At 71.8% G+C, this 56,451-nt stretch carries 52 protein-coding genes and 1 pseudogene (2 of these 53 running past the window's edge); 28 read left to right on the forward strand and 25 right to left on the reverse strand.

The window, feature by feature from the left end; genetic code table 11:
• On the forward strand, positions 1-941 hold the 3' portion of the coding sequence (locus ACQPZ4_RS31575) for an Lrp/AsnC family transcriptional regulator (protein ID WP_433043486.1). The gene continues 4 nt to the left of window position 1, outside the view; only the last 941 of its 945 coding nucleotides appear in the window; the start codon falls outside the window, past its left edge; the stop codon is at positions 939-941.
• A 48-nt stretch (positions 942-989) separates the two neighbouring features.
• Positions 990-1,643, forward strand: coding sequence for a DUF6518 family protein (locus ACQPZ4_RS31580; RefSeq protein WP_433043489.1), 654 nt, complete (start codon positions 990-992; stop codon positions 1,641-1,643).
• Here ACQPZ4_RS31580 and ACQPZ4_RS31585 read toward each other — a convergent pair.
• From ACQPZ4_RS31585 to ACQPZ4_RS31625, 9 genes are all read right to left on the reverse strand, one after another.
• Complete coding sequence (locus ACQPZ4_RS31585; RefSeq protein ID WP_433043492.1) at positions 1,630-4,485, reverse strand: ATP-binding protein; 2,856 nt, start codon at positions 4,483-4,485, stop codon at positions 1,630-1,632. The genes ACQPZ4_RS31580 and ACQPZ4_RS31585 overlap by 14 nt on opposite strands.
• Positions 4,486-4,549: 64 nt before the next feature.
• Positions 4,550-5,899: a sensor histidine kinase gene (locus ACQPZ4_RS31590; RefSeq protein WP_433043495.1), complete on the reverse strand. Its 1,350-nt coding sequence runs from the start codon at positions 5,897-5,899 to the stop codon at positions 4,550-4,552.
• Positions 5,900-5,909: 10 nt separating this feature from the next.
• Positions 5,910-7,061, reverse strand: a complete 1,152-nt coding sequence (locus tag ACQPZ4_RS31595; RefSeq protein ID WP_433043498.1) for a hypothetical protein — start codon at positions 7,059-7,061, stop codon at positions 5,910-5,912.
• Between the two features lie 140 nt (positions 7,062-7,201).
• The gene (locus ACQPZ4_RS31600; protein WP_433043501.1) at positions 7,202-7,621 is read right to left on the reverse strand and encodes a pyridoxamine 5'-phosphate oxidase family protein; all 420 of its coding nucleotides are present in this window, start codon (positions 7,619-7,621) and stop codon (positions 7,202-7,204) included.
• Positions 7,581-9,539, reverse strand: coding sequence for a thiol reductant ABC exporter subunit CydC (gene cydC, locus ACQPZ4_RS31605; protein ID WP_433043504.1), 1,959 nt, complete (start codon positions 9,537-9,539; stop codon positions 7,581-7,583). The genes ACQPZ4_RS31600 and cydC overlap by 41 nt, the downstream gene beginning before the upstream one ends.
• The gene (cydD, locus tag ACQPZ4_RS31610) at positions 9,536-11,152 is read right to left on the reverse strand and encodes a thiol reductant ABC exporter subunit CydD (protein ID WP_433043507.1); all 1,617 of its coding nucleotides are present in this window, start codon (positions 11,150-11,152) and stop codon (positions 9,536-9,538) included. The genes cydC and cydD overlap by 4 nt, the downstream gene beginning before the upstream one ends.
• Entirely contained in the window at positions 11,152-12,156 is a 1,005-nt protein-coding gene (cydB, locus tag ACQPZ4_RS31615; protein ID WP_433043510.1) for a cytochrome d ubiquinol oxidase subunit II, read from the reverse strand. Before cydB ends, cydD begins: the two co-directional genes overlap by 1 nt.
• Before the next feature lie 21 nt (positions 12,157-12,177).
• The gene (locus ACQPZ4_RS31620) at positions 12,178-13,572 is read right to left on the reverse strand and encodes a cytochrome ubiquinol oxidase subunit I (protein ID WP_433043513.1); all 1,395 of its coding nucleotides are present in this window, start codon (positions 13,570-13,572) and stop codon (positions 12,178-12,180) included.
• Between the two features lie 46 nt (positions 13,573-13,618).
• Positions 13,619-14,341 (reverse strand): hypothetical protein, encoded by a 723-nt coding sequence (locus tag ACQPZ4_RS31625; protein WP_433043516.1) that lies wholly within the window; start codon positions 14,339-14,341, stop codon positions 13,619-13,621.
• Between the two features lie 108 nt (positions 14,342-14,449).
• Between ACQPZ4_RS31625 and ACQPZ4_RS31630 the strand changes: the two genes are divergently transcribed.
• The 4 genes from ACQPZ4_RS31630 to ACQPZ4_RS31645 are packed head-to-tail and all read left to right on the forward strand — an operon-like array spanning position 14,450 to position 19,368.
• Entirely contained in the window at positions 14,450-15,088 is a 639-nt protein-coding gene (locus ACQPZ4_RS31630; protein WP_433043519.1) for a response regulator, read from the forward strand.
• Between the two features lie 14 nt (positions 15,089-15,102).
• Positions 15,103-16,761 carry a GAF domain-containing protein gene (locus tag ACQPZ4_RS31635; RefSeq protein ID WP_433066731.1) on the forward strand — a complete coding sequence of 553 codons (1,659 nt, stop codon included), beginning with the start codon at positions 15,103-15,105 and terminating at the stop codon, positions 16,759-16,761.
• 49 nt (positions 16,762-16,810) lie between these two features.
• Positions 16,811-17,257, forward strand: a complete 447-nt coding sequence (locus tag ACQPZ4_RS31640) for a hypothetical protein (protein WP_433043522.1) — start codon at positions 16,811-16,813, stop codon at positions 17,255-17,257.
• Positions 17,258-17,271: 14 nt separating this feature from the next.
• Positions 17,272-19,368 carry a fibronectin type III domain-containing protein gene (locus ACQPZ4_RS31645; protein WP_433043525.1) on the forward strand — a complete coding sequence of 699 codons (2,097 nt, stop codon included), beginning with the start codon at positions 17,272-17,274 and terminating at the stop codon, positions 19,366-19,368.
• A 6-nt stretch (positions 19,369-19,374) separates the two neighbouring features.
• On the opposite strand, the gene ACQPZ4_RS31650 is transcribed toward ACQPZ4_RS31645, so the two are convergent.
• A complete protein-coding gene (locus ACQPZ4_RS31650) occupies positions 19,375-19,845 on the reverse strand; it encodes a hypothetical protein (RefSeq protein ID WP_433043528.1) in 471 nt (156 codons plus the stop codon).
• A 134-nt stretch (positions 19,846-19,979) separates the two neighbouring features.
• On the opposite strand from ACQPZ4_RS31650, the gene ACQPZ4_RS31655 reads away from it, so the two are divergent.
• Genes ACQPZ4_RS31655 through ACQPZ4_RS31665 form a run of 3 tightly spaced genes read left to right on the forward strand, consistent with a single transcriptional unit; the run spans position 19,980 to position 23,250 of the window.
• On the forward strand, positions 19,980-20,696 hold the full coding sequence (locus tag ACQPZ4_RS31655) for a response regulator transcription factor (RefSeq protein ID WP_433043530.1): 717 nt from the start codon (positions 19,980-19,982) through the stop codon (positions 20,694-20,696).
• Positions 20,693-22,144, forward strand: coding sequence for a HAMP domain-containing sensor histidine kinase (locus ACQPZ4_RS31660; RefSeq protein WP_433043533.1), 1,452 nt, complete (start codon positions 20,693-20,695; stop codon positions 22,142-22,144). The genes ACQPZ4_RS31655 and ACQPZ4_RS31660 overlap by 4 nt, the downstream gene beginning before the upstream one ends.
• Positions 22,145-22,149: 5 nt before the next feature.
• The gene (locus ACQPZ4_RS31665) at positions 22,150-23,250 is read left to right on the forward strand and encodes a CapA family protein (RefSeq protein WP_433043536.1); all 1,101 of its coding nucleotides are present in this window, start codon (positions 22,150-22,152) and stop codon (positions 23,248-23,250) included.
• Here the strand turns inward: ACQPZ4_RS31665 and ACQPZ4_RS31670 are convergent.
• Positions 23,231-23,854: a hypothetical protein gene (locus tag ACQPZ4_RS31670; RefSeq protein WP_433043539.1), complete on the reverse strand. Its 624-nt coding sequence runs from the start codon at positions 23,852-23,854 to the stop codon at positions 23,231-23,233. The genes ACQPZ4_RS31665 and ACQPZ4_RS31670 overlap by 20 nt on opposite strands.
• Positions 23,855-24,297: 443 nt before the next feature.
• Between ACQPZ4_RS31670 and ACQPZ4_RS31675 the strand changes: the two genes are divergently transcribed.
• The 4 genes from ACQPZ4_RS31675 to ACQPZ4_RS31690 are packed head-to-tail and all read left to right on the forward strand — an operon-like array spanning position 24,298 to position 31,462.
• Complete coding sequence (locus ACQPZ4_RS31675) at positions 24,298-25,461, forward strand: hypothetical protein (protein WP_433043542.1); 1,164 nt, start codon at positions 24,298-24,300, stop codon at positions 25,459-25,461.
• Positions 25,449-27,674 (forward strand): caspase family protein, encoded by a 2,226-nt coding sequence (locus tag ACQPZ4_RS31680; RefSeq protein ID WP_433043545.1) that lies wholly within the window; start codon positions 25,449-25,451, stop codon positions 27,672-27,674. Before ACQPZ4_RS31675 ends, ACQPZ4_RS31680 begins: the two co-directional genes overlap by 13 nt.
• Positions 27,671-28,606 (forward strand): AAA family ATPase, encoded by a 936-nt coding sequence (locus tag ACQPZ4_RS31685; protein WP_433043547.1) that lies wholly within the window; start codon positions 27,671-27,673, stop codon positions 28,604-28,606. Before ACQPZ4_RS31680 ends, ACQPZ4_RS31685 begins: the two co-directional genes overlap by 4 nt.
• Positions 28,607-28,609: 3 nt before the next feature.
• Complete coding sequence (locus ACQPZ4_RS31690; protein ID WP_433043550.1) at positions 28,610-31,462, forward strand: TIR-like protein FxsC; 2,853 nt, start codon at positions 28,610-28,612, stop codon at positions 31,460-31,462.
• Between the two features lie 40 nt (positions 31,463-31,502).
• Here the strand turns inward: ACQPZ4_RS31690 and ACQPZ4_RS31695 are convergent, their stop codons facing one another.
• Positions 31,503-32,672 (reverse strand): 4-hydroxybenzoate 3-monooxygenase, encoded by a 1,170-nt coding sequence (locus ACQPZ4_RS31695; protein ID WP_433043553.1) that lies wholly within the window; start codon positions 32,670-32,672, stop codon positions 31,503-31,505.
• A 103-nt stretch (positions 32,673-32,775) separates the two neighbouring features.
• On the opposite strand from ACQPZ4_RS31695, the gene pcaH reads away from it, so the two are divergent.
• The 4 genes from pcaH to ACQPZ4_RS31715 are packed head-to-tail and all read left to right on the forward strand — an operon-like array spanning position 32,776 to position 35,322.
• The gene (gene pcaH / locus ACQPZ4_RS31700) at positions 32,776-33,522 is read left to right on the forward strand and encodes a protocatechuate 3,4-dioxygenase subunit beta (RefSeq protein ID WP_433043556.1); all 747 of its coding nucleotides are present in this window, start codon (positions 32,776-32,778) and stop codon (positions 33,520-33,522) included.
• Positions 33,519-34,028, forward strand: a complete 510-nt coding sequence (gene pcaG, locus ACQPZ4_RS31705) for a protocatechuate 3,4-dioxygenase subunit alpha (RefSeq protein WP_433043559.1) — start codon at positions 33,519-33,521, stop codon at positions 34,026-34,028. The genes pcaH and pcaG overlap by 4 nt, the downstream gene beginning before the upstream one ends.
• On the forward strand, positions 34,025-34,687 hold the full coding sequence (locus tag ACQPZ4_RS31710; protein ID WP_433043561.1) for a 3-oxoacid CoA-transferase subunit A: 663 nt from the start codon (positions 34,025-34,027) through the stop codon (positions 34,685-34,687). Before pcaG ends, ACQPZ4_RS31710 begins: the two co-directional genes overlap by 4 nt.
• Positions 34,684-35,322 carry a 3-oxoacid CoA-transferase subunit B gene (locus tag ACQPZ4_RS31715; protein WP_433043564.1) on the forward strand — a complete coding sequence of 213 codons (639 nt, stop codon included), beginning with the start codon at positions 34,684-34,686 and terminating at the stop codon, positions 35,320-35,322. The genes ACQPZ4_RS31710 and ACQPZ4_RS31715 overlap by 4 nt, the downstream gene beginning before the upstream one ends.
• Here the strand turns inward: ACQPZ4_RS31715 and ACQPZ4_RS31720 are convergent.
• Positions 35,296-36,117 carry an alpha/beta hydrolase family protein gene (locus ACQPZ4_RS31720; protein ID WP_433043566.1) on the reverse strand — a complete coding sequence of 274 codons (822 nt, stop codon included), beginning with the start codon at positions 36,115-36,117 and terminating at the stop codon, positions 35,296-35,298. The two genes, ACQPZ4_RS31715 and ACQPZ4_RS31720, sit on opposite strands and share 27 nt — an antisense overlap.
• Positions 36,118-36,210: 93 nt before the next feature.
• Between ACQPZ4_RS31720 and ACQPZ4_RS31725 the strand changes: the two genes are divergently transcribed.
• Positions 36,211-36,792 (forward strand): TetR/AcrR family transcriptional regulator, encoded by a 582-nt coding sequence (locus ACQPZ4_RS31725; RefSeq protein WP_433043569.1) that lies wholly within the window; start codon positions 36,211-36,213, stop codon positions 36,790-36,792.
• A 130-nt stretch (positions 36,793-36,922) separates the two neighbouring features.
• Here the strand turns inward: ACQPZ4_RS31725 and ACQPZ4_RS31730 are convergent, their stop codons facing one another.
• Positions 36,923-37,111 (reverse strand): hypothetical protein, encoded by a 189-nt coding sequence (locus tag ACQPZ4_RS31730; protein WP_433043572.1) that lies wholly within the window; start codon positions 37,109-37,111, stop codon positions 36,923-36,925.
• Positions 37,112-37,126: 15 nt separating this feature from the next.
• A complete protein-coding gene (locus tag ACQPZ4_RS31735; RefSeq protein ID WP_433043575.1) occupies positions 37,127-38,104 on the reverse strand; it encodes a hypothetical protein in 978 nt (325 codons plus the stop codon).
• A gap of 679 nt (positions 38,105-38,783) precedes the next feature.
• On the opposite strand from ACQPZ4_RS31735, the gene ACQPZ4_RS31740 reads away from it, so the two are divergent.
• Entirely contained in the window at positions 38,784-39,272 is a 489-nt protein-coding gene (locus ACQPZ4_RS31740; protein WP_433043578.1) for a hypothetical protein, read from the forward strand.
• Between the two features lie 125 nt (positions 39,273-39,397).
• Here the strand turns inward: ACQPZ4_RS31740 and ACQPZ4_RS31745 are convergent, their stop codons facing one another.
• Together ACQPZ4_RS31745 and ACQPZ4_RS31750 are read right to left on the reverse strand one after the other, a co-directional pair.
• Positions 39,398-41,443, reverse strand: a complete 2,046-nt coding sequence (locus ACQPZ4_RS31745) for a hypothetical protein (protein WP_433043581.1) — start codon at positions 41,441-41,443, stop codon at positions 39,398-39,400.
• Between the two features lie 7 nt (positions 41,444-41,450).
• Positions 41,451-42,332, reverse strand: a complete 882-nt coding sequence (locus ACQPZ4_RS31750) for a dienelactone hydrolase family protein (RefSeq protein WP_433043584.1) — start codon at positions 42,330-42,332, stop codon at positions 41,451-41,453.
• 124 nt (positions 42,333-42,456) lie between these two features.
• On the opposite strand from ACQPZ4_RS31750, the gene ACQPZ4_RS31755 reads away from it, so the two are divergent.
• Entirely contained in the window at positions 42,457-43,335 is an 879-nt protein-coding gene (locus ACQPZ4_RS31755; RefSeq protein WP_433043587.1) for a dioxygenase, read from the forward strand.
• Between the two features lie 6 nt (positions 43,336-43,341).
• On the opposite strand, the pseudogene ACQPZ4_RS31760 reads toward ACQPZ4_RS31755, so the two are convergent.
• A pseudogene (locus ACQPZ4_RS31760) lies at positions 43,342-44,256 on the reverse strand (EamA family transporter); the annotation flags it as partial.
• A gap of 138 nt (positions 44,257-44,394) precedes the next feature.
• On the opposite strand from ACQPZ4_RS31760, the gene ACQPZ4_RS31765 reads away from it, so the two are divergent.
• The gene (locus ACQPZ4_RS31765; RefSeq protein ID WP_433066734.1) at positions 44,395-44,841 is read left to right on the forward strand and encodes a CGNR zinc finger domain-containing protein; all 447 of its coding nucleotides are present in this window, start codon (positions 44,395-44,397) and stop codon (positions 44,839-44,841) included.
• Here ACQPZ4_RS31765 and ACQPZ4_RS31770 read toward each other — a convergent pair.
• Positions 44,825-46,021, reverse strand: a complete 1,197-nt coding sequence (locus ACQPZ4_RS31770) for a lipase (protein WP_433043590.1) — start codon at positions 46,019-46,021, stop codon at positions 44,825-44,827. The two genes, ACQPZ4_RS31765 and ACQPZ4_RS31770, sit on opposite strands and share 17 nt — an antisense overlap.
• Positions 46,022-46,159: 138 nt before the next feature.
• Here ACQPZ4_RS31770 and ACQPZ4_RS31775 point away from each other — a divergent pair, with 138 nt between their 5' ends.
• On the forward strand, positions 46,160-47,323 hold the full coding sequence (locus ACQPZ4_RS31775; protein ID WP_433043593.1) for an iron-containing alcohol dehydrogenase: 1,164 nt from the start codon (positions 46,160-46,162) through the stop codon (positions 47,321-47,323).
• Positions 47,324-47,406: 83 nt separating this feature from the next.
• Here ACQPZ4_RS31775 and ACQPZ4_RS31780 read toward each other — a convergent pair whose 3' ends face one another.
• Positions 47,407-48,402 (reverse strand): helix-turn-helix transcriptional regulator, encoded by a 996-nt coding sequence (locus tag ACQPZ4_RS31780; protein WP_433043596.1) that lies wholly within the window; start codon positions 48,400-48,402, stop codon positions 47,407-47,409.
• Between the two features lie 64 nt (positions 48,403-48,466).
• Between ACQPZ4_RS31780 and ACQPZ4_RS31785 the strand changes: the two genes are divergently transcribed.
• A complete protein-coding gene (locus ACQPZ4_RS31785) occupies positions 48,467-49,186 on the forward strand; it encodes an SDR family NAD(P)-dependent oxidoreductase (RefSeq protein ID WP_433043599.1) in 720 nt (239 codons plus the stop codon).
• A gap of 191 nt (positions 49,187-49,377) precedes the next feature.
• On the opposite strand, the gene ACQPZ4_RS31790 is transcribed toward ACQPZ4_RS31785, so the two are convergent.
• A complete protein-coding gene (locus ACQPZ4_RS31790; RefSeq protein WP_433043601.1) occupies positions 49,378-50,025 on the reverse strand; it encodes a class I SAM-dependent methyltransferase in 648 nt (215 codons plus the stop codon).
• Positions 50,026-50,116: 91 nt separating this feature from the next.
• Here ACQPZ4_RS31790 and ACQPZ4_RS31795 point away from each other — a divergent pair, with 91 nt between their 5' ends.
• From ACQPZ4_RS31795 to ACQPZ4_RS31805, 3 genes are all read left to right on the forward strand, one after another.
• Entirely contained in the window at positions 50,117-50,707 is a 591-nt protein-coding gene (locus ACQPZ4_RS31795; RefSeq protein WP_433043604.1) for a hypothetical protein, read from the forward strand.
• Between the two features lie 163 nt (positions 50,708-50,870).
• Entirely contained in the window at positions 50,871-51,194 is a 324-nt protein-coding gene (locus tag ACQPZ4_RS31800; protein WP_433043606.1) for a hypothetical protein, read from the forward strand.
• Between the two features lie 15 nt (positions 51,195-51,209).
• Positions 51,210-51,680 carry a hypothetical protein gene (locus tag ACQPZ4_RS31805; protein WP_433043609.1) on the forward strand — a complete coding sequence of 157 codons (471 nt, stop codon included), beginning with the start codon at positions 51,210-51,212 and terminating at the stop codon, positions 51,678-51,680.
• A gap of 75 nt (positions 51,681-51,755) precedes the next feature.
• Here the strand turns inward: ACQPZ4_RS31805 and ACQPZ4_RS31810 are convergent, their stop codons facing one another.
• Entirely contained in the window at positions 51,756-51,950 is a 195-nt protein-coding gene (locus ACQPZ4_RS31810; RefSeq protein ID WP_433043612.1) for a hypothetical protein, read from the reverse strand.
• Between the two features lie 191 nt (positions 51,951-52,141).
• Entirely contained in the window at positions 52,142-52,645 is a 504-nt protein-coding gene (locus ACQPZ4_RS31815) for a MarR family winged helix-turn-helix transcriptional regulator (protein WP_433043614.1), read from the reverse strand.
• 51 nt (positions 52,646-52,696) lie between these two features.
• Here ACQPZ4_RS31815 and ACQPZ4_RS31820 point away from each other — a divergent pair, with 51 nt between their 5' ends.
• On the forward strand, positions 52,697-53,146 hold the full coding sequence (locus ACQPZ4_RS31820) for an SRPBCC family protein (RefSeq protein ID WP_433043617.1): 450 nt from the start codon (positions 52,697-52,699) through the stop codon (positions 53,144-53,146).
• On the opposite strand, the gene ACQPZ4_RS31825 is transcribed toward ACQPZ4_RS31820, so the two are convergent.
• Positions 53,112-53,477, reverse strand: a complete 366-nt coding sequence (locus ACQPZ4_RS31825) for a DUF5997 family protein (RefSeq protein WP_433043620.1) — start codon at positions 53,475-53,477, stop codon at positions 53,112-53,114. The genes ACQPZ4_RS31820 and ACQPZ4_RS31825 overlap by 35 nt on opposite strands.
• 24 nt (positions 53,478-53,501) lie before the next feature.
• Here ACQPZ4_RS31825 and ACQPZ4_RS31830 point away from each other — a divergent pair, with 24 nt between their 5' ends.
• Entirely contained in the window at positions 53,502-54,164 is a 663-nt protein-coding gene (locus ACQPZ4_RS31830) for a LysR substrate-binding domain-containing protein (protein WP_433043623.1), read from the forward strand.
• Between the two features lie 11 nt (positions 54,165-54,175).
• Here the strand turns inward: ACQPZ4_RS31830 and ACQPZ4_RS31835 are convergent, their stop codons facing one another.
• A protein-coding gene (locus ACQPZ4_RS31835) for an RICIN domain-containing protein (RefSeq protein ID WP_433043626.1) crosses the window boundary here: on the reverse strand, positions 54,176-56,451 show its 3' portion. It continues 52 nt past the right edge of the window; only the last 2,276 of its 2,328 coding nucleotides appear in the window; its start codon lies off the right edge, out of view; its stop codon occupies positions 54,176-54,178.

Consider the following 56,451-nt stretch of genomic DNA (forward strand, 5'->3'; position numbering starts at 1 on the left):
CGAGATCCGACCTCGACGAGCTCGATCTGGGGATTCTCCACGCGCTGCACCTCGACGGGCGGGCCTCGTTCACCCGGATCGGCGAGGTGCTCGGGGTGTCCGACCAGACCGTCGCCCGCCGCTACGCGAGGCTGCGCAGCGACTCCCACGTCCGCATCAGCGCCCGCACCGACGCCTCGCGGGTCGGCGAGGTGTCCTGGTGCGTGCGCATCCGGTGTGTGCCCAGCGTCGCGCTGACCATCGGCCGGGCCCTCGCCCGGCGCGCGGACACGTCGTGGGTGAAGCTGGCCTCGGGCGGTACCGAAATCATGTGCATGGTCCGCGCCGCCTCCGACCGCGACTCGTCGGCGCTGTTGCTGGAGCAGCTGCCGAAGACGCCCAACGTCACCGCGGTCACCGCCAACTGCCTGCTGCACGTGTACTTCGGCGGCGCCCAGAGCCCCGTCGACGCGCTCACCGCCGAGCAGGCCGCGGCGCTGCGCTGGCCGCAACCGCCCGACGACGGGCAGGCCGTGCTCTCCGGCGAGGACCGCCGGCTGCTCGAACTCCTCGCCGCCGACGGCCGGATGGGCTTCACCGAGCTGGCCGCGGCGACCGGGCGGCCGCACACCACGCTGCGGCGGCGGGTCCAGGAGCTGCGCGACTGCGGCGCCCTGTACTTCGACGTCGACATCGACCACCGCGCCCTGCGCCTGCCGATGCAGACCATGATGTGGCTCTCGGTCGCGCCGGACCGGCTCGTGGAGGCGGGCGAGGCGATGGCCGCCCACCCCGAGGCCGTGTTCGTCGGCGCGACGACGGGCAGCTCCAACCTCTACGCGGCGGTGTTGTGCCCGGATCCGGCCGCCTTCTACCGGTACCTCGCGACCCGCGTCGCCGCCCTGCCCGCCATCCAGCACCTGGAAACCGCGCCGGTCATCCAGACGCTCAAAGCGCTGTAACCGTCCATATGCGGCGCGTTGCTGGACCGGGGACCGCATGATGGCTGCATGGTGGAGTCCCCCGGCGGGGCGTCCGCCCGGCAGCGGATCGGCCTCGGCTGGCCGCTGACCGCGGGCGTGGCGCTCGGCATCGCCTCCTTCTGCGCCGATCTCGCCGAGGGCACCCTGCGCACCGTGCTGCAGTTCGGGGCCAGCACCGGCTTCGCGTGGGGCTGCGCCGCGTTCGTGGCCGCCCTCCCGGCCCGCACCCGCCGGGGCGCCCTGGCCGCGGCGGTCATCGTGCTGTGCACGGCGACGGGCTGCTACTACTGGCTCAACCTGCCCGGCGGCGCGTTCAGAGCATTACTGCAGGCCTTCTCGTACTGGCTGCTGCTCTCCATCGCCGGCGGCTCCCTCCTCGGCGTGCTCGCCCACGCGGTCCGCCACGACGGCCCCCGGCGCGCGGCGATCGCGGCCGGAGTCGCCTGCGGCCTGCTCGCCGGAGCCGGCATCGCCATCGTGGTGATCCCCGGCCAGCGCTTCGGCGGCGCCGGCGAGGCGGTCCTGCAGGCCGTCGCCGGCGTCGCGGTCGCCACCTGGTCCTTCGCCCGCCGCCGGGGCCCGCGCGCCTGGCCCGTGTACGGCACCGCCGCCCTCCTCGCCTGCACCGCCGGCGCCCTGGCCTGGGCACTCATCGAATCGGTCCCGGTCAAGGGCTTCTAGCGGGCAGCTGCTGCCGGACGGCACTCACCGCGGCGACCACGCGGTCCAGCTCGTGCCGCAACTCGTCCAGGGCGGTCACGGCGTCGTCGGGCAGCCCGACCCGGGCCTGCGCCTCGAACGCGCCGCTCATCCGCGCCAGCACCGCGGCCCCGACGTTGCCCGCCGCGCCGGTCAAGGTGTGCGCGGCCTGCACGGCGCCCGCCGAGTCCCCGTCCCCGACGGCGGCCGAGAGCTGCCCGAGCGTGTCCGGACCCTTGGCGCAGAACGACCCGAGGACCCGTCCCACCAGTTCGAGCTCCTGCGGCGAGGGATCGTCGTCGGTCAGCTCCCGGATCCGCGCCCGGATGTCGTCCTCCAGCCCATCGGCGGCCCGATCAACAGCGGCCTCAGCGTCGGCGATCGCGTCGGTGGCGGTGGCGCGCCCGGTGGCGTCGGCGTCGGTGGCGTCGGCGGTGGTGGCCCGCACGGTGGCGTCGGCGGTGGTGGCCCGCACGGTGGCGTCGGCGGTGGCGCGCACGTCGGCGGTGGCAGCGATGGCGGGGGCGATCGCGCCGGCGGCAGGTGCGGTGGCGTCGGAGGCGGTGACAGCGGGCGATGGCGCCGACCCGACGTACGCCGCGAGCACCGAAGCGAGGTCGGTGGGCCGCATGGGCTTGGTGAGGTAGTCGTCCATCCCGGCCGCCTCGCACGCCGCCCGGTCCTCGATCAGGGCGCTCGCGGTCAGGGCGATGATGTGCGGCTGCCGGTCCGGCGGCAGCTCCGCCCGAATCCGCCGGGTCGCGTCCAGCCCGTCCAGCACGGGCATCTGCACGTCCATGAGCACGACGTCGTACCGGGCGCGCCGCACCGCGTCCAGCGCCTCCGCGCCGTTGGCGGCCACGTCCGCGCGGTGGCCGAGCTTGGCGAGCATCATCGTGGCGACGGTCTGGTTGACCTGGTTGTCCTCGGCGATCAGGATGCGCAGTGGACGCACAGGCGGTACAAACGCCGGCTCTTGATCTTCTGAGGCCGCCTGGGGGCCGTTGAGGACGCTCGCCAGGGCCGCGCGCAGGGCCGTGGCGCGGACGGGCTTGGTGAGGGCGGCGGCGAAGCCCGGGGGCCGCTCGCGGGGCGCGTTGACGGTGGTGAGCAGGATCAGCGGGCAGCCGAGATCCGGGCGCGGGCCCTCGACCAGGGCCACCTCGCAGGACGCGCCGCCGACGGCCAGGCCCCAGCGGGCGAGCTCGGCCCGCAGGACCTGGCCCAGGGTGGCGTTGCCGGTGTCGACGAGGACGCCGCGCCCGGCCAGGTCGGCGGCCCGCACGGCGTGGTGCGGGGCGACCCCGGAGACCCTGAGCAGCGCGGTGAGCGTGAACGTGGAGCCCTCGCCGGGGCGGCTGGCCACGGTCAGGTCGCCGCCCATGGCCCGGGCGAGGCGGCGGCTGATCGCCAGGCCGAGTCCCGTTCCGCCGTACGTGCGGGTGGTCGACGCGTCGACCTGGCTGAACGAGCGGAACAGCCGGTCCAGCCGGTCGGGCGGGATGCCGATGCCGGTGTCGGAGACGGCCAGGCTGACCCGGATGTGCTCGCCCTGCGCCGCGAACGTGCCGGTCACCACGATCTCGCCGCTGGACGTGAACTTGACCGCGTTGGAGAGCAGGTTGACCACGACCTGGCGCAGCCGCGTGACGTCCCCGCACAGCGGCGGGCTCGCGGCCACGTCGGCGATCAGCTCCAGGCCCTTGTCGGCGGCCGGCATGGCGACCAGGGCGAGCGCGCTGTCGACGCACTCGCGCAGGTCGAACACGGCGTCCTCGAGCTCCAGCTGGCCCGCCTCGATCTTGGAGAAGTCCAGGATGTCGTTGATGATCACGAGCAGCGCTTCGCCGCTGTCGCGCACGGTCGCGGCCAGCTCGCGCTGCTCGGCGCTCAGCTCGGTGTCCAGCAGCAGGCCGGTCATGCCGATCACGGCGTTCATCGGCGTACGGATCTCGTGGCTCATCGTCGCCAGGAACGCCGACTTGGCCTGGGTGGCCGCCATCGCCTCGTCGCGCGCCCGCAGCACGACCCGCGTGGCGTCCTCGACCGCGTCGGCCATCTCGGCCAGCTCGGCCGGCCCGCGCGCGGCGGCGGCGACCGGCGCGCTCACCTCCCCCGTGGCGACCCGGCGGGCGGCCGCGGTGATCGGCGCGCTGACCTCCCCGGTGGCGACCCGGCGGGCGGCCGCGGTGATCGCCGCGATCGGCCGGGACACGTGCCGGGTCACCCACCACGCCCCGATCCCGGTCAGCACGGCGGTCAGCAGCGCCACCCCGAGGATGCCGCGCCGGGTCGAGCGGGCCGCGTCCGCCGACTCGCGCTGGTCGGCCGCGAGCCGGGTCTGCTGGGCGGAGCGCAGCGCGTTCAGGCCGGACTCGATCGCGGCCATGTCCTCGGCCCCGCGGTCGGTGTCGACCACCCGCTGCGCCTCGGCGAACCCCTCGGAGCGGCGCAGCTCGATCGTCTCGGCCAGCTCGGCGAGCTTGTCGTCGACCGGCGTGGTCAGCGCGGCGAGGGTGGCCCGCTGCCCCGCGTCGCCGGCCGTGCCGTCCCGCAGCCGCTGCAGGGTCCTCGGGATCTCCGTGATGGCCGTCGTGTACGGCGTGAGGTACCGATCATCGCCCGTGATCACGAACCCGCGCTGCCCCCGCTCGGCATCCTGCAGCTCGTCGCGCAGCGTGTCGATGTCGTTGATGACGGCGTGCCCGGCCTCGACCCCGGCCCGCGCGTCGAGCAGCTCCCCGATGCGCACATAGGCGGCCGCGCCGACGAGCAGCAGGCCGCCGATGGCCAGCAGGTACCCGGCGGCGAGCAGGCGCGCCACCGTCCATCCGCCGGTCCTGGGTCTCATCCATCCGGCTCATCGCCCGGCGCGGGCGCTTCTTTATCTATTTCGGAAGGCTCAGCCGGACGAGCGTCCCCCCGGACGGCGCTTCCTCGATCGTCAGCGTGCCGCCGTGCGCGGCCACGATGTCCCGCGCGATCGGCAGTCCCAGCCCGGTGCCGCCGCCGGTGCGCGACCGGTCCTCGTCGAGCCGCACGAACCGGTCGAACACCCGCTCGCGATCCCCCTCGGCGATCCCCGGCCCGTCGTCGGCCACGGTGATCTCTGCTCTCTGATCAAGCGTTTTGAGATTGATCTCGACCGTCTGCCCCGCGTGGCGCGCCGCGTTGTCGAGCAGGTTGCGCAGCACCCGCTGCAGGTGGTGCGGGTCGCCGCTGACCCGCACGGGCGCCACCCGGGCCGTGACCCGCAGCCGCGGATGGGCGGCGGTGAGCCGCTCGCGCTCGAGGTACACCAGGTCGTCGAGGTCCACGTCCTCCCGCCGCAGCTGCAGCCCGCTCTCGTCGACCCGGGCCAGCAGCAGCAGGTCGGAGATCAGCCGGGCCATCCGGTCGCTTTCCATCCGCATCCGGGTCACGTGCGGCCCCTCGCCGACCAGGTCGAGCCCCGCGAGGACGGTCGACAGCGGGCTGCGCAGCTCGTGCGAGGCGTCGGCGACGAACCGCCGCTGGGCCGCGGTGGCCGCCTCGATCCGGTGCAGCATCGTGTTCATGGTGACGGCCAGCGCGGCGATCTCGTCGTTCGTCGGCGGTACCGGCAGCCGCCGATGCAGATTCCGCCCCGTGATCGTCTCCGCCTGCCGCCGCATCGCGTCCACCGGCCGCAGCGAGCGCCCCACGAACAGGAACGTCGCCACCCCCACGATCACCGTCAGCAGCGGCAGCCCGACCGCCAGGGCCCCGACCGCCGCCTCGGTCCCCTCGTCGATCTCGTCGATCGACTGCCCGACCAGCACGATCCGCGGCCCGCTGTCGGTGGCCACCCCGAGCGCGGTGATCCGGTAGTACTCGTCGTGCGCCACCGCCAGCCGCCGCTGCTCCCGCCGGGTCTGCCCCGCCGCCGGCCGCAGCGACAAGATCGGCTGCGCCCCGGCGATCAGCGCCGAGGCCCGCAGCACCTTGCCGTCGGGCCCGAGGACCTGCACGACGGTACGGTCGCGCAGGGACGGCCGCATCACCGCGGCGAGCGCCGCCTCGTCGTCCAGCGCCCCCGCCACCTGCGCCGCCCGGTCCCCCGTGTCCTGATCGACGTTCCCGGTCAGAATGATCCGCGCCGCGACCACGAACGCGATCCCGGTGAGCACGGCCGCCACCGCCACGACGGCGGACGCCGCGAGCGCGGAGCGCATCCGCACCCCGAGCCGCTGCCGCATCCGCCCCGCGAGCCCTGTCACGCCGCCGACGTTACTGCCTGTGCCGGGTTTCGCCCGGAACCCCCGAACTCAGCACGGTGGACGGCGACCGGCGCGGGCTGGCCGGCGGCGCGTCCTCCTGCACCGGCACCCCGATCCGCAGCGCGACCGCCGGGTTGCCGACCCCGCCGAGCAGCCCGCGCAGAGCGCCCCGCACCCCCGGCACCTCGATCACCTCACTGATCGGCGAGGCGGCCAGCCCTCGCGCGGTCAGCGTGAGCCATACGTCGGACAGCGCCTCCCCGGCCGCCAGCCAGTCCCGGGGCTCATCGCCGTCGGTGACCAGCAGCGCGTACACGGTGCCCCGGTCACTCCCCGCCCCCGCCGCCAGCCCCGCCTTGATCGCGAAGTCCCGCGGAGCCACCGTCCGCCGAGCCGTGGCGACCACGCTCTGCGGCGCCACCCCGTCCCCGTGCGCCCGGTTCGTCCACGCGCGCAGATCGGCCCGGAACCGCGGATCGCCGCGCTCCACGTCCCCCGCATGCGCGACGGCCGCCGCGAAGTCCGTCACCTGCTCGTCCTGCACAACCTGAAGGTGTACCCCATGCCGCCCGGCCGCCCGCCGCAACTCCTCCAGCACCAGGGCCGATGGCCGCTCATCCCCGAACGGCCGCCGATCGGTACGCCGCCGCGAAACCGCCGCAGCCACCTCGGCGTCCCGCTCCCGCTCACCCTCACGGCCGGCCGGCGCACCTCCGGACGGCGCACCTCCGGACGGCGCAACTCCGGACGGCGCAACTCCGGACGGCGCAACTCCGGACGGCGCAACTCCGGACGGCGCAACTCCGGACGGCGCGACTCCGGACGGCGCGACTCCGGACGGCGCGACTCCGGACGGCGCGACTCCGAACCGCGCCACCAGGTCGGGCCGCTCACCGTCGGGCAGCCGGGCGACGTCGGCCTCGAAGCCGGCCGCGCGCAGCGTGACCACCGCGTGGTGCAGCGCCCCGCCGCAGCTGAGCAGCAACAGCCGCCCGTCCGGATCGAGCCCGGTCAACTGCCGCGACCGATCCGCCCACAGCTCGGCATGATCCCCCGCAAGCCGCCACCGCCAGGGCTGGCTGTTGAGAATCGAGGGAGCCCGCAGCGCCGCAATGGACGCCTCGGCAACGAGGTCGATCTCGGCACGAAGGTCGCGGTTCATGGCGTACTCCTCAGACAGGCGTCACGGCTGTACCCCCAACCCTCGCCCGGAGCGCCAGCCCCCGTCAGGGCCGGAAGTCACAACTCCCCCGGGACCTTCCCACCCATCAGAACTGTCGGTTTCGCCCGTTTTGTCGCGTATCACCCCGCCCGCACGGTGTTGCCGGCGAGTTGGAAGCCGTTGACCAGGTCGCAGTCGATCGCGATGACGCAGTTCATCGGCTCGTCGACCCAGGGCTGCAGCTGCCCCTCGTACCGCAGCAGCCGCTCCTCGTCCATGACCAGCCGCGCCGTGCCGGTCACCACGACGCTCCACCCGGCCTGCGTCGCGGCGTCGATCTCGTCGGCCTCGTAGGCGACGACCAGCGACCCGTACGCGGTGGCGGCGGACGCGAGCCCGCCGCCCAGGTTGCTGCGGATCACGATCGTCTCCCCGTCGAGCAGGTGATTGACCGGCCGGATCGCGGGCAGCGCCCGGTCGGTGAACACCACCCGCCCCACCTGCACCGAGCCCAGCAGCTCAAGACACCGCCGCCGCCCCAGCGAGCGCATCGACCCCATGGCCGTCACCACCTTTCAGCATCAGTACTGCATCGACGTACTCCCGCGCATCGGCCCGGTGCGTGATGAGCAGTACCGTCCGCCCGCGGGTCGCGTCCATCAGGTCCCGCAGCAGCGCGACCGCCGTCTCCTCGTCGAGGTGCTCGGTGGGCTCGTCGAGCACCAGCACCGGAAAGTCCGCCAGCAGCGCCCGGGCGAGCGCGATCCGCCGCCGCTGCCCGCCGGAGACCGCAACCCCGTGCTCCCCGACCCCGGTCCCGAGCCCGTCCGGCAACCCGCGAACCCACTCGTGCAGCCGGGCCCGCCGCAGCGCCTCCTCGATCTCGGCCGCCGTCGCGTCGGGCCGGCCGATGCGAAGGTTCGCCTCGATCGTGTTGTCGAACAGGTACGCGTCGTCCCCCAGGTACCCGACCACCCGCCGCACGTCGTCCCCTCGCAGCTCCCGCAGGTCGACCCCGCCGAGCGTGATCCGCCCCGCGCTGGGGTCGAGCCACCGCACCAGCAACGCGGCGATCGTCGACTTTCCGGCCCCGCTCGGCCCGGCCAGCGCCACGCGGGCCCCCGGCTCCAGCACGAACGACACGCCCTCAACCACCGGCCGCCCGGCCACCCACTCCGCCGCAACGCCCTCAACCCGCACAACCGGCGCCCGGCCGGCCACCGCGACCGAACCAACCGCAGCGCCCGCCGCAGATCGCGCGACCGAACCAACCGCAGCGCCCGCCGCAGATCGCGCGACCGAACCAACCGCAGCGCCCGCCGCAGATCGCGCGACCGAACCAACCGCAGCGCCCGCCGGCAGCTCGGCCGGGAAGCGCGGGTCCGGCGCCGGGTCGGGCGCGGCCGCGACCTCGGCGAGCCGGCGCAGCGCGGCCCGAGCGGCCGCCAGGTTCTGTGCGGCGACAGGCACGGCCCCGACGATCTCGAACACGGCCAGAGGCGTCAGCACGACAACGGCGAGCAGCTCCCCGTCGAGCGTGCCCGCGTGCACGGCCAGCGCGCCGGTGATCAGCGCCGCCAGCGCGGCCAGCCCGGTGCACAGCGCCGTCACCGCCGCCGAAACTCCGCTAGCGGCACTGGACCGGCGCGTCGCGGCAAGCAGCTCCCGGTCGGTCCGGTCAAGCGCGGCCAGCGCGGAGTCGACGGCACCATAGGCGATGAGATCCGGCAGCCCCTGCACCAGGTCCACGGTCCCGGCGGCCAGACTGCCCCGGAGCGGCGCCAGCCGGGCGTCGGACCGGCGGACCAGCGCGCCCTGCAGCACCGGCACCCCCACCCCGACGACGAGAACCCCGACGGCGAGCGCGAGCCCGGCCGCCGGCAGCAGCGACCAGATCAGCAGCACCGACGCGAGGCCGGTGACCGCCGCGACCGCGATCGGCAGCGCGACCCGCACCACGAGGTCCACAATGGACTCGACGTCGTCGACGAGCCGGGCCGCGAGGTCGCCGCGGCGGAACCCGGCCAGTCCGGCGGGGGCGAGGCGCTCGAGCCGCCGGTACACGCGGACCCGCAGCTCCCCCAGCACCCGCAGCGCCCCGTCGTGGCCGGTGACCCGCTCGACGTAGCGCAGCACGCCCCGCCCGATGCCGAACGCCCGCACGGCGACGATCGCCACCATGAGGTGCAGCACCGGCGGATGCAGGGCCGCCCGCGAGATGAGCCACGCCGACGTCGCCATCAGCCCGACCGCACACCCCGCGGCGGCGATCCCGGCCGTCAAGGCGATGAACAGCCGCCCGGCGGCCGGCCGCAGCAGTCCCGCCGCCGTGCGCACCACGCCACCACGCCCGGCCGGCCACAGCAGTCCCGCCGCCGTGCGCACCGAGCCACCACGCCCGGCCGGCCGCCGCAGTCCCGCCGCCGTGCGCACCACGCCACCACGCCCAGCCGGCCACAGCGGCGGAAGCCAGGTCACCGCGACACCTCCAAAGGGCCGACCGCGCGGTCGGCGATGGCGACCAGGGAAGGGCGGTGCGCGGCCATGATGACGGTCCGCCCGACGGCGTGCGCCCGGATCGCCGCCAGCAGCTCCGCCTCAGTCGCGGAATCCAGCCCCGCCGTAGGCTCGTCCAGCAACACCAGCGGCGCATCCCGCAGGAACACCCGAGCCAGGGCGATCCGCTGCCGCTGCCCCGCCGACAGCCCGGCCCCGTCGTCCCCCAGCGGCGTGTCGAACCCGTCCGGCAGCGCCTCGATGAACGACAGCGCCCCCGCCCGAGCCGCCGCGGACCGCAGCGCCGCGAAGGACGCCTCGGCCGCACCGAGCCGGATGTTGTCCGCGACGGTCCCCGCCCCCAGCCAGGGCCGCTGCGGCAGCCACGCCACCCGCCGCCGCCACGCGTCGAGGTCCAGCGTCGACAGCGCCACGCCGCCCACCGCGACCGAACCCGACGACGGAACCGCGAAGCCCATCAGCACCGACAGCAGCGTCGACTTCCCGCAGCCGCTCGGCCCGGTCAGCGCCACGAACTCGCCCGGCGCCACCGACAGCGAGACCGGCGGCAGCGCGGGCCGCCCCGGGTACGTGACCACGACCTGGTCGAACGAGACGCCGGCCCCCGGCCCGACCGATGAACCGGTCACGGGAAGCGGCGTCTCCAGCACGGCGAACACCGAGGTGGCCGCGGCCAGCCCCTCCGCCGAGGCGTGATAGTTCGCCCCCACCTGGCGCAGCGGCAGGTACGCCTCCGGCGCCAGGATCAGCACCAGCAACGCCGTCGACAGGCCGAGATCCCCGTCCACCAGCCGCAGCCCGATCCCGACCGCGACGAGGGCCACCGACAGCGTCGACAGCAGCTCCAGCACCAGCGACGACAGCAGCGCCACCCGCAGCGTCCGCATGGTGACCCGGCGCTGCTCCGCGCTGATCGCGGCGATGATCTGCGCCTGCCGCTTCGCCCGCCCGAAGACGCGCAGCGTCGGCAGCCCCGCCACGACGTCCAGGAAGTGGTGCGACAGCCGGGTCAGCAGCCGGAACTGCCGCCGGTTCGCCGCCTCGGTGTGCAGCCCGACCAGCGCCATGAACACCGGGATCAGCGGCAGCGTCACCGCCACCGTCCCCGCCGCGACCAGGTCCGCCGGCGCCAGCCGGGCCAGCACGACGACCGGGACCAGCGCGCCGAGCACCAGCTGCGGCAGGTACCTCGCGAAGTACGCATCCAGCGCGTCCAGCCCCCGCGTCGCCAGCGTCGCCAGCTCCCCGCTCGGCAGCGCCGCGGCAGGACCCAGCGTGGCCGCGTGCGCCAGCAACCGCGCCCGCAGCTCCCGCTTCACCGCCGCCGAGGCCCGCGTCGCCGCCGCCTGCTGCGCCCACGCCACGGCGGCCCGCAGCACCACGACCGCCGCGAGCCAGGGCACGACGGCCGTGACCGAGGCGCCGTCCAGGAACGCCGCGGCAATGGCCGAGGCGAGCAGGGTGGCCTGCGCGACGACGAGCAGCGCCAGGGCCACCCCCAGGGCGACGGAGAGCACCATGAAGGCGCGCGTCGCCCGGGCGTAGCGCAGCAGCCGCGGATCCAGGGGCCGCATCAGTGCCCGCCCGCCGGGATGTGCTCGACGCGCAGCCGCCGCCGGAACACCCAGTAGGTCCAGGCCTGGTAGGCCAGCACGACCGGCGTGCAGCAGACGGCGACCACCGTCATGACCTTCAGCGTGTACGGCGTGGAAGCCGCATTCGTCGTCGTCAGCGAGTCCCCACCGGCGAGCGTCGAGGGCATCACGTCCGGGAAGAGCGTCACGAACAGGGCGGCGACGGCGAGCACGATCGCCGCCCCGGTCCCGACGAACGCCCACCCCTCCCGCCGCGCCCGCGCCGCCAGCACCCCGCCGACCAGCGCCACCGCGGCCGCGCCGGACAGCGCCCAGCCCCACGCGTCGCTGTGCGCGAGCTGGGTCCACAGCAGGAACCCGGCCGCGATGACGACCGTCGGCAGCGCGACCCGCACGGCCAGCCGCCCCGCCCGGTCCCGCATGTCGCCGTCGGTCTTCAGGGCCAGGAACACCGCGCCGTGCAGGACGAACAGGGACAGCGTGGTCAGCCCGCCGAGCAGCGCGTAGGGGTTGAGCAGGTTGAAGAACCCGCCGACGTACTCGTGGTCGCGGCTGATCGGCACCCCGCGCACGATGTTGCCGAACGCCACGCCCCACAGCAGGGCCGGCACGAGGCTGCCGCCGATGATGGCCCAGTCCCAGGAGCGCCTCCACTGTGGACTTTCGGACTTGCCGCGGTACTCGAACGCCAGCCCCCGCAGGATCAGCGCGACGAGGATGAGCAGCAGCGGCAGGTAGAAGCCGGAGAACAGGGTCGCGTACCACTCGGGGAAGGCGGCGAACGTGGCGCCGCCGGCGACGATGAGCCACACCTCGTTGCCGTCCCAGACGGGGCCGATGGTGTTGATGAGCAGCCGGCGCTCGCGGTCGTCGCGGCCGAGGACCGGCAGCAGCAGGCCGACGCCGAAGTCGAAGCCCTCGAGCAGGAAGTACCCGCACCAGAGCACGGTGATGAGGATGAACCAGACGGTGGTGAGCTCCATGAGCGTGCCTCCTCCCTTCGGTCAGTACGCGAATGTCAGCGGGCGGTCGGGGTCATCCTCGCCCTCGGGTACGACAGTTTCCGGCGCGCCGGCCTTCGCGTACCGCAGCATCAGCACGAGCTCGATGACCGCCAGCCCGCCGTACAACAGGGTGAGCAGGATGACCGAGAACGCGGCCTGGCTCGTGGCCACCGACGGCGACACGCTGTCGGCCGTCTTGAACAGCCCGAAGACCGTCCAGGGCTGGCGGCCGACCTCGGTGAAGATCCAGCCGAACGAGTTGGCCAGCAGCGGCATGGCGACCGTGGACACCGCGGCGACCCACAGCCAGCGGCCGGCCGGCAGCCGCCCCCGGCGGGTGCTCCAGAGCGCGACGAGTGCCACGAGCATGGCCAGCGCGCCGAAGCCGATCATCAGGCGGAAGGACCAGTACGTGACGGGAACGTAGGGGACGTAGTCGCCCTCGCCGTACCTGTCCGCGTACTGCCGCTGCAGGTCGTTGATGCCCTCGACCTCGCCCTGCGGGTCGGCCGTGGCCATGAAGGACAGCAGCGACGGGATCCGCACGCTGTAGACCTCCGACCGCCCGTCGAGGGAGCCGATCGTGAAGATGGAGAACGACGCGGGCCTGCTGGTGTCGTAGAGCGCCTCGGCGGCGGCCATCTTCATCGGCTGCTGCTCGGTCATGACGCGCGCCTGCAGGTCGCCGGTGACGAGCACGGCGACGCCGGAGACGAGCACGACCCAGGCGCCGAGCTTGAGGCCCGGCCGGAACACCTCGACCTGGTTGCGCCGGCGCAGGTGCCAGGCGCTGACGGCCAGCAGCAGCGCGCCGGCGGTGAGGAAGCACGCCGCGAGGGTGTGCGGGAAGGTGACCAGGGCGGTGCTGTTGGTGAGCACCGCCACGATGTCGGTGAGCTCGGCGCGGCCGCGGGCGGCGTTCATCGTGTACCCCACCGGATGCTGCATCCAGGAGTTCGCGGCGAGGATGAAGTACGCCGAGAGCATCGTGCCGGCCGCCGCGAGCCAGATGGTGGCCAGGTGGGCCCGCCTCGGCAGCCGGTCCCAGCCGAAGATCCACAGCCCGAGGAACGTCGACTCCAGGAAGAACGCGAGCAGCCCCTCGATCGCGAGCGGCGCGCCGAAGATGTCGCCGACGAACCGCGAGTAGGCGCTCCAGTTCATCCCGAACTGGAACTCCTGCACGATGCCGGTGACGACGCCCATGGCGAAGTTGATCAGGAACAGCTTGCCCCAGAACTTCGTGGCGCGCAGGTACTGGTCCTTGCCGGTGCGCACCCACGCGGTCTGCAGCCCGGCGACGAGCACCGAGAGGCCGATCGTGATCGGCACGAAGATGAAGTGGTACACGGTGGTGATCGCGAACTGCCACCGCGCCAGGTCCAGCTTGTCCATGCCGCGATTCTGTTTTCCGGGTCCGGGGCCCGAGCAGGGCCGTTGGTCACCTTCGCGGCGGGACTTTTCCGGGCCGCACAAGCCCGGTGCCGCCGTCGTACCGCCGGTAGGCCAAATTTCCCCGCCCGCTCGCGGCATCGGTGAAGAACAGGAACGGCAGCCACCCCTCGGCCATGCGCGCGGCCGCCGCCTCGGCCGCGAGGACCGGCGGGCGCCGCGGGTTCACGGTCGGCGGCGGAGCAGCGGGCCCGCCCGCCGGATGCATGCTGCGCTGCCGGGTCAGCTGCAGGCCGGTGGGTCCGGCCCGGTGCACCACCGCGTCCTCGCCGGTAGCCGAATCGACGAACAGGTACGCGTCGTAGTCCATGGCGGCCAGGTGCGCGGCGGCCTGGCAGAAGCTCTGGCGGTACAGACGCGGGCTCTTGATCCTGGTGATGGCGGCGCGCCCGGGCACGGCGAGGGGCCGGCGCTCGGGATCGGGCCAGGGCCACGGCTCCCAGGCGGTGGACAGCCGGCGGACCTGCCGGTCCAGGCGCGCGGCCCCGACGGCGATGGCCTCGGCCGGATCGCGGCCCGCGACCTGAATGCGGGCCGGCGCGCCGAAGAGCCGCAGGTTGGCCTGGACCAGCATCGGGCCGCCGGGCGCGGCCGCGCCGGTGAGCCGCAGCCGCAGCTGCCCGTCCAGCTCGTGCCGGGTGGCGAGCGCGCCGAACAGCGCCTCGGCGGCGGTGCGCTCGTGCGGGCGCAACCCGCGCGCGGTGACGTTCATGACGTCTACGAAGTCACGCGGCCGCGGGCCCGGAACAGGGCCGAAAGTCCCGAACGAGGGTCCTGAGTTCCCTGGCGGCGCTCCGCGAAGGTGGGTAGAAAGGGGGTCATGATCCGCGTCTACCTGCTCGACGACCACGAGGTCGTCCGTTTCGGCCTGCGCGAGCTGCTCGAGCGCGAGGGCGACATCGAGGTCGTCGGCGAGTCCGGCTCGGCCGTCGAGGCCACGCACCGCATCCCCGCGCTGCGCCCGGACGTGGCCGTGCTCGACGGGCGGTTGCCCGACGGCAGCGGGATCGACGTGTGCCGCGACGTGCGCTCCATCGACCCGACCGTCAACGCGCTGATCCTCACGTCGTACGATGACGACGAGGCGCTGTTCGCGGCAATCATGGCGGGCGCGTCGGGGTACGTGCTGAAGCAGATCCACGGCACCGACCTCGTCGACGCGGTGCGCCGGGTCGCGGCCGGCCAGTCGCTGCTCGACCCCGCGGTGACCGCCCGCGTGCTGGAGCGCATCCGCAACGGGCCCGAGCAGCCCGACGAGTTCAAGCACCTCACCGAGCAGGAGCGCAAGATCCTGCTGCTCGTGGCCGAGGGGCTGACCAACCGCGAGATCGCCGAGCGGATGTTCCTGGCCGAGAAGACGGTCAAGAACTACGTCTCCAGCCTGCTGGCCAAGCTGGGGCTGGAACGGCGGACGCAGGCGGCGGTGCTCGCCTCGCGCTTGCTACAAAAGAAGCCGTGACGTCCCCGCTGCCGCTGCCCGAACTGTCCCGCGTCGACCTCGACGCGCTGCTGCAGGAGCTGCTCGCCCGGGTCGGCGAGGTGATGACCAGCCGGGAGCGGCTGCGCGCGCTGCTCGACGCCGTCGTCGCGATCGGCTCCGACCTCGACCTGCACAGCACGCTGGAGCGGATCGTGGAGGCGGCGTGCACGCTGGCCGACGCGCGGTACGGTGCGCTCGGGGTCATCGGCGCCGACCGGATGCTCGTCGAGTTCATCAACCACGGCGTCACCCCCGAGCAGCGGGCCGCGATCGGCGACCTCCCCCGCGGCCACGGCGTCCTCGGCCTGCTCATCGACGAGCCGCGGCCGATCCGGCTCAAGGACATCACCGAGCACCCGCGGGCCTACGGGTTCCCGCCCGGCCATCCGCCGATGCACAGCTTCCTGGGCGTGCCGGTGCGCATCCGGGACCAGGTGTTCGGCAACTTGTACCTCGCTGAGAAACGCGGCGGGGAGCAGTTCACGCAGGACGACGAGGACCTGGTCGCGGCGCTCTCCGTCGCCGCCGGCGCCGCGATCGACAACGCCCGCCTGTACGCCCAGGCCGAACGCCGCCAGCGCTGGCTCGGCGCGGCCGCGGAGATCACGTCGGTCCTGCTGGGCGAGGTCCGCCGCACCGAGGCCCTCGAACTGGTCGCCACCCGGGCCCGCGAGGTGGCCGGCGCCGAGCTGGCCATGGTCCTGCTCGCCAACGACGACCGCTTGGTGGTCGAGGTGGCGGTCGGCGGGCCGACGGACGCGGCCGGCTGGTCGATCCCGGTCGCCGGCAGCGACTTCGCCGACGTGCTGGAGCACCGCCACGTCGCCGTCGTCACCGACCTCGGCGCGGCCGCGAGCTGGCCGATCCTGCTGCCCACCGGCACCGCGCTGCTCGTGCCGCTCGCCGTGGGCGGGGTGGCGCTCGGCGCGCTCGTGGTCGCCTTCGGCAAGGAGAGCGCGCCGATCACCGAGGGCCTGGAGCTGGCGATGGTCGAGACGTTCGCCGGGCAGGCGGCCCTGGCCCTGGAGCGGGCCCGCGCGCAGGACGAGCGGGAGATGCTGGCGGTGGTCGGCGACCGCGAGCGCATCGCCCGCGACCTGCACGACGTGGTCATCCAGCGGCTGTTCGCGGCGGGCATGCAGCTGCAGGGCGCGGCGTACCGCAGCTCCCAGGACGACGTCCGCGAGCGCATCGGCCGGGTCACCGACGACCTCGACACGACGATCCGGGAGATCCGCGGGGCGATCTTCGAGCTGCGCGGGGCGGCCGGCAACAGCCTGCGCAGGGCGGTGCGCGACCTGGTCGACGAGGCCGAGGACGCGCTCGGGTTCCGGCCCGCCCTGCGCATCGACGGCCCGATCGACACCGCCGTCCCCGACGCCCAAAGGACAGCTGCCTTGGCGGTACTGCGTGAAGCCCTGTCAAACATCGCCAAGCACGCGAAGGCCGGCTCCGCGCGGGTCTCCCTCACCGTCGGCGGCGGCTCGCTCGGCCTCGTCGTGGAGGACGACGGCGTCGGCCTGCCCGCGGGCTCCCCGACCGGCAACGGCCTGCCCAACATGCGGGCCCGCGCCGCCGACCTGGGCGGCGAGTGCACGCTGGGCCCGGCCGAGCAGCGCGGCACCCGGGTCAGCTGGAAGGTTCCCGTCTGATCGGCGCGCCTTGTTGCAGACTTCTTGCAACAACGGATACCTTGCAACGGTGAGCGTCTGCGTGGAACTGCTGGTGTTCAGCGCCCGGGGCGGTGCGCTGCACTACGCCCCGCACGGCGCGCAGGTCATCGGCGACCGGCACCCGGACGCCGTCGCGGCCGCGCTGGCCGGGAACCCGCCGGACCTGACCGTGCTGCACTCCACGTCGTGGCGCTACGCCGAGGGTCGGGTCGTGCTCACGTACGCCGCGGTGCTCGACGGCACCCCCGGCCCCGGCGCCCGCGAGCTGCCCGAGCACGGCATCGCCCGCTCCCCCGACCCGCGCCGGCCCAGCCCGCCGCAGGTCTGCCCGGACGCGGTCGCCACCCACGCGGCCCGGCATTTGGCCTGGCTACGGGAGACGGATCCGGTGGCCGGCGCCGCCCTGGCCGCGGTCCCGAACGTGTGGAACGCACTCGGTATCCACATTCCGGCACCCGCTGGCGTAATCGTCTGATTACTATGCGTGACATGACGTCACGCGTTGCCCGGCTGCTGCTCGCCGGGGCACTGCCATTGCTCACCGCCGCCATCCCGGCCCCCGCGCGGGCCCAGTCGTCGTCGGGTGAGTACACCCTGGCCTACGCGTACGGCACCGGTACCTCGGCCGCCCCGACGCTCGGCCCGAATGCGGACCAGTCGCCGCTCAGCGCCCCGCTCGACGTCATCTTCGACGCCACCGGCAACATGTACGTCACCAACTCCGGCACCTGCCAGATCCTGAAGGTCACCCCCGGCGGCACCCTGTCCTCCGTCGTCGGCACCGGCACCTGCACCCCGGGCGCGACCTCCGGCACGGCCGCGACCACCCCGATCGGCACCCCCGGCAGCGTGGTCTTCGACCCCGCCGGCAACATGTACTTCGGCGAGACCGACACCGGGCGCATCTACAAGGTCTCCACGGCCGGCCAGCTCTCCGTCCTCGCCGGCACCGGCACCCGCGGGGCGATGTCGAACGGACCGGCCACGAGCAGCCAGCTCGACTCGCCGGCCCAGATGGTGTACCACGGCGGCGCCATCTACTTCCCCGAGCGCGAATGGGGCCAGTTCGGCCGCATCGACCTCACCAGCGGCGAGCTCACGATCCTCGCCGGCACCGGCACCAGCGGAGCCCCGACGGCCGGCATCGCGACGAACTCGAAGCTGAACATGCCCACCGGCGCGGCGGTCGACGCGGCCGGGAACATGTACGTGACCAACTCCGTCTACAACGGCCAGATCGTCAAGATCACGCCGGCCGGCGACCTGACGGTGCTCAAGACGAACCTGGCCGTGCCGCTCGGGCTGCGCTTCGCCGACGACGGCACCCTGTACTTCACCGAGGGCCTCGGCGCGGTCAGCACGCTCGACGTGAGCAACGCCTCGCTGGCCACCCTGGCCGGCAACGGCAACCCCGGCGACGTGGTACCCGGCCCCGCGATGGACTCGCCCGTCAACTACCCGTACGGCATGGCCTTCGCCCCCGACGGCCGCCTCCTGGTCACCGTGCCGCCCCAGCACCGCATCGTCTCGCTCGTCCCCGCGGGGCAGGTCCCGGCCGCCCCGACCATCAGCGCCGCCGCCCCGGGCGACGGGAGCGCGGAGGTCACCTTCACGCCGGGCTCCAGCGGCGGCGATCCGATCATCCGGTACGAGTACACGCTCGACAACACCACCTGGACCGAGTTCCCGACGTCGCCGACGGGCTCGGGATCCGCGCGCAAGGGCACGATCACGGGTCTGGTGAACGGGCAGCAGTACACCGTGAAGGTCCGTGCGGTGAACTCGGCGGGCAACGGGGATCCCAGCGCGGGCAGCTCGGTCACGCCGGCCGCGCCGGTGGCACCCGCCGTGCCGAGCGCGCCCGGCACGGTCACCGCCACGGCGGGCATCTCCTCCATCGCGGTGAGCTGGACGGCGTCGGGCTCCGGTTCGGTCACCGGGTACACGGCGACCGCCTCGCCGGGGCCGGCCACGTGCACGACCACCGGGGCGCTGACGTGTGTGCTGGGTGCCACGGCCGGCACGACCTACACCGTCACCGTCGTCGCGAACTCCGAGGCCGGCCCGTCCTCGGCCGCTGGGCCCTCGTCGCCGGTCACCCCGCTCGCGCCGGCCGCGCCGCCGACGGTGCCGGACACGGCGCTGACGCTCACCACCGACAAGGGGACCATCTCCACCACGGCGCCGGGCGCGCAGCTGACCGTGATCGGCACCGGGTTCGCGGCCTACTCGACCGTCTCCGTCATCCTGTACTCGACACCACAGTCGCTCGGAACCGCCGTCACCGACGCGAGCGGGAACTTCTCGAAGGCGGTCACGGTGCCGGCCTCGCTCGCCGCGGGGGCGCACACGCTGGTCGCGCAGGGGGTGGCGCCGGACGGCACCGCTCGGGCGATGAAGCTCGCGGTCACCGTGCCCGCGGCCCGCTCCGGCGGTTCGCTGCCGGTCACCGGCGACCCGGTCGGACCGGTGGCCGGGGCCGGGCTGCTGGCGCTGTTCGGCGGGGCGGTCCTGCTGTGGTCGGCGCGGCGCCGGCCGGGCCGCCGCAGCCTGCTGCTGCCGGCTGGGGCGGCCCACAACTTCTAGGGCGTTTCAGGAAGCCGTCGGCGTCGGCGCCGCTGTGGTCGGGGCCGGCGCCGCCGGCGTGGCGCCGGGGGCCGGCGGGAGGTTGCCCGGGCGGCCGTAGCCGGGGCCGGGGCCGCGGCGGTCCCTGGGGTCGCCGTTGCGGGAGTGGTCGTTGCGGTCCCAGCCCGGTCCGACGCGCTCCGGGCCGCGGTGGTGGCCGACGACGAGCGCGCCGACGGCCGTGACCCCGGCGCCGAGGCAGCAGCCGACGATCAGGGCCAGGATCGCGATCAGCAGGCCGTTGCGCCGTCCCCGGCCGCCACCGCGCCAGCCTCCCCAGGCGGGACGGCCGTACGGCGGAGGAGGGGGCGGGGGCGGCGGGGCCGCTGCGGCCGGCGGCGCTTCCGCCGCGGTGGCCACGGTTGGCGTTTCGGGCGCGGAGGGGACCGGGTCCGGTTCCGGGACCTGGCGCTTGGTTTCGGGGGTTTCCTCGCTCATGTCACCAGCTTCGATCGCACGGCTAAGGACAGCGAGCGGACGTTCCTAAGAATTGCGTGAGAGAGTCGAGCTCTTAGGCAATTCTTAGGCCCGCGCGCCGGAGACTCTCACGCGCCGTCGCGAGACTCGGGTGCGTGGACGAGGGGGCGGGCTTGCGGATACTGGTGGTCGACGACGACGCCGCCGTGCGGGATTCGCTCGCGCGGACGTTGCGCTTCGAGGGGTACCAGGTCGAGACGGCCTTCGACGGCGCCCAGGCGCTGGCCTCGGTGCGCTCCGGCGAGCCCGATGCCGTCGTGCTCGACGTCAGCATGCCGGTGCTCGACGGCCTCGAGGCGTGCCGCGAGCTGCGGGCCGGCGGCGTGCTGGTGCCGGTGCTCATGCTCACCGCCCGCGACAGCGTCGGCGACCGCGTGGCCGGGCTGGACGCCGGGGCGGACGACTACCTGGTCAAGCCGTTCGCGCTGCAGGAGCTCCTGGCCCGGCTGCGCGCGCTGCTGCGCCGGGCCCGCAGCGTCGGGATCGCGCCGGCGACCCCGGGTGGTGGCGAGCTCCGCTTCGCCGACCTGCGGCTGGACCCGCAGACCCGCGAGGTGTGGCGGGGCGGGCGCCTGCTGCGCCTCACCCGCACGGAGTTCAGCATCCTCGAGGTGTTCCTGCGCCACCCCCGCCAGGTCCTGACCCGCGAGGTCCTCTTCGAGCACGTGTGGGGCTACGACTTCGGCGAGACCTCCAACAGCATCCACGTGTACCTCGGGTACCTGCGCCGCAAGCTCGAGTCCGACGGCGAGCCGCGCCTGCTGCACACCGTGCGCGGGGTCGGCTTCGTACTGCGGGAGGAGCCGCTGTGAGGGCCTGGTGGCAACGCCGGACGCTGCGGGACCGGCTCGCCGTGCTGGTCTCCGGAGCCGTGGCGGTCGCGGTGCTCGTCGTGGCGGCGGTCGCGTTCGCGGCCGTGTTCGAGATCCAGCACCGGCAGCTGCAGTCCCAGCTCACCGCCGACGCGCAGGCCATCGCCGCGCAGCCGGACCAGTGGCGGGCCGGGGCCGCGCAGCTGCCCGAGCCGGACCGGCAGTACGGGCCGCCGAACGCGCCCAACGGTCCCGGCCAGCACGGCCCGCCCTGGCACCGCCCCCGCGACCTCGGCACCCGCTGGCAGATCGTCGGCGCCGACGGGACCGTGGCCACCGACACCGCGCTGCCCGTGACCGCCGGGGTCAAGCAGGTCCTGACCGGCCGCCGCAGCTCGGCGCAGGAGATGGTGGTGCTGGAGGGCGAGCGGTACCAGATGCTCACCGTCCCGGCCACCGGCGGCGGCGTCGTGCAGGTCGCCATCAGCCAGGACCCCGCCGGGCGCACCATGGTCCAGCTCGGCGTCCTGCTCCTGGCCGGCTCGGTGCTCGGCATCGCCGGGGCGGCGCTGCTCGGCCGGGTCATCGCCCGCGCCGGCCTGGCCCCCGTGACCCGCCTGGCCGAGGCGGTCGAGGGGGTGGCGGTGACGATGGACCTCACCCGCCCGGTGCCCGTCCACGGCGCCGACGAGATCGCCCGCCTCGGCCGCTCGGTCAACTCGATGCTCGGCGCGATCGGCGCCGCCCGCCGCGCGCAGCGCACCCTGGTCGAGGACGCCGGCCACGAACTGCGCACGCCGCTCACGAGCATCCGCACCAACGTGGAGCTGCTCCTCGCCGTCGAGCGCCGCCCCGAGCTCGCCCACCGCCTCCCGCCCGAGGAGCGCGCCAAGCTCCTGGCCGACCTCGAGGCCCAGGTCGGCGAGCTGGCCACGCTCACCACCGAGCTGGTCGAGCTGGCCCGCGAGGACACCACCCGCGAGGACCTGGTCGACGTCGAGCTCGCGGACGTCGTGGCGGCGGCGGTCGAGCGGGTGCGCATTCGCGCACCGGGCCTCACGTTCGCCACCGACCTCTCCCCGGTGACCGTGCACGGACGGCCGGGCGAACTCGAGCGGATGGCCGTGAACGTGCTGGACAATGCGGCGAAGTTCAGTCCTGCCGCCGGTACCGTGTCCGTCGTCCTGACCGCCGACGCCACCCTCACCGTCCGCGACGAGGGCCCCGGCATCGACGAGGCCGACCGTCCGCGCATCTTCGAGCGGTTCTATCGCGCACCCGCGGCCCGGGGTCTGCCGGGCTCGGGCCTCGGGTTGGCCATCGTCGCGCAGACGGCGGCCCAGCACGGCGGGCAGGTGTCCGTGGCGCCCAACCATCCACAGGGGACGGTCTTGACGATCCGGCTACCGGCCGCCCCTTCTTCGGACTCGCCGCCGCTCGTACCCTGAACGCCATGACGCGACGCCGCCGCGAGCCGGGCCGCCGGCCAGCGCCGCTCCGGTGGGCACCGGCGCTGGCGATGCTGCTCCTGGCCGCCTGCTCGACGCCGCCCTCGCCCGCGCATGTTCCTGCGCCTGTTGCGACTTCTGCACCTGCTTCACCAATTTCGGCGCCGCCGCCCTCTCCCGCGGCGGCCGATCTGACCCTCGCGTTCGCGGGAGACGTGCACTTCACGGGGCGGACGGCGGGGCTGCTCAAGGACCCGGCGACGGCGATCGGGCCGATGACACAAGTGCTGGCGGGGGCGGACCTGGCGGTGGTAAACCTGGAGAGCGCGGTGACCACGCGGGGTACGCCAGAGCCGAAGGAGTACCACTTCCGGGCCCCGTCGACCGCCTACGACGCCCTGAAAGCCGCCGGAATCGATGCGGTGACCATCGCCAACAACCATGCTCTCGACTACGGCCGAGTGGGCTTCGCCGACACCCTCGACGCCGCGTCCGCCACGGGCATGCCGGTGTTCGGCGGCGGGCGAAACATCGACGAGGCGTACAAGCCGCTGCTCCTGACTGTTCGCGGCGTGCACATTGCGCTGCTCGCGTTCAGTCAGATCCACACCCTCGCCGACGAGTGGAAGGCCGGTCCGTCCACGTCGGGCATCGCGATGGCCTGGGACGTGCAACGGGCGGTGGCCGCGGTGCGCACCGCGCGTACCGAAGCGGATCTTGTGATCGTGTTCAACCACTGGGGCACGGAGACCGTCACGTGCCCGAACAACGACCAGAAGTCCTTCGCCAAGTCCCTCGCGGACGCCGGCGCCGACCTGATCATCGGCGCGCACGCCCACGTGCTGCAGGGCGACGGCTGGCTCGGCCGCACCTATGTGGCGTACGGCCTGGGCAATTTCGTCTGGTACGTCGGGCAGGCCGAAACCGGCGTCCTGCGCGTCCAGGTGCACGGCCGCGACGCGGTGTCCGCCGAGCTCAGCCCCGCTCTGGTCGCCTCGAACGGTCAGCCGAAACCGGTCACCGGAAGCGCGGCCGGCACGCAGCTCAAGCGCTTCGCCGACCTGCGCCGCTGCACCGGCCTGGCGGCTACTCCTTCTCCCACGTGATCACATGGACATCGATCCGCTGCGCGGCCACGGCCGAAACGCTCACGAGTGAGAAGTACCCGTCCTGCGTGCGCAGGCAGAACCGGTTCCCCGCCCTGGTGTTCAGCGTGGCCGGCCGCCCGTACCCGGTCGAGGTCCGGCACTTCGCGTACGTCCCCGGGTCCGAGGCGTTGAGCAACAGGCTGTCCACATAGATCGAGTGCCCGCTGCACAACCCGTCGGTCGAAATCTGCGGCGGCGTACCCTCCTCGAAGTTGATCTGATGCTTGCAGTTCTGCTCCTGCCCCCACTGCGGATCGAGCGAGGTCAGGTCGTACCCCGAGTTGGGCACGAGCGCGATGTCCCCCTCGTGCCGGATGGCGGGCCCGGCCGGGGCGGCCGCACTGGTCGGCGCCGCACTGCTCGGCACCGCGGGCTGCGCAGTTGCACGGTTCGCGAGCTCCCGCTTGAGCGCGGCGTTCTCACTTTCGAGCACCTGCACCCGCTCCTGCGACTGATCGGCCTGCTCGTTCGCGCTGTTGCTCCTGACCGCGAACAGCGCGGCGACCACCCCGACGACCGCCGTGATCAGACCGAGCACCGCGGCGATCAACTTCAGCCGCACCTCAGCCCGCTCGAGCCGGGCCTTCTCGTCCTGTCGCGGTGGATGTCCGTACGGCGCCACTGCCCAACCCGCCCGTCGTCGCTCGAGGTCCAGACCTGTCGCCACATCCTTGCCATGCGGAACACATCATGTCTATTGATCTACGCCGAACGTCGCCCAACCTCACCCGGTCGGCGCAAATTCGTGCACTACTGAGCTGCGGACGTGCACGACGAGGTCTGGCGCGCCCGAACTCTATACCGTTCCGCAGACTTGATCTTTGGTCCGCGCCCTCCCCCATCGCTCGCGAACACATCTGTATTGATGACGCGGAGCCAGCCGGGCGGGCGACCCCCAGTCGGCCCGAAGGCGAACAGCAATGGTCAATCAGCGAGCAGGAAGGGACCATGAAGAGTCTCGATTCAACGGTAGGATGCGCTGGAGTCGGATGATGAGGAGCCAAGGTGCCGACGGAGCGATCACTGATCTTCGTTCATGGCACAGGGGTTCGATCCACGTCCTATCTCGCCACCCTTGAGATCGTGCGTCACCGCATGGCGGAGATCCGGCCCGATTGGACCGTCCATGGATGCCTCTGGGGCGATCCGTACGGTGCCAAACTGCACCTCAACGGCGCCTCGATTCCGAGGTATTCCAGTTCAGGAGGCGGCCGCCAGGCACATGACGAAGTGGACCGGTGGGCTGTCCTGTATGTCGATCCACTGTACGAATTGCGCCTGCTTGGCTTACTGCCCCTGCCGCTCGCGGATCTGACCCCAGGCCAAAGTCCTCCACGCCGAGTGTTCCTCGACCGCGTGCGTGGCTACATTCCCAGTTCCGACACCCAGGCAGCGTTCGGCCGATACGGCTTGATCGACCCGCTCCTCGCGGCAGTCGACTTGATCGCACATGCACCGGAGATTGATGCGGCCGCCGGCACCGCCGACCTGAACGCGTTCGGGCACCGACATGCCTTCGCGCGAGCGGTGCTGGCAATGGTGCTCGGCCCCGTGGACGTTCCCATCACCGGCGACGTCCGTGACGGTCTGCTGGCACATCTCGACAGCGATCTCCGTGGACAGTCGCGAGCGCTGCCGAGGGCGGTGTCCATGTTCCTCAGCCCGCCCCAAAGCGCACTGACCAGCTGGGCCACCGACAGACGCGGCAAGATTGTGGATCGGACCGCCGCGATGATCGGCGATATCCTTCGCTACCAGGCCGACGGCGACCCGATCCGGCAACTGATCAAGCGGACGGTGGACGATACGCCGGCCGACCAGGTGTCGATCCTGGCTCACAGTCTGGGTGGGGTGGCGTCGGTTGACCTTCTGGCGTTCGAGCCGATGGACCGCGTCGAACGACTGATCACGGTCGGATCCCAGGCGCCGTTCTTCTACGAGCAAGGAGCGCTTGTCTCACGCCGATATCCAGCGCCCCTCCCGAGTCATTTTCCACCTTGGCTGAACATATACGATCACCGGGACTGGCTGTCGTTCGTCGGTGAGCCGGTCTTTCCCGGGCACGTAACCGACCGTGAGGTGTCCAACCATCAACCGTTTCCGCAGTCGCACAGCGCATACTGGGCGAACGATTCGGTCTGGGAACGGATCGGCTCATGGTTGCCGTAGTGTGGCAAACGCCGAGCGACATCCAGGCCGTCGTGGTCGGGCTGGAGATGTATCCGTCCGCCGGCTGGCAACTGCCGGGCGTCAGCGCCGAGGCAATCCGGTTCGCTCGCTGGCTTCGCAACGGGGGCGTGCCGGCTCAGAACATTCATCTTCTGCTGGCACCCGCGCAGGCAAGGTACGTCGAGGCAACGCTTTTGGCCAGGCAGCTGGGGATTGAACCGCTCGCGGTGACCAGCAGCGACCAGCTTCGCGAGTTCTTCAAGACAGATCTCGCCATCGCTCGCGGCTCACTCCTGTACGTCTACTGGGGCGGCCATGGTGCGGTGACGAACGACGAACGACGGATCCTCTTCGGGCCAGATGCGACCGATGGCGACCTACGCGCGTTCGATCTGGGCGAGCTACGTCGCTACCTGACCCGCTCGGAGGTCGGACGCTACGCCCAGCAGGTGTTCTTCATCGACTCGTGCGCCGGTTACCTGCAGGACTATGGGCCGGACAAGTCGGTGCTGATCGCATTTCCGCCGCACATCCCCCAGACCGTGGAACAATTTGTGCTGCACGCAGCGGCCATCGGACAGGAGTCCGCGCACGACCCGGTCACCGCATCCGGCCCGTTCTCCGACACGCTCCTCGGCTGGCTTGAACGCGATGCACCCGACCTGCGTGTGGATCTGCGAGGGTTGACGGACTACGTCCGCAATGCCTTCGCAGAGATGACTGAGGTCGACGGCGGTCTCCAGCGCCCCGTGTCGCTGTACCTCCGCGAAGCGGACCAGGAGGTGTCTGAGCCGTTCTTTCCGCCCGACAACGAGGCACAGCTGCATCACAACGATCTTGTCGCGCGGCTTATCACCGCATTACCCGACGCCGCGATGCGTGAAAGGTACCGGGGCTTGGTCGCTTCGGAATGTGGAACGAAACCCTCAGCCCGAGGAAACCCGGATGATGCGTTCGCAATCCTGCTGCTGCGTCGGTCCGGCGCGATGGCAGCGCTGCTCGAAGCACTGTTCAATCATGGCCTTCTCGACGCTGCCGAGGGTTTGAGCTCGGCGTCGCGCGAACTGCCCGTACCCGGACTTCTTTCTCCCCGCGAACGAAAACTTCTCACGAGAGAGTTGTACGAGCTTCCGCCGGTGCCACTCCCGGTGCGTGCCGAGTTATGGCGCAGAATCCTGCCGCGATCCGATGCACCGTTCGATCCCGAGGAGTCGCTCGCCGAGAGTGCGCTTCGGCTCGAACCTTACCGTGGCGGCATATCCCAGGTGGACCCGACGCGCCTCCGTGTACCGCCTTTGCTCAGATATGTCGAGCATGTCGGCGCTGCTCACGGCGGTGACGGCGACAGCCTTCGGCGTTGGTCGGATGTGGTGGCACGAAGGCTCGGCGTTGCGCCCGAATCTCTGGAAGAGCGGCGTGCCGAGGCACGGGAATGGGCGGACCAAGGAACTCTCGACACACATGTCGCTCGACTGGTGCTTGAGGTGACCCCGGAATCCGATGGCCACATCTGTATTGTCTGGATCGATCCGGGCACCGGTTCACTGAGCCGAACCGACTACGCGAACGGCGATCGGCCGCTGAATTTCCCAGAATTGGCGCAGCTCGTCGATGGTTTCGCGCGTACCCTCTCCGAAGACATAACGATCGAGATCATTGTGCCCCATCGATACCTACCGAGCGCGAACATCGCCAGGTGGGAGTGGCGGAACCCCGTCGAGAAGCTCGACCGCGTGATGTTGGCGGTACGTCGGCGAATCGTGTTCAGATGCGCTCGTCTGAACAGCCGCGAGGATGACCGGCAGCAACAGTTGAAGAAACGCTGGCTGTCGGTGGAGCAGGGGAAGGCGGTGTACCTGGATGAGGCGTCCACCCGCGGCGACGACGGCTACCGGGCGCTGCAGGGCGACATGACCGCGACTAGGGCGATCATCTGCCCAGGGAATCGCCGGGCAGGGCACCTGATCAAAGTGGCGGCGATGCTGGGGTACCCAGTGGTGATCTGGGACGTCACGAAGAGTTTGCCTGAGTCCGCGAGAGAACACTTCGCGCCGATCCAGCCGGAGGGTGACCTTGATGGCCTGCCCGAGCGGATCAGGATCCAGTGGTCACAGGCGCATCCGCATGTCTCGTTGGTGCTGGAGAACGCTAATCTACCGCTGCCGGAACCACTGCCCTTAATTCCGCCCGGAACCCGACGAGGCAAACCATGAGCACCGAGGCTGAGCACTGGCGGATCTTCCACGGCGATGGACGCGCGCCCCACCCGGCCGACATCCCCGCGCCGCCCGCCTGGAGACGCCCAAGCCTTGATGGCGGTAGGCCACGTTACGTCCTTGGCGACGCCGACACCGATGTTGTGAACGCAGCGCTGCATCTGCGACGCCCCTTACTGGTGACGGGCGTACCGGGAACCGGCAAGAGCACCCTGGCTCACGCGATCGCCGAAGAGTTGATGCTCGGGGAGGTGCTGACCTGGCCGGTGAACAGCCACTCAACACTGCAGGACGCCCTCTACCGATATGACTCGATCGGCCGGCTGCATGAAAGCAGCTTGCGCACCGCAGAGGTTGACATCGGCGACTTCATCCGGCTCGGACCCTTGGGTACCGCCCTGGTCTCGACGAAGCGTCCTCGCGTGCTCCTGGTGGACGAGATGGACAAGGGCGACATCGACCTGCCGAACGATCTTCTGAACGTCCTGGAACAAGGCACGTTCGAAATTCCCGAACTCACCCGTATGCCCGCCCGCACCGAACCGTTCCGCGTGCTCAGCATGAGCGGGGACAGCAAGGTCGACGTCGGTCACGGCATGGTGCTGTGCGAGCAATTTCCAGTTGTCGTGATCACAAGCAACGGCGAACGCGATTTTCCCGCCGCATTCCGCCGCCGCTGCATCCCACTGCGTCTTCTTTCGCCGGATCGCGACCGCCTCCGGACGATCATCAGCAACCACTTCACGGGAGTCGACCTGGAATCTGTCGATGTGCTTCTCGGCGAATTCCTGCGCCGCCGAGACGAGGGTGTTCAGCAGCTTGCGACCGACCAACTGCTCAATGCGGTTTTCCTCCGGCTCGGCGGTGCCGACCTCAGCAGTGTGGATCTCCTCGGCGCGATCTTCAGCAATCTCGACAGCAGCGACTGACATATGACCGACGACATCGCGACCATCCTGAATCTCGCTGGGATTCCGTTCGACCGCGATGTTCTCCTCGACGTGCTGTGGCTGGCGCGACGCTTGCCCACCGACGAGAACGCGCCCCTGGTGCGATCCCGGGCAGACAAGGCGGCTCGCGCCGGCGGATCAGCCGAGCTTCCGGAGCGCACCGGTAGGGGGAGGAGCGGGTCCGAGAAGATCACCGCGCCTACCGATCGCCCGGTCGATGACTTGTCGCCGACGGTGCCTGTCTACGCGGCCGGACCCGACCAGGGTGACAATCGCTCGGCCATGCGGCTCCCGGCACGCTCAGCCCTGGGGCGCCAACTTGCCTTCGGCAAGGCGCTTCGCCCGCTCAAGCGCAAGGTTTCCTCGATCCGCCGGTCCGTCCTCGACGAAGCGCGCACCGCCGAGCAGTTGGCGGAAATCGCTGATCCGGCAACAGGCCGTTTCTTGCCCCACATCGTACTGGCGGCAGCGGCTGAGCGATGGCTGCGCGTCAACATGGTGATCGACGGCGAAGACTCCATGATTTTCTGGCAGCAACACACCAGAGAACTGCACTCAGTGATCGAGCGCATGGGGGCCTTTCAGCGCGTCGATGTCCACCAGCTCCACCGCGACGCCCGGAGCGGTGCCGTAAGTCTGGTCCGACCATGGTCTGGCGCGGCCGCTAGGCGACCGGCGAAGTCGATCATCGATCCAGCCCGCCGGGCCATGACGCTCGTCCTGACCGACGGTGCGTCCCCGGCATGGCGAGACGGAACCATGCGGCGAGCCCTCGATCGTTGGGGCTCGACCGGTCCTACGGCCGTCGTTCATGTTCTGCCGCCACGCCTGTGGCCGGGCTCCGGCGTGCCGGCGGAAGAGTTCGACGTCAGCTCGTCCCGGCCCGGTCTCGCGAATACGGGATGGGACGTAACCGATCCGCTGTTTCCGTTCAGGGCCGGACATGCGGCGAGAATTCCGGTGCCGGTACTGTCACTGACTCCTGAGAGCCTCGCCACCTGGGCCCAGCTCGTGATCGGCGGCGGTGGGCCGAAGCCGATGCCGCTGTGGCTCCTGCCCAGCCATCCTGCCGTCGAGTCGGTGAGCGCTTCGTCCTTCACGCGCCTGGCTTCCGCGTCGGCGGTAAGGATCGCCGCCCATCTCGCGGCGATCGCGCCGTCCACCATTCCTGCGATGTGGCTCGTCCACGCATGTGTCGGCGACGGGACCGACGCGACAACGTTGGCCGAGGTCTTCTTGAGCGGTCTCCTGCACCCGGTCCAGCCGCAACCCTTGCAGCACGCGCGGCACCGGCTGTTCGACTTCGAACCCCAGGACAAGGACTTCCTGCTCGACTTGGTGCCAACCGACAGTCTGAATGCCTCCAGCCGGAAAGTGGGCGAGCGCATTCAAGCGCTGCACGGCCGCTCCACCGATTTTCCGACCTGGCTGACCCCCCGAATCGCCAATGGTGCATTTACGCGGCCAGTGCAGCCGCTCGCCGAGGTCCACGAGCGGATGCTGGCGCCGCAACCGCCATTTGTAGTCAGCACGGGCCCCTCATCCACAGGCGCGTCACCGCGAACGGCCGGGCCGATGCCCACCAGGCCCGCGATCAATCTGCGGTATCCCCCACTGCCCCAGGCCACGGCTGCTCCGTATTTCTTCTTGAGCTACGCTCGCAGTGATGACGACCAATACGTTGAACAGTTTTTTAAAGACCTGTCCGGCGAGGTCCGGGTGCGTGCCGGGCTCGGCAGCGCGAAGACCGTCGGCTTTCTCGACCGCAACCTCGAGATGGGCACGATCTGGTCCAAGGAACTGGTCGACGCCCTCGCCACCTGCACGACCTTCATCGGCCTGTGCTCGCCGCGGTACATCGCGAGCGAACCCTGCGGCCAAGAGTGGCAACTGTTCGCGCAGCGGTGCGAGCAGTACGAGCTGGACCACGGGCGCCGCTCGACCGCGCTGGTGCCGGCGCTGTGGCTGCCCCCACGGCATCTGCCCGAGGCAGTGCGAAGGGTGCAGTTCGACCAGGAGCGATTCGGCGAGGCTTACCGGCGCGGCGGACTCCGGCAGCTCATGCGGCTGGCGCGGTACCACGACGAGTACCTCGAGGCGATCTCCGTGCTGGCCCAGCACATCGTCGACAACGCCGAGGTGGACCGGCTCCCGCCCCTTGCGCCGGCCGATCGCACGAATTTCGACGCGGCGCCCAGCGCGTTCCATGCCGAGATCGCGACCGAGAAGACACCAGCTTTCCCGAAGCACGAGGATGTGCATTTCATCATCGCCGCACCGACCCGCGGTGAGGCGCTCGCCGTGCGGGGCGACGTCAGCTGCTACGGCGATCAGTCGCTGGACTGGATGCCGTACGCGCCCACTCACACGACGCCGCTGGCCGGATACGCCCGCGAGGTCGCGGCGCGGCGCGGACTCACGTCCCGAGCCTCGGCAATTTCACTGGATCCGCTGGCCGGCCGCGCTTCCGAAAGTGCCACGATCGTTGTTCTGCTGGTCGACGCCTGGGCAAGTCAGTTGGAGACCTACCGGCGGGCGGTCGGGCGGCACGAGGACCTGCACGGGGTGACCGCGGCCCTGGTCCCGCGCAACATCGAGGACGCCGAGACGGAGCAGCACTGGCGGCTGCTGTCCGATGGGATGCGTAGCATGTTCCTGGACCGGATTGCCTCCCGCGACCCACTCGTCTACCGCCAGGACATCCTCACGCACCGGGCCTTCGACGAGGACCTGCAGGTCGTGCTGGAGACGGCCCGTAATCGGGCTTTTACCGCCAGTCGTCTGGCGGGGCCGACAGCTCCTGCCCGCAGACCTGGCACCCTCGAGGGACCGTAGCTGAGCATGGGTCGACGAACGTGCTGCGCTGCAGAAACCGCTAGGCAAAGGTGAGTGGGAGGCCGGCGTAGTTCTCGGCCAGGCCGGTCGCGGCGGCGGTGCTCGTGGTCACCCAGCGCAACTGGGACAGCTGGAGCTGCGCGTCGAACGGGTCGTCCGAGGCGTGCAGCATCGTGGTCATCCACCACGAGAAGTGCGTGCAGCGCCAGACGCGGCGCAGGGCGTTGTCCGAGTACGTGTCGATGAGCGCAGTCGTCCGTTCGCGCAGCATGGCCGTCAGGGCGCGGGCGAGCAGGGCGACGTCGGCGATGGCCAGGTTCAGGCCCTTGGCGCCCGTCGGGGGGACGATGTGCGCGGCGTCGCCGGCCAGGAACAGGTTGCCGTGGCGCATCGGGGTCTGCACGAAACTGCGCATCGGCAGCACCGACTTGTCGGTGATCGGGCCCGGCGTCAGCGTCCAGCCGTTCTGGCCGTGGCCCAGGCGCTTGGCCAGTTCGTCCCAGACCTGCCGGTCGGACCAGTGCGCCGGGTCGGTGCCGTTGGGGACCTGCAGGTACAGCCGCGAGACGCTCGGCGAGCGCATCGAGTGCAGCGCGAAGCCGTCCGGGTGCCAGGCGTAGATGAGCTCGTCGGTCGACGGGGCGACGTCGGCGAGGATGCCCAGCCAGGAGTACGGGTAGGTGCGTTCGAACACCCGCCGCGCGGACTCCGGCACCGCGGCGCGGCTCGGGCCGAACGAACCGTCGCAGCCGGCGATGACCGTGGCGTCCAGGCGCCGGCGCACACCGTCGCGGTCCACGAACGTGAGGTGCGGGCGGTCGGTGTGCACATCGTGCAGCCGGGTGTCCGTGACCTCGTAGACGACCGGTCCCTGGTGCGCGGCGACCAGGTCCTTCTGCACCTCGGTCTGGCCGTACACGTGCACGCTGCGGCCGGTCAGGTTCAGGAAGTCGAGGTGGTGGCGTTCGCCCGGCCACTGGAGGTACACGCCGCGGTGCTCGTGTCCCTCGGCGTGCAGCCGATCGCCCAGCCCGGCGGAGGTGAGCAGCTCGACGGCGGCGTGCTCGAGGATGCCGGCGCGGATGCGCGAAGCGACATACTCCTGTGAGCGGGTCTCCACCACGACCGAGTCGATGCCGGCCCGGGCGAGCAGGTGGGCCAGCAGCAGCCCGGCGGGACCGGCCCCGATCACGGCGACCTCGGTACGCATGTCACCCAGCCAACCCTCCCGCCGGGAAGCCGACAAGCCCGGCGTTCCGCCTGATGGAAGAGTCCCGTCGCGAGGACGGTCGCGGGCGCATACCGTGCAGGCAATGAGCAGTTTGCCGACGCAGGCCGACATCGACGCGGAGATCGCGGCGGCGGGCGCGGACGGTGGTGGCGCGCAGCCTCGCCTGGACTATCCGCCATATCGCAGCACACTCCTGCGCCATCCGACCCGTCCCCCGCTGGCCGTGGATCCGGAGGGCGTCGAGCTGTGGGCGCCGGTCTTCGGGCCGCAGGACGTGGCCGCGGACGAGGCGGACCTGACCGTTCAGCACGCGGGTGAGCCGATCGGTGAGCGGATCGTCGTGACCGGGCGTGTCCTGGACGGCGACGGACGGCCGATCGCGCACCAGCTGGTGGAGATCTGGCAGGCGAACGCGGCCGGGCGGTACCGGCACCAGCGCGACCAACACCCGGCCCCGCACGACCCGAACTTCACCGGCCAGGGCCGCTGCCTGACCGACGCCGAGGGCAACTACCGGTTCGTGACGATCAAGCCGGGCCCGTACCCGTGGCGCAATCACCTCAACGCGTGGCGGCCCGCGCACATCCACTTCTCGCTGTTCGGCACCGACTTCACCCAGCGGCTCGTCACCCAGATGTACTTCCCCGGCGACCCGCTCTTCGCCCGCGACCCGATCTACCAGTCGATCACCGACCCGCGCGCCCGGGACCTGCTCGTCGCGGCCTACGACCACGACCTGACCACCCCGGAGCGCAGCCTCGGCTACCGCTGGGACGTCGTGCTGACCGGCGCGCACCGCACCCCGTTCGAACCGGACGACGCGGCATGAGCGAAACGACACCGGGCCAGACCGTCGGGCCGTTCTTCCACCTCGGGCTGCCGTACCCGGGCGACAACGAGCTGGTGCCGGCGGGGCGGGCACAGGCCGTACAACTGCATGGTCTTGTGCTTGATGGCGCGGCGAATCCGGTGCCGGACGCGCTGATCGAGCTGTGGCAAGCCGATCCCGGGGGCCGGGTGGTGCGCGCGGCCGGTTCGCTGCGCCGCGACGGCTGGACGTTCACCGGCTGGGGGCGCGCAGGAACGGACGCGAACGGGCACTATTCGTTCACGACGCTCACGCCGGGCGGGGCGGCGCCGTTCTTCGCGCTGACCGTGTTCGCGCGCGGGCTCACGAACCGGCTGTTCACTCGCGCATATCTGCCCGGTGCTCCGCTGCCCCCGGGACTGCCCGAGTCGCTGCGAGCCGAGGCCGACGCGCACGGGTTCCGGTTCGACATCCGGCTGCAGGGAGACAATGAGACCGTGTTCCTGACCTTCCCGAGACACCGTTGACCGCCGTCGTCTGCGCCGCCGACGAGGCGGTCGCCGCTGTGCGGGACGGCGACACCGTGCTGGTCGGCGGGTTCGGGATGGCCGGGATGCCCGTGACGCTCATCAATGCACTCATCGCGCACGGGGCCGGCGAGCTCACTGTCGTTTCGAACAACGCCGGCAACGGCGACACCGGGCTCGCGGCGCTGCTCGCGGCCGGCCGGGTGCGCAAGGTGATCTGCTCGTTTCCGCGCCAGGCGGACTCGTGGGTGTTCGACGGGCTGTACCGGGCCGGTCGGATCGAGCTCGAAGTCGTCCCGCAGGGAACGCTCGCCGAGCGAATGCGCGCGGCCGGCGCCGGGATCGGGGCGTTCTACTGCCCGACCGGGGTCGGCACGCCGCTCGCGGAGGGCCGGGAGACGCGCGTCATCGACGGCCGGACGTATGTTCTCGAATACCCGATCCACGGCGACGTGGCGCTCATTCGCGCGCACACCGGCGATCGCATGGGCAACCTGGTGTACCGCAAGACCGCCCGCAACTTCGGCCCGGTGATGGCCACCGCCGCGGCCCTCACCATCGCCGAGGTCGTCAGGGTCGTCGAGCCCGGCGTGCTCGACCCCGAGGCGGTCGTCACGCCGGGCATCTACGTCGACCGGCTCGTGGAGGTGCCCGAATGACGCTTTCGCTGGACGAGATTGCGCGTCTGGTCGCCCGCGACATCCCCGACGGCTCGTACGTGAACCTGGGCATCGGCCAGCCGACGCGCGTCGCCGCGCACTTGCGCACCGAGCAGGGCATCGTGCTGCACACCGAGAACGGCATGCTGGGGATGGGCCCGGCGCCCGCGGACCCCGCCGACGAGGACCCCGACCTCATCAACGCGGGCAAGCAGCCGGTCACCGAACTGCCCGGCGCCGCCTACTTCCACCACGCCGACTCGTTCGCGATGATGCGCGGCGGGCACCTCGACGTCTGCGTCCTCGGCGCGTTCCAGGTGGCCGCGAACGGCGACCTGGCCAACTGGCACACGGGCGAGCCGGGCGCGATCCCGGCCGTCGGCGGCGCGATGGATCTCGCCATCGGAGCGAAGCAGGTGTACGTCATGATGACCCTTTTCGCCCGCGACGGCACCCCCAAGCTGGTGCCGGCGTGCACGTACCCGCTCACCGGCCTGGCCTGCGTCAACCGGGTCTACACCGACCACGCGGTGTTCCACCTGACCCCGGCCGGCGCGGTGGTGACGGAGACCTTCGGCACCACCGCCGACGAGCTGCGCGAGCGACTGTCACTTCCGATCGAGGCCGCCCAGTGAGGCGTCGCTCTCGAGGGGCTCGCCGCGCAGGAACGCCGTCGTCACCCGCTGGATGAGCGCGACCCGGGCCGGGTTCTCGTCGGTGGTCTCCGCCGACTCGTAGCCGCTGATCCCGCCGAGCGAGTGCTCGCCCCCGAACACGGTGAGCAGCGTCTTGTCGCCCGGGCTCAGGTGGTACGCGTCGGTGAACCAGTCCGGCCCGCGCGTCGACAGCTGCGACTGATCGGCGTCCCCGGCCACGATGAGCGCCGGCGCCTTCATCTCGTCGAAGCTCGGGCTCATGAACGGAAAGTGCTCGGCCGCGAACGGCGTCAGGTCGGCGCCGCCCCGCCCGGTGATCGCGAGCAGCACGCCCCGGCTCACGCGCGCATCGCGCAGGTCCTCGCCGTCCGGGGTGCGCGCGCCGAGCAGCTCGCTCGCCGTCTGCGCGCCCCACGAGTGTCCGGCCACCGCGATGTTGCGGTGGTCGACGCGCCCGCGCAGCCCGGGAACGGCGGCCTCGAGCGCCTCCAGCGAATCGATCGCCTGCCGGAGATCGTCGACGCGAACCCGCCACACGTCCGGCGTCAGCGGACGTCCGAGTGTGCGCGAATCCGGGTGCGTGGGCTGTACGACGACAAAACCGTGCGCGGCCCAGAACCCGGCGAGCGGCTCATAACTGCGCGCGGACTGCCCGAATCCGTGCGAAAAGACCACGACGGGCAGGTTCGCACCATCGACCGGTGCAGAAACGCGCACCCCACGATCGTGCTGGCCGACAGTGATCGGGTGGACCGAGACGACAGGCGTCGGCATGGTCGCTCCTCACGTATGCTTTAACGGAACACGGTTCCACTAAGCTATCCGGAACCACGTTCCGCTTACCACCGGTTGTGACGGGAGCAACAGTTGACGGAGACGCCGCGCAAGCGCCGCGCGGACGCGAAGCGCAACGAGGAGGCCCTGCTCGACGCCGCCGCGGCCGCGTTCGTCGAGTCCGGCGTCGACGCCCCGGTCCGCGACATCGCCACCCGCGCCGGCGTCGGGGTCGGCACGATCTACCGCCACTTCCCCACCCGCGCCGACCTGATCGTCGCCGTGTACCGCCACCAGGTCGAATCCTGCGTGGCCGCCGGCCCGGCCCTGCTGCGGGACAGCAGCTCACCGCACGCCGCGCTGGCCGCCTGGATCGACCAGTTCGTCGACTTCCTGGTCACCAAGCACGGCCTGGCCGAGGCGATGCGCTCCGACGAGGCCGCCTTCCAGTCCCTGCACGCGTACTTCCTCGAGCGCCTCGTCCCCGTCTGCGCGCACCTCCTGCACGCCGCCGAGGAGGCCGGCGAAATCAAGCCGGGCATGGACGCGCTCACACTGATGCACGGCGTCGGCAACCTCTGCATCGGCGCCGGCACACCCGGCTACGACACCCACCAGATGGTCGGCCTGGTCATCGCCGGCCTGACGCGCGAGACGGGCCCACATCGGCACTGACAAACCCGATCGCGCCGGTCGGGACCTGCGCCACGACCCGCCCGGGCGGCGAATGCGCGAACGATCTGCACGGTTGTGTCCACATCGGCGAGAATCTCGGGGGTCTGGCACGCACCGACGCGCACAGCGTTCAGCGCTTCTCGGCGCGGTACTTGCGCAGCAGCTCGGTCACTCGCGCAGCGTCGCGCGCGCCGTTGAGTTCGGTCAGCAGGTCGTCCGGGCACAGCTCGTACAGCTCGCCCCACCAGCGCCGGGCCTTGTTGTCCCAGATGCGGTAGCCGCCGGAGACACCCCGTGCGACGTATCTCCGGCCGCCCATCCGAGCACCGTAGCGTCAGGAGATCCAGTAGGAGTAGAGGTCGGCGCCGTCCACCGCGAAGCGGAACTTCACCTGCTGCCCGGCCAGGCTCGCGAGCGAAACGCCGCTCGCCCATGTCACCTGAGCGTCCAGTTGGTCGCCGGTGACCGGGTTGGACGTCGCGACCACGGCGCCGGCCGAATTGAGCACTTCCACGCGCACCGAGCCGCCCGCCATGACGTCCGTGTTCACGTGCAGAACGCTGCCGTTGTACGTCACGAGCCTCGTCGTCAGCGCCCCCGGCTCGTCACCGGCGTTGCGCAGGGACACGAAGCCGTCCCGGCGCCACGTTGCCAGGCCGATGCGGGCGGTCTGGGCCGGGCCGCCGCCATGGTCGACGTTGAAGCCGCCGTAGTAGACGGAGACGGTACCGGCGGAGGTCTGCAACGTGCTCGATGTAAAGATCATCGAGTCATCCCAGGCGCCCGCGTCGCCCAGTGGCAGGATCGGGTCCCGGGCGGGGCGGGACCAGCGCAGGAGGTCCTGGTCGCGGGACGTGGCGAGCTGCGGGACAATCGGGCCGCCGCCGGCGTTGTTCGCGCCCGCATCGGTGATGGTGAACATCCAGGGCATGGCCAGATAGACGCCCTCGTACGGGTAGACCGGCATGCCGTACACCTGAGCCTCCAGGCCTCCGGCGCCGCGGGCGGCCTCGTCGTCGCGATAGTCGCCCTCGACGGCCATGCGCGGGCCGGTCCACGAGACGAAGTCGGTGCTCGTCGACACCCACGCCATCCGGTCGTTCGTGCCGGGCGAGGCGGAGATGTCGACCGTGCGCTGCTTGGTCGTGGCGATGTAGCGGCCGCGGGCGGCGTCGTAGGCCACATTGGACACATCGCCGTACGGCAGGACCGGCGCGCTGCCGAACTGCGTCCACGCGATGCCGTCCGGGGAGAAGAACGCGTAGTACCCCATCGTGGCATGGGTTGCGTCGGCCGGGATGTAGGTGAGCATCTTGTACCGGCGGCCGGCGGCCGGCGTCCGTCGCCGCCGGGTCGTACAGGACGGTGCCGCCCTTGTCGCCGACGATGTTGTTGGCGGTCGATCCCTGGTAGTCGTACCGGCCGAGGTCGGGTTTCGTCCACGTGATGCCGTCGGTGCTCGTGGCGTAGCACAGCAGGTAGGCGAGCGTTGCGTTGTAACAGGTGTACCACATCTTGTACGCCGCGCCCGGACTGCCCGTCACCACCGAGCCGTAGATGTAGTCGCTGTTCTCCCACGGCTTGTCCGGCACGATGACCGCCGCGGCGCGCTTCGTCGCCGGATGCACCTTGCGGCCCAGGTTGACGGCCGACTCGATACGATAGTCATCAGTGAACAGCTCGCGGGTGGTGCCCAGCGCGGCGTCGTACACCGGCGCGGCGGCCACGAGCGAGGCATCGTCCACATAGGTCACACCAGTGACGCTGGTGCCGCTGTAGATGAGCACCGCCGCGTGTACTGCCCCAGCCGGCGCCGCCAGCGTCAGCGAGGCCTGCTGCCAGGTGGTGCTGAAGGCCGGTGTGGTGCTGGAGGCGCCGATCCGGGCGCCGGTGGCGTCGTAGAACTCCAGGTACAGCGAGGCCTCGGTCCCGGAGCTGCCCTTGAACCACGCCTTCGCGGTGTAGCTGACCCCGGCATACGCGCTGACATAGTGGCGGATGTAGATGTTGTCGGCCGCGGCGGCATCGGTGACCCGCAAGGCCTCCCAGCCGCCGTGCCGATTCGCCTCGGTACTGATCAAAATCGCGTCATTCGCGCCACTCTTCGTCATCGTCCAGCCGACCGGGTGGTGATCCTGGTCGCCGACGTCGAAACTCGGATTGGCAAGGAGGTTCCCGTCGACCGCGACGGCCGGGTCGGGCAGCGGGCCACCGGCGGCCGGCTCGCCGCCGAGCGACAGCAGAACGAGCGCGGCCAGACCGGCGGCGGTGATCGCAATGGTGCGTTGGGCACGACGAAGCACTCGGTTCTCCAAACACTCGCTTGGACCGGTTGCCCCTCACCTCACGTGAAACCACGTTTCATGTCAATACATCAATCGACGCCGACCGAAATGCGCCGCCGTCCCTCGACGACGGCGGGTGACTCAGGACGCCGGCCGACGGCGGATTCTGCCAGGACGTCGGCCGACGGCAGGTAACTCAGGATGTCGGCCGACGGCGGTTCGTCAGGACGTCGGCCGACGGCGGGTTCGTCAAGCCGTCGGCCGACGGCGGCCAAGTGAGCCAGAACGTTCACATGACGGCGGCGGAGTGAGCCGGGACATCAGCCCCTGACGGCGGACGCGAGCCAGGACGACCACTCGGGAATGCGGCGCAGGCTCTTGGCGGCGCCGCGCAGCCGGTCGAGGCACTCGGCGGCGGCCAGCGCGCGGCCGGCCCGGTCATCGCCGCGGTGCCCGAGGGCGCGCCACAGCAGCCACTCGGCCGTCTGGAGTTGCGCCTCGACGATGCCATGGAACACCGCGGGGTCGCTGGGAATTGGGCACCCGCCGGCGCGGAGGTACGATTTGATGGTACGAGCGAAGGGTTTTCGGGCTTCGAAACCCATCGCGAGAGCCGAGCGGACGAGCTCGTGCTCGGCCAGGTCAGGACCGGCACTGTCCCAGTCGAGCAGGATCGGCCCGCTCGCGGTGAGCACGACGTTGTCGGGCTTCACGTCGCGATGGGAGTCAACCGGCGTCAGCGGCGGCCCGGGCTGGGCGAGATGCTCCAGCGCCGCCGCAACGGTCGGCAGATGCCCGCGAACCTCGCGCACGAACTCGGAGTCGCGCCCGTCGTGTTCGTCGAGCCACGCGTGCCAGGCCTCGAGCGGATGGAGCACGGGCCGCACGGCCGGACCGACGCTGCGCCGCGCATGCAGCAGCGCCAGCGTCTCGCCCGTCCACCCGGCCAGGTCCCCGCTCCACGCGGCCCGGTCGCCAGTCCGAGCGGCCCGGTCACCGCTCCACGCGGTCTGGTCGCCAGTCCACGCGGTCTGGTCGCCGGTCCACGCCGCCCGGTCGACATCGCGCTCGGCGAGACTGTCGGCGGGCGCGATCAGCTCGTCAGCGCGCGGGACCAAACCGTCGGCGGGCGCGATCAGCTCGTCAGCGCGCGGGACCAAACCGTCGGCGGGCGCGATCAAACCTTCGGCGCGCGCGGCTCTGCCATCGCCCCGCACCACTGAGCCGTCGTCGCGTGTGGCCAGGCCATCGCCGCGCGCCGCCAGGTCGCCGCCCCGCGTTGCCGGGCCGAGGTCGCGCGCCGCCGAGCCATCGTCCCGTGCGGCCAGGTCGCCGCCCTGCGTTGCCAGGCCACGGTCGCGCGCCGCCGAGCCATCGTCCCGTGCGGCCAGGTCGCCGCCCCGCGTTGCCAGGCCACGGTCGCGCGCCGCCGAGCCGTCGTCGCGCGTGGCCGAGCCGCCGCCCCGCGCCGCCAGGTCGCCGCCACGCGCCGCCGGGCCGAGGTTACGCGCCGCCGAGCCATCGTCCCGTGCGGCCAGGTCGCCGCCCCGCGTTGCCAGGCCACGGTCGCGCGCCGCCGAGCCGTCGTCGCGCGTGGCCGAGCCGCCGCCCCGCGCCGCCAGGTCGCCGCCACGCGCCGCCGGGCCGAGGTTACGCGCCGCCGAGCCATCGTCCCGTGCGGCCAGGTCGCCGCCCCGCGTTGCCAGGCCACGGTCGCGCGCCGCCGAGCCGTCGTCGCGCGTGGCCAGGCCGCCGCCCCGCGCCGCCAGGTCGCCGCCACGCGCCGCCGGGCCGAGGTCGCGCGACGCCAGGTCGTCGTTCCGCACCGCCAGGCCGCCGCCCCGCGTTGCCGGGCCGAGGTCGCGCGACGCCAGGTCGTCGTTCCGCACCGCCAGGCCGCCGCCCCGCGTTGCCGGGCCGAGGTCGCGCGACGCCAGGTCGTCGTTCCGCGCCGCCAGGCCGCCGCCCCGCGTTGCCGGGCCGAGGTCGCGCGACGCCAGGTCGTCGTTCCGCGCCGCCTGGTTGTCGGTGGGCGCTACCGGGTGGGGTCCGGCGTGCCAGCGGTGCAGCTGCCAGTAGTGCCGGGTGCGGCCGAGGTCGAGCGCGGCCACCATCGGTGACAGTCGTTCCGCCAGCCGCACGCCGTCCGCCGCGGCCAAGCGTTCGATGCGGGCCGCGGCGCGATAGGCGTCCCACCACCACGACTCCGCGACGACGTTGAGCCGTTTCGCGGCGTACTGCCCCGTGTCCGTCGACAGCCGGCACACCGCATGCGACACGCCGCCCTCGACGCGGGTCAGCGGTGCCGTCGGGGCACCCACGTCGAAGGCGGCCGCCACGAGCTCGGCCCAGAGCCAGTCTGACATCACGCCATCATGACGTGCGGTGCCCGGAAAGTGTGTTGGGGCACGTCGCGCGGTACTCCTGAATCGCCGGCCCGCTCGGCGCCGGGCACAGGAACTGCTCGTAGCGGGTGTCGTTGTCCACGAAGCGCTTCAGCCAGGCGATGCTGTACTTCGCCACGGTCACATTCGCCGACGTCGGTGCGGAATGGCCGGCGTTGTTCAGCTCGAGGTACGCCTTGTCCGGGGCCGCCGTCATGCTCGTGTAGAACGGCTCGGCGTGCGAGGCGACCGGGGCCGTGGTGTCGTTCTCGGCGCCGATGATGAGGGTCGGCACCCGTACCGTGGACCAGTTCTTCGCAGTGTGCCACGGCGTCATCGGGATCGCGGCCTGCAGGGCGGGGCGGCTCGCGGACGCCGCGAGGCTCCCGCCGCCGCCCATCGAGTGGCCCATGACGCCGAGCCGTGTGGCGTCGACCCTGGTGCGCACCGCGCTGGAGCCGGTCAGGTAGTCGAGGGCGGCGAGCAGCTGGCGGCCGCGGCTCGCCGGATCGTCCAGGGTGGACAGGGTATCGATGGTGATGATGACGAAGCCCTGCGAGGCCAGGCGCGGGCCGAGCCAGGCGACGCTGGACTGGGACGCGGTGAAGCCGGGCGAGATGGCGATGCCGCCCCAGGTGCCGTAGGCGGTACTGGTCGGATAGTAGATGGTACCGCCGCCGAAGCCCGTCACCGAGCTGCGCGCGACGGTGGCGGTGGCGGTGGCGAACGGGCCGCGGGTGGCCTCGATCGAGGCGGTCGTCGGGGCGGGGCCGCGCTCGTACGGGTTCGCGGCCAGGGCCGCGGTGGACGGACCGGCGAGGACGAGCAGGACTCCCAGGGCGGCGGCGGACAGGCGTCTGAGGATGGGCATGGCGGGGCTCCCTCATATTGGCATCGGTGGATGCGAGGCCAAGTCTGGAGCGCGCTGCTACCGGCGGGTAATCCCGGCGGGCCAGGGACGGCCGCGATATGCCGGACGGGAGTAGGCTTCCGCCATGTTCGACGAGGAACATTCGGCCGACGCCGTCGCCGCGAGCTTTGCCGCGACGCCCGACCCGCGGCTGCGCGAGATCCTCACGGCCCTGGTCCGCCACGCCCACGCGTTCGTCAAGGACGTCGGGCTGACCGGCGAGGAGTGGGCGGCCGGCATCCGCTTCCTCACCGAGACCGGGCAGCACTGCGACGCCACGCGGCAGGAGTTCATCCTGCTCTCCGACGTGCTCGGGGTGTCCATGCTCGTCGAGACGATCGGCAACCGGTCGGTCGGCGGCAGCACCGAGTCCACCGTGGAGGGTCCGTTCCACCTGGTCGCGTCGCCGCCGCGGGCGCTCGGGGAGTCGATCGCCGTCGTCGCGGACGGCGAGCCGTGCCTGGTGACCGGGAGCGTGGTGGACACCGGCGGGCGGCCGGTGGCCGGGGCGCGCATCGACGTGTGGCAGGCCGACGCCGACGGCTTCTACGACGTGCAGCGGCCGCAGACGGTACCGCAGCAGAATCTTCGGGGCCTGTTCACCGCGGACGGCGACGGGCGCTTCTGGTTCCGCACGATCGTGCCGCGCTTCTATCCGATCCCGACCGACGGGCCGGTCGGGGAGCTGCTGGGGGCGACCGCGCGGCACCCGTACCGCGCGGCCCACATCCACGTCGAGGTCTCAGCGCCCGGCGTGCGCACCCTCACCACGCATCTGTTCGTCGACGGCTCGCCCTACCTCGACTCCGACGCCGTGTTCGGGGTCAAGGAGAGCCTGGTCCGGGTCTTCGAAACGACCGACGACATCGCCCTGGCCGAGCGGTACCAGATGCCCAATCCCTTCCGCCGCGTCGACTTCCCGATCGTCGTGCGCCCCGAGGGAAGCAGCGTCGGAAGCGGGTGACTGGGACTCATCGGCCCGCACCAGGGCGATGCCCACCAGCACCACGAGCCCGCCGGCCAGCTGCCAGGCGCCCGGCCGCTGACCCAGCCCGATCCACGCGAACAGCACTGCGAAGAGCACCTCGAGCAGCCCGACGAACGAGGACACCTTGGCCCCCAGCAGCCGGGTCGCCGCGATGCTGGTCGCATAGGCCAGGGCGGCGGCGATGATGGCCAGCCCGGCGATCGGCACATACCACGGCATCGAGCGGTCCAGCAGCGTCACGCCGGCCGTGCTCGTGTGCCAGGGCAGCAGGCCGGTCACGTCGAAGGCCGCCAGCCCGAGCGCCCCCACGATCATGCCCGCCCAGGCCAGCACGATCGGCGGGAGGGCGCTGCGGCTGCTGGAGGCCATCACGAAGTACACGGCCAAACCGGTGCCGGCCAGGAAACCCCACATCACGCCGAGGGGGTCGAGGCCGCCGCCCGCCGGGTTCAGGACCAGCACGAGCCCGCCCAGGGCGGCGATGCCGCCGAAGACCGTGAGCCGCCGGGGTCGCTGCCCGTGGCGAAGCCAGACCCAGGCAACTACCAAAAGGATTCCGCCGTACTCCAGCAGCAGCGCGACCCCGATGTCCAGTCGCTTGACGGCGTTGAAAAAGAACAGCTGGCACCCGGCCACGGCGACCAGCCCGAAGGCGAGCACCTCCCCCAGCGCGGCCTTCAGCAGCCCGAAGCGCCCCCGCAGCGACCACAGCGCGAACGGGGTGAGCACCGCAGCGGCGATCGCGATCCGGAACGTGACCAGGGCGCCCGGCGTCCAGCCGGTGGCCATCAGCGCGTCGGCGAACGTGCCCGACGTACCGAACATGGCCGATCCCAGCACCGCCAGGCCGAGCCCGGCCGCACCCCGGCCGTCATGGGCAAACCGCGTTATGCTCATGTCAGTAACCTAGATTGACGATCGTAAGGAGTCAAGAAGATTTTTGCTCATGACACCGAGGCGACGCTCATCGCGACCGCCGCGCTCGTCAACACCGACTCCGCCGACGACGGCGAGCTGCTGCCCGACGTCGCGGCGCTGGACGCGTTCGTCGAGCGCGAGCGCTACACCGGTTCGCGCCGCCACGACCAGGCAGAACTCGACGCCGTACGGGCGCTGCGGCCACGGCTGCGCGCGCTGTGGGGCGCGAGCGAGGACGAGGCCGTCGAGCTCGTGAACGCGATGCTGCGCGAGGGGCGGGCGTTGCCGCAGCTCGTGCGGCACGACGAGTGGGAGTACCACCTGCACGCCACGGACGCGGAGGAGCCCCTGGACGTCCGGCTCATGGTCGAGTTCGCGATGGCGATGGTCGACGTGATCCGGCTCCAGGGGCTCGACCGGCTGCGCGTGTGCGCGGCTTCGGACTGCTCCGACGTGCTGGTGGATCTCTCGAAGAACCGGTCCCGGCGGTTCTGCGAATCGGGGTGCGGGAACCGGCAGAACGTGGCCGCCTACCGGGCCCGCAAGGCTAGTTCAGCTTCTTGAACCAGGAGATCGCCGCCGCCGTGCCGGTCACGTTCGTGCCCAGGTGCGGCGACGCCTCCCACGGGTGGGTGCCGAGGTCGGCGACCGCGGCGCTGCGGGCGCGGGCGGCGCAGTAGTCGCTGCTCGCGGCCGGGACCTGCTCGTCGGCCCGGTCCACGAACAGTTTCACCGGTGCGCGCAGGCCGTCGCAGGACGCGTCGTGCTCGGCCAGCGCCTGCGCGAACGGTCCGCTCGGGTGCCGCAGGACGTCGAGGCCGTGCGCGGTGAACAGGTCCTGCGGCGAGGCGGGCAGGGTCGCCGCCAGGTCCTCGCCGCCGTGCACGCCGTCGTAGAGGGTCTCGACCTTGCCGGCGTACGGCGCGGCGAAGAACTCCTCCGGCCGCTGGTACAGCCCGTGCAGCCGGTTCCACGCGACCACCAGGTAGCCGAGGTAGCCGACGTTGTACGGGGGCGGGACGGTGCCGCCGAGCAGGGCCGGCAGCTCGTGGCCGCGGAAGTCGAACGCCCCCGAGATCGGCGCCAGGGCACCGAGCCGGAACCAGTCGTCGGCGCCGCGTTCGAGCGCTCCGCCCAGCGCGGTCGCGGCGCTGGCGCCCTGGGAGAAGCCGGTGACGTACACCTCGCGCTTGAGCGTTTTGTGCTGGTCCTGCGCGAACGTGCGCGCGGCGCGCAGGAGGTCGAGGGAGGCGGTGGCCTCGGTGGTCACGTCGAGGTACGGGTGCGGGCCGGGGCCGAGGCCCATGCCCAGATAGTCGGGCGCCACGGCGGCGAACCCGGCCGCGGCGTAGGCGAGCGCGGGCGCGACGGCCCACTCGTCGCGCCACATGGACGGGGCGTCCGTCCGGTTCAGTTCGGTCCCGTGCGCGTACGAGACCGCGCGCAACTGCCGCTCGTCGTTGCGCGGCAGCACCACCAGACCGCTGGCGATCGTGCGATTCCTGCGCGCGTCGATCGTGCGGTACACCATCTGGAAGGCGTCCACCCCGAACCGGACATCGCCCGGCGCGAACTGCGCGTTCGTGAGCGTGGCACGCACCGCGGCGGCGTCCAGCGTGCGCAGCGGCTGCACCGCCACGACCTGTCCGCGCCCGTCGTCCCCGCCCTGTGCCGGCTGCGCGACGGCGACCGCGGTGGTCGCCGCCACGAGCCCGAGAACCATGGTGTGCTTCAGCATTCGCATGCCCATGACGCTATTGGCGGCAGCGACCTCCTTCGATCCTGCGGCCAGCAGTCCCCGTGGTGGGGTGAGCCCTACCGATGTTGCACGATGGTGTGCATGTCGCCGGTCCCCTCGTTCGCTTTCGCCACCGCCACGCGCGTGCTGTTCGGCGCGGGCCGCGCGGCTGAGCTGCCGGACGTGGTGGGTGCCCTGGGCGCGCGTCCCTTCGTGTGTACCGGTGGGCAGCCCGCACGCCACGCCGCGCTGATCGGCCTGCTGCCGGGCGCGCGACTCGTGCATCCCGTGACAGATGAACCGACCGTGGAGGCGGCCCGGCTCGCGGTCACCGCGGCGCGCGCACATCGCGCGGACGCGGTGGTGGCGATCGGCGGCGGGAGCGTGCTCGACCTCGGGAAGGCCGTGGCGGCGCTGCTCGGCAACGGGACCGATCCGCTGGACCACCTGGAGGTCGTGGGCCGCGGGTTGCCGTTCGCGCAGCCGAGCGCGCCGTTCGTGGCGGTGCCGACGACGGCCGGAACCGGGGCGGAGGTGACGGCGAACGCGGTGCTGTCCGTGCCGTCGGCGGGGTTGAAGGCGAGCCTGCGCGGTCCGTCGCTGCTGCCCCGGGTGGCGCTGGTGGACCCGTTGCTGACGCTCGGGTGCCCGCCGGCGGTGACCGCGTCGAGCGGGCTGGACGCGTTGACACAGTGCCTGGAGCCGTTCGTGTCGTCGTTCGCGAACCCGGTGACCGACGCGCTCGCTTCGGAGGGTCTGCGGCGGGCGGGACGTGCACTGCGCGCGGCGTACACGGATGGCGCGAACGTGGCCGCGCGAACGGACATGGCGCTGTGCAGCCTGCTGGGCGGCATGTCGCTGGCGAACGCGAAACTGGGCGCGGTGCACGGCTTCGCCGGCGTGGTGGGCGGGATGGTGGACGTTCCGCACGGGGTGGCGTGCGCGGCGCTGCTCGTTCCGGTGGTGGAGCTGAACATCCGCGCGGCAACGGAGCCCGGCGCCGCCGCCGCTGCTGGTTCCGGTGCTGGTTCCGGTGCTGGTTCCGGTGCTGGTTCCGTCGTGCTCGAACGGTACGCGTCGGCTGCACGTTTGCTCACCGGCCGCCCGGAGGCGACGGTCGCGGACCTGGTGTCGTGGCTGCGCGAGACGGTCGCGCAGTTGGGCGTGCGCGGTCTTGGCGCTTTCGGGCTGTCCGCCGCGCATGCGGACGAGGTGGCGGCCAAGGCGGCGGGCGCGAGCAGCATGCGCGGCAATCCGGTCGCGCTGAGCACTGCGCAACTGCGCGAAGTGTTCACCGCCGCGCTCTGACGGCCGTATTCGCTCACCTTCAGCCGCTGTGTTCGCTGTATTCGCTCACCTTCAGCCGCTGTATTCGCTGTATTCGCTCACCTTCAGCCGCTGTATTCGCTCAGCCGGGCGGCGAGGGCGCGCACTTCCACACGGAGGGCCTCCGGCGATTCGATCGCGAACGGCCGGTTCACCGCGGCGAGCGCGCCCGGCACCCAGTCGAGCGAAGCTGCGCGAAACGACGCGCGAACCTGACCACCTGTGAGCTCTTCGACGACCGCGACGCGCAGCCGGCGCCGCACCTCGTCGGCCGTGGCCGCGAAGACCACCGAAACGGCATGCCGGTACGGGGCGTGCGCGATCCCGGACAGCACCTCCGCCGCCGGGTCGAAGTCCGCCGGGGCCGTGAAGGTCCCCGGCAGCGCGGTCACCGATCGGATTCGGTCGAGGCGGAACGTGCGCACTTCGCCGTGAGCGGCGTCGGCGGCGGTGAGGTACCAGCGGCCGGAATGGGCAACGATGCCGTAGGGATGCACCGTTCGAACCGTCGTGCGGACGCCCGGTCCGGCACCCAGCTCGCCGCCTCCGTTCCCGGCCGGGGTGTTGCGGCCGGCGTAGGTGAGCTCGACGGGGTGGCGGTCACGGGCGGCCTCGGCCAGGGTCAGCAGCACGCCGGTCTCCGGGGTGGCCGCGGTCCGGGCCGGGGCCGTGAAGTCCAGTGTGGACAGCACGGCGTCGAGGCGTTCGCCGATCGGGCGTGGGAGCACCCGGCGCACCTTGGCCGCGGCGCTCTCCGTGGCGGCGGCCGGGGCGGCGGTCAGGCCGGAGCGGCGGCTCGCCAGCAGGCCGAGCAGCACGGCCAGGGCCTCCTCGCCGGTCAGCATCAGCGGCGGCATGCGATACCCGGGCGCGAGCCGGAAGCCCCCGTGGCGCCCCCGCACCGTGCGGACGGGCACTTCGAGGTCGACGAGATGCTCGACGTACCGGCGGATGGTGCGCTCGTCCACCCCGAGCAGGCCGGCGAGCTCGGCGGCGGTGCGGGTGCCGCCGCGCTGGAGGACCTCGAGCAGGGCGAGCACGCGGGCGGTGGGTCGCGTCACAGGTGCTCATTCAAGCAGGAAAACCGGGCGGATCCTGTCCGATATCGCTCCTAGCCTCGCTCACATGACCACTGCACTGATCACCGGAGCCACGAGCGGCATCGGCCGCGCCACCGCCATCCGCCTCGCCGCCGACGGCGCCCACGTCGTCGTGCACGGCCGCGACCCCGAGCGCGGCGAGGAGGTACTCGCCGCGATCAAGGCCGCGGGCGGCACGGCGACGTTCGCGCCGGCCGATCTCGCCGACCCGGAAGCGGTCCGCGACCTGGCCAAGCGCGCCGGCGACGTCGACGTGCTCGTCAACAACGCGAGCCTGTACCCGATCGGCGGCCCCACCCCGCAGACGACCGTCGCCGACATCGACGCCGCGCACGCCGTGAACGTGCGCGCGCCGTACCTGCTCGTGGCCGCCCTGGCCCCGGCGATGGCCACCCGCGGCCGCGGCGCGATCGTGAACGTGCTGAGCATGGTGGCGGGGTTCGGCGTGCCCGCCATGGGCCTGTACGGCGCCGGCAAGGCCGCCCTGGGCCTGCTCACCATGGCCTGGGCGGCGGAGTTCGGCCCGGCCGGCGTCCGCGTCAACGCCGTCAGCCCCGGCCCGACCCGCACCGCCGGCACGAGCCAGTTCGGCGGCATGCTGGACCAGCTCGCCGCCCAGGCCCCGGCGGGCCGCCCGGCCGACCCGGACGAGATCGCCGCCGCCATCGCGTACCTGGTGAGCGACAACGCCTCCTTCGTGCACGGCGCGACCCTCCCGGTCGACGGCGGCCGCGCCGCGGTGTGAGCGACACCGCGCATTCGCACACCCACACGCCTCGACCGGCCGGCGCCCGTCGCACCGCCGAATGCGCGACACCGCGCGTTCGTGCACAACGCGTCGCGATTCGATGTGGCCGGTGCCGAATTGACCGCGCCGGCCGACGTCGGCACCTCGGCGTCGACCCGGTCGCGATGCCGGCCGTGGACGTCGTGCCGTCAGTGCGCGTATTCGGCCACCCAGCGGGGTACCGGCGGGTCCTCGCCGTCGAGCACGATGGCCGCCGAGACGGTGTGCAGCGGGCCGGTCGCGAACGCCTCGATCTCGGGGCGGTCCAGGGGCCAGGGCATGCGGCCAGGGGTGTCGCCGTCCGTGCGCGCGCGGGCCAGGACCAGCAGGGTGCCGCCCGGGGCGACGAGCGAGGCGACCTGCGCGATCGCGGTGGGGCGGGCGGGGCCTTGGAGGACCTGCACGGTGTACACCTCGATGACGAGATCGAACCCGCCCCGCCAGTCCGGCGGCAGGTCCAGCAGGTCGGCCGCCACGTAGGTGACCGACGAGGCCGGGAAGCGCCGCCGGGCCCGGTTGATCGCGGTCGGTGAGATGTCGAAGGCGGTGACGGTGAAGCCGAGCCGCGCGATGAACTCGGCGTCGTCGCCGTAGCCGCAGCCGACGATCACCGCGCGGCCCGGGCCGGTCGGGTGCGCGCGATCCGCCCAGGCGGTCAGCAGCGGGTTGGGTTCCAGGTCGGCCCAGGGCACGATCGCGCGGCCCGCCTCCGCCTCGGCGTACAGCTCCTCGAACCAGGCCGTCGTGGTGCCGTCGCCGGCCAGGGCGCGGGCGACCGCGCGTCGATCCGTCTCCATGCTTGCAAACCGTACGTACGTCTTGCTATGAACGCAAGGCAAGTAGCCGACAGCCCGGAACGCGCCCCGGGACCCGGCCGTCGGAGGAGGCATGTTGTCACGCAGAGCCATTTCCCTGACGCTCGCCGCCGCGGCCGTGCTCGCGGCCGGCGGGTGCGACCGCGATGTGATCATCGACCCCCAGCGGACCGACACCGTCGAGCCGGTGGCGTCCGCGTCCGTGGCGCCGATCGACGGGCCGGTGGCGTTTCATGTTCACTTGGACAACGGCCAGCGGCTCATCATGAACGATGCGAACAGCACCGGCTGCCCGGCGATGAGCGGTCGCATCGTGCTCGGCGCCAACCGCATCGTGTCGCTCACCGCGTTCTTGCCGCAGTGCGCAACGAGCGACAACGGGTCTCCGGGCAACGGCCGCCACGGTGTGTACCGCACCAGCGCCGACATCCCGGCCGGCCGCACGACCACGACCGCACCGACGCCACTGGGCGAGGCGACACTGTTCACGCAGCCGTACTACGAGTGCACGAACTCGTGCAAGCACTACACCGAGCCGGTCGCGGTGATCGCTTTGAGCAGTCCGGGCGACAACGGCGTGCGCGCACTGGTCGTCGTCGGCGATCGCGGGGCCGTCGACCAGGCCGCGCTCACCACGCTGATCCACGACCAGCTCACGCCCTGAGCACCCGCTGGCGGCGCCGTCGACCGGACCGGCGCTGACCACGCGAACAGGGTGGCACCCATCGCCGCGGAGCCGGGTGCGAGGTGCCCTCAAGAGGGCGGCCCCGCCGCGTCGGAGGGCTGCGGGCGCATGCGCCGACGATCATCCCCTAAGATCGGGCGCGATGTCGCCTCGCATCCTCCAGTCCGGGCTCGGCGTCGCGGTCGCCATCGTCGGGAATCTCATCGCCGACGCCGCCGCGTTCGTTGTGCTGCGCGCGAAAGGCGACGGCCTCGGCTGCGGGTCGTCGCTGGACCCCAGCGGCCGGTTCGAGCTGCTCACGGCGCTCATCCTGACGTACGGCATCGCGCAGCTCGTCCTGCTCGGGCTCGCGTTCGGGGTGTCCTACCTGGTCAAACCGCCGCCGGCGTACTGGGCGGGACTGCGCGCGGGGTGGGCCGTGCTCGCATTGCTGTCCGTGCTGTCCATGTTCTATCCGGGCTGCTGACCGTATCGTAGTTCGATGGCGATAGATGCGCCCCTGCGGCAGCTCGCCCATCGAACGGGGTCCGGGGAGACGACCGGCGGGTCCTGGAACACCTACGCCCTGCATCCGATCCCGGCCGACCGCCCCGTGGCGGGCCGCACCGTGGCCGGCATGGCATGCCCGGAGTGCAGTCGGCTCGTGCGTTACTCGATCGTCGGCCCGGACGGATTGCGCCGGCGGCGCCTTGGCTGGCACATCGCCGCCGGCGGACCGGTCGCGCTCATCCCGGTGCTGTTCCTGCCCGCGCTGGCCGCCCGGACGCCGGCTCAGGCGGTGGCGCTCACGCTGCTCGGCGTCGCGCTGCTGCCGGTGCTCGGCTTCGCGATCCACTGGGCGCTGCAGAACGCCCGCGCCGAGGACGGCCTGCGGCTGCTCCGCGACGACGGCATCCACACCCTGCGCAAGGCCGGCGCGACATCAGACTTCAACGCCGCGATGGAAGCCTGAGCAACCGCGCGAAAGCCCAGCGCAACGCCACCGCGACGGAAGCCTGAGCAATCGCGCGCAAAGGCCGGCGCGACATCACCGCGACGGAAACGTGAGCAACCGCGCGCAACGGGCCGGCGCGACATCACCGCGACGAAATCGTGCACAGCCGCGCCCAAGACCGGCCGCGGCCACGACGACCCCGGCCGTCGTCGCGGGCACGGCGAGCGATTCCACGCCGGTCAGGTCGAGATCGAACCGGTACCGCGCCACCGCGCGTTCCGGCACCATTTCCCAGATCGCGATCGAGCATCATCACGCATGCCGACGCCAGCCCCGGGCAACCGGAAGACATCGCTCGATCAGCCGATGACGCGCAGCAGCGATCAGCCAATGACGCGCAGCGGCGGTCAGCCGATGACGCGCAGCAGCGATCAGCCGATGACGCGCAGCGGCGGTCAGCCAATGATGCGCAGCAGCGATCAGCCGAGACTGTGCAGCAGTTTCCGCGCGATGTCGTCCAGCGTTGCGCGTTCCTGCGCGGACAGCGCCGACAACAGCCGCGACTCGTTCGCGACATGCTCGGTGGTGACCGCATCGACCAGGGCGAGGCCCGGCGGCGTGAGCGCCACGCGCAGGCTGCGCCGGTCCGCGCGGTTCGCCTGCCGCTCGATCAGCCCCGCGGTCTCCAGCCGATCGAGCCGGTTGGTCATCCCCGCGCGGGAGAGCATCAGCGTGTCCGCGAGCGCCGAGGGGGTCAGCGCGTACGGCGCACCCGCCCGCCGCAAGGCCGCCAGCACGTCGTACTCGCCGCGCTGCAGGTCGTGCTCGGCGAAGGTGGCGTCCACGGCCCGGCCGAGCAGCCCGAACAGCCGGCCCAGGCGACCGAGCGTGGCCATCGCGGCCAGGTCCAGGTCGGGCCGCTCGCGCTGCCACTGCGCGATGATCCGGTCCACGTCGTCCGGGAGGTCGTCCGGCGTCGTCATGCCGACAATACTATTCGAGGCAAGATAGTTCGACGCAGTATTATTCGACGCATGACTACTTACGCGTTCAGCGCGCAGACATATGTCGACCGACCGGCCGCCGAGGTGTGGGACTACGTGGCCGACTACGCCAACGACCCCGCCTGGCGACGCGGGGTGACGAAGATGGTGCCGGCGCCCGCCGGGCCGGCCGCCGAGGGCACGGTGACGGACGAGGTCATGCGCCTCGCGGGCAGCACCTATCGCAACCTGGGCGTGGTCACCCGGGTCGTACCGCGGCAGTCGTTTGCCTGGCGGACCACCGAGGGCGCCGACGCGCACGGGTCGCGCACGGTCACCCGGCTGGAGGACGGCGGCGCGCTGGTCACGCTGGAGCTCACCGTGACCCTGCACGGCCTGCAACGCCTGGCCGCCCCGCTCCTGCGCCGCAACCTGACCGGCGACGCGGAACGGCTGCGGCAGGCGCTCAGCGGTCGGCGAGACGGCGCTGCTCGCGCCTGACCTCGGCGAACGACTCTCGCTCGCGGATCAGCCACTCCGGCGGGTCGGCGTTGAGCTCGGCGATCTGGGCCGTGGTCAGGGCCTCGGTCACGCCGCCGCGGGCCAGGCCGCTGTTGGACACCCGCAGGCGCGCGGCCACCACGTTGCGCGGGTGCGGCCCGTCGCGGCGCAGCTCGACCAGCCACTCCGGCGGGTTGCGCTGCAGCTCGTCGAGCTCGTCGCGGGACACCAGCCGCTCCTGGAACTCCCGCGGGGTCGCCGGCAGGAACACGTCGAGCTTCTGCGCGGCGGTCGCGGACTTCATCAGCTGGGTCTTCTTCGCCTGACTCACCGAGCAAGGGTAGCGTGGACGCCCGTGACCTTCCGCCTGCTCGTCGTGCCCGGCATCGTGATCGACCGCTGGCGGCACACCTGGGCGGAGCGGCGCCCGGCCACCCCGCTCGAACTCGTCCAGGTCACGGCGGCCGAGGCCGAGCCCGCACTCGGCCGGGACGGCGACGCCGCGCTCCTGCGGCTGCCGGTCGACAAGGCCAAGCACCACGCCATCCCGTTGTACTCCGAGCAGTCCGTCGTCCTCGCCCACCGCGACCACGCCCTGCACGCCGCGGACGAGCTCACGATGGCCGAACTGCTCGACCTCGGCGAGCCCCTGCTCCGCCCGCTCGACGACGTCCTGGAGTGGGACCAGCCACCGGCCGGAGACCGGCCCGAGACCACCGAGCAGGCCATCGAATGGGTGGCGGCCGAGGTCGGACTGCTCGTCGCCCCCCAGTCCCTCGCGCGGCTCTACCACCGCCGCGACGTCAAGTACAAGCCGATCACGGACGCCCCCGCCTCGCAGGTCGCCCTGGCGTGGCCGATCGACGGCCACACCGACCTGGTGGAAGAAATGATCGGGATCGTCCGCGGCCGAACCGCCAACAGCACGCGAGGCCAGGAACCGAAACAGGAAAAGAAGCAGGAAAAGAAGCAGGAAAAGAAGAAGGGGCCGGCGAGCAAAGCCCGCCGGCCCCGGTGAGCTGAGACGTTCTACGGCGTGTAGATCCGGGGAGCCGCCGGCGTCGCCATCCCGTCGCCGAGGAAGAAGCTCGGGTGCGGCGGCTGGTTGTACGCCGTGTTCTGCCAGGCCACCCCCTCGCGGTACTGGATGTCGTGCATCAGCGTGACGAGCCGCCGGTCGGTGACCGCCGTGCTCACGTACACCCGCAGCGCCTTGTCGTCCGACGTGGGCCAGACGACCTCCTCCCGCCAGTCGCCGAACAGGTCGGCGGTCAGCGACGGCGTGGACTTGGTGCTGTTGTTCGAGTGCACACCGCTCGCCGTGAGCAGCCGGGTGTCCCCGCCGGTCCCGTACTTGTCGATGTGCGTCGCATCGAGCAGTTCCCGGACGGGGTCAGCGTCCCACCAGACGACGAAGTTGACCGCGGCCGGCCGGCGGGTGCTGATCTGCACGCCCTTGGTGTTGTACAGCCCGGACGTCCCGGTGCTCCACGACTCGGCGCCGGGGCTGCCGGCGTACACGTCGTCGGAGCGGCCGCGGCCGTTGTCGCAGCCGCACGTCGGCCAGGACCACAGCAGCGCGCCGGTGCGGCCGTCGGCCATCCAGCCGGCCTTCTTCGAGGTGTCCTCGTCGACCTTGAACACCTCCTGGCCCGCGTGGGACGGGTCGAGGTCGCCGACGTCGTAGGCGTCGCCGTGCCCCTGGCCGGTGTTCCACAGCGCGGTGCCGTTGTCGTTGATCGCCATCGCCCCGAACGCGATCTCGTCCTTGCCGTCCTGGTCGAGGTCGGCGATGGCGAGCTGGTGGTTGCCCTGCCCGGTGTACTGGCTCCCGGCGCTGTTCGAGTCGAACTTCCACCGCTCGGTCAGGGCCCCGCCCCGCCAGTCCCAGGCGGTGACGACGGTGCGGGTGTAGTACCCGCGCGACTCGATCAGCGACGGCCGCTGCCCGTCCAGGTAGGCGGTGCCGGCCAGGAACCGGTCGACGCGGTTGCCGTACGAGTCGCCCCAGCTGGAGACCGTCCCCCGCGGCACGTCGTAGTTCACGGTGGCCATCGCCTTGCCGGTCTGCCCGTTGAACATCGTCAGGAACTCCGGCCCGGACAGCACATAGCCCGACGAGTTGCGATAGTCCGCCGAGGAGCTGCCGATAACGACACCAGTGCCGTCCTTGGTACCGTCGGCAGTCTTCATCGCGACCTCGGCCTTGCCGTCGCCGTCGTAGTCGTACACCTGGAACTGCGTGTAGTGCGCCCCGGCCCGGATGTTCCGCCCGAGGTCGATGCGCCACAGCCGGGTCCCGTTGAGCCGGTACGCGTCGACGTACACGTCGCCCGTGTAGCCCGACTGCGAGTTGTCCTTCGAGTTCGTCGGGTCCCACTTGAGCACGACCTCGTACTGCCCGTCCCCGTCGAGGTCCCCGACGGACGCGTCGTTCGCCGTGTACGTGTAGGCGACCCCGTCGGGCGTGGTCCCGCCGGCGGGCGCGCCGATCGGGATGTCGAAGTACCCGCCGCTGCCGACCTGGAACGCCGCCTCGGAGTCGCCCTGCTCGGCCCCGTTCACGACCGGCCGGACGGTGTAGCCCGCGCCGGCGGAGGCCCCCGAGTCGTACCAGTTGGTGGAGCCGGTGATCGGGCTGCTGTTCACTTTCGCGCCCGCCCGGTACAGGTTGAACGCCACCCCGGCCGGATCGGTGCCCAGCAGCCGCCAGGACACGTAGTTGCCGGAACCCGACCGGACGCTCACGAGCCCGCGGTTGAGCCTCTCGGCCTGCCGCCCGGTGCCCGACGGCGTGGTCGGCCCGGACGTCGGCCCGCTCACATAGTTGAACGACCACTGCATGCGCGCGATGTCCGAACAGGTCTCCTCGACGATCGGATTGTTCCCGGCGGTCGACCCGTCCTTGTCCGAAACGCACAACCCGGTCGCCACCGACTTCACGAGGTACTTCCCGGAGGCCGCCGAGGAAGCCGTGAACGTCCACAACTGGTTCGTTTTCGTCCCGTCACCACAGCCGTACTGCTGCAGCTGCGTCCCCGATGTGCCCGACGACGACGGCACGTCGATGCACCGCCCACTGTTCACGTTCGCCAAGTTAAAAGAAGAGCCGCGCGAAACGACCGTCCACTGCTGATCGCGCGCAGCGGCGTTGCACGCGACCTGGACGAGCAGTGCGCTGTTGTCCAGCGAAGCGCCCACCACGTCGACGCACTTGCCCGAAGCGCCCGAGGCGAGGGTGTACACCCCGCCACCCACCGGCGCCGTCGCCGCCTCCGAGGGCCAGACGGTCACGGCGAGCACGA

Origin of the sequence: Dactylosporangium sp. CS-033363, assembly GCF_050942475.1 — a bacterium.
Lineage (GTDB): Bacteria > Actinomycetota > Actinomycetes > Mycobacteriales > Micromonosporaceae > Dactylosporangium.

Coding starts and splice junctions, on each gene's coding strand:
- ACQPZ4_RS31755 (WP_433043587.1), top strand. CDS start 42,457: ATGTTCGACGAGGAACATTCGGCCGACGCCGTCGCCGCGAGCTTTGCC.
- ACQPZ4_RS31750 (WP_433043584.1), bottom strand. CDS start 42,332: ATGCCCATCCTCAGACGCCTGTCCGCCGCCGCCCTGGGAGTCCTGCTC.
- pcaG (WP_433043559.1), top strand. CDS start 33,519: ATGAGCGAAACGACACCGGGCCAGACCGTCGGGCCGTTCTTCCACCTC.
- ACQPZ4_RS31790 (WP_433043601.1), bottom strand. CDS start 50,025: ATGGAGACGGATCGACGCGCGGTCGCCCGCGCCCTGGCCGGCGACGGC.
- ACQPZ4_RS31810 (WP_433043612.1), bottom strand. CDS start 51,950: ATGGTGCCGGAACGCGCGGTGGCGCGGTACCGGTTCGATCTCGACCTG.
- ACQPZ4_RS31680 (WP_433043545.1), top strand. CDS start 25,449: ATGGTTGCCGTAGTGTGGCAAACGCCGAGCGACATCCAGGCCGTCGTG.
- ACQPZ4_RS31820 (WP_433043617.1), top strand. CDS start 52,697: ATGACTACTTACGCGTTCAGCGCGCAGACATATGTCGACCGACCGGCC.
- ACQPZ4_RS31800 (WP_433043606.1), top strand. CDS start 50,871: ATGTCGCCTCGCATCCTCCAGTCCGGGCTCGGCGTCGCGGTCGCCATC.
- ACQPZ4_RS31625 (WP_433043516.1), bottom strand. CDS start 14,341: ATGAACGTCACCGCGCGCGGGTTGCGCCCGCACGAGCGCACCGCCGCC.
- cydB (WP_433043510.1), bottom strand. CDS start 12,156: ATGGAGCTCACCACCGTCTGGTTCATCCTCATCACCGTGCTCTGGTGC.
- ACQPZ4_RS31665 (WP_433043536.1), top strand. CDS start 22,150: ATGACGCGACGCCGCCGCGAGCCGGGCCGCCGGCCAGCGCCGCTCCGG.
- ACQPZ4_RS31685 (WP_433043547.1), top strand. CDS start 27,671: ATGAGCACCGAGGCTGAGCACTGGCGGATCTTCCACGGCGATGGACGC.
- ACQPZ4_RS31730 (WP_433043572.1), bottom strand. CDS start 37,111: ATGGGCGGCCGGAGATACGTCGCACGGGGTGTCTCCGGCGGCTACCGC.
- pcaH (WP_433043556.1), top strand. CDS start 32,776: ATGAGCAGTTTGCCGACGCAGGCCGACATCGACGCGGAGATCGCGGCG.
- ACQPZ4_RS31695 (WP_433043553.1), bottom strand. CDS start 32,672: ATGCGTACCGAGGTCGCCGTGATCGGGGCCGGTCCCGCCGGGCTGCTG.
- ACQPZ4_RS31580 (WP_433043489.1), top strand. CDS start 990: ATGGTGGAGTCCCCCGGCGGGGCGTCCGCCCGGCAGCGGATCGGCCTC.
- ACQPZ4_RS31815 (WP_433043614.1), bottom strand. CDS start 52,645: ATGACGACGCCGGACGACCTCCCGGACGACGTGGACCGGATCATCGCG.
- ACQPZ4_RS31720 (WP_433043566.1), bottom strand. CDS start 36,117: ATGCCGACGCCTGTCGTCTCGGTCCACCCGATCACTGTCGGCCAGCAC.
- ACQPZ4_RS31620 (WP_433043513.1), bottom strand. CDS start 13,572: ATGGACAAGCTGGACCTGGCGCGGTGGCAGTTCGCGATCACCACCGTG.
- cydD (WP_433043507.1), bottom strand. CDS start 11,152: ATGCGGCCCCTGGATCCGCGGCTGCTGCGCTACGCCCGGGCGACGCGC.
- ACQPZ4_RS31735 (WP_433043575.1), bottom strand. CDS start 38,104: ATGCTCACCTACATCCCGGCCGACGCAACCCATGCCACGATGGGGTAC.
- ACQPZ4_RS31715 (WP_433043564.1), top strand. CDS start 34,684: ATGACGCTTTCGCTGGACGAGATTGCGCGTCTGGTCGCCCGCGACATC.
- ACQPZ4_RS31745 (WP_433043581.1), bottom strand. CDS start 41,443: ATGTCAGACTGGCTCTGGGCCGAGCTCGTGGCGGCCGCCTTCGACGTG.
- ACQPZ4_RS31650 (WP_433043528.1), bottom strand. CDS start 19,845: ATGAGCGAGGAAACCCCCGAAACCAAGCGCCAGGTCCCGGAACCGGAC.
- ACQPZ4_RS31690 (WP_433043550.1), top strand. CDS start 28,610: ATGACCGACGACATCGCGACCATCCTGAATCTCGCTGGGATTCCGTTC.
- ACQPZ4_RS31630 (WP_433043519.1), top strand. CDS start 14,450: ATGATCCGCGTCTACCTGCTCGACGACCACGAGGTCGTCCGTTTCGGC.
- ACQPZ4_RS31795 (WP_433043604.1), top strand. CDS start 50,117: ATGTTGTCACGCAGAGCCATTTCCCTGACGCTCGCCGCCGCGGCCGTG.
- ACQPZ4_RS31770 (WP_433043590.1), bottom strand. CDS start 46,021: ATGCGAATGCTGAAGCACACCATGGTTCTCGGGCTCGTGGCGGCGACC.
- ACQPZ4_RS31600 (WP_433043501.1), bottom strand. CDS start 7,621: ATGGGGTCGATGCGCTCGCTGGGGCGGCGGCGGTGTCTTGAGCTGCTG.
- ACQPZ4_RS31785 (WP_433043599.1), top strand. CDS start 48,467: ATGACCACTGCACTGATCACCGGAGCCACGAGCGGCATCGGCCGCGCC.
- ACQPZ4_RS31645 (WP_433043525.1), top strand. CDS start 17,272: ATGACGTCACGCGTTGCCCGGCTGCTGCTCGCCGGGGCACTGCCATTG.
- ACQPZ4_RS31805 (WP_433043609.1), top strand. CDS start 51,210: ATGGCGATAGATGCGCCCCTGCGGCAGCTCGCCCATCGAACGGGGTCC.
- ACQPZ4_RS31595 (WP_433043498.1), bottom strand. CDS start 7,061: ATGAACCGCGACCTTCGTGCCGAGATCGACCTCGTTGCCGAGGCGTCC.